The sequence below is a fragment of the Flavobacterium sp. genome (assembly GCF_035456225.1).
Taxonomy (GTDB): Bacteria; Bacteroidota; Bacteroidia; order Flavobacteriales; family Flavobacteriaceae; genus Flavobacterium.
On record NZ_DATIDM010000170.1, the window covers coordinates 1 to 46,977 of the forward strand.

At 36.5% G+C, this 46,977-nt stretch carries 48 protein-coding genes, 1 other RNA gene and 1 pseudogene; 23 read left to right on the forward strand and 27 right to left on the reverse strand.

Annotated features, from left to right (window positions below; translation table 11 throughout):
• Positions 1-496, reverse strand: a pseudogene (locus tag VLB74_RS10110) (hypothetical protein); the annotation flags it as partial.
• A 646-nt stretch (positions 497-1,142) separates the two neighbouring features.
• Positions 1,143-1,880 (reverse strand): hypothetical protein, encoded by a 738-nt coding sequence (locus VLB74_RS10115; RefSeq protein ID WP_325203338.1) that lies wholly within the window; start codon positions 1,878-1,880, stop codon positions 1,143-1,145.
• A 1,207-nt stretch (positions 1,881-3,087) separates the two neighbouring features.
• On the opposite strand from VLB74_RS10115, the gene VLB74_RS10120 reads away from it, so the two are divergent.
• From VLB74_RS10120 to VLB74_RS10145, 6 genes are all read left to right on the forward strand, one after another.
• Positions 3,088-3,462: a hypothetical protein gene (locus tag VLB74_RS10120; RefSeq protein ID WP_325203339.1), complete on the forward strand. Its 375-nt coding sequence runs from the start codon at positions 3,088-3,090 to the stop codon at positions 3,460-3,462.
• 473 nt (positions 3,463-3,935) lie between these two features.
• Positions 3,936-4,085, forward strand: a complete 150-nt coding sequence (locus tag VLB74_RS10125; RefSeq protein WP_325203340.1) for a hypothetical protein — start codon at positions 3,936-3,938, stop codon at positions 4,083-4,085.
• Positions 4,082-4,195: a hypothetical protein gene (locus tag VLB74_RS10130; RefSeq protein ID WP_325203341.1), complete on the forward strand. Its 114-nt coding sequence runs from the start codon at positions 4,082-4,084 to the stop codon at positions 4,193-4,195. Before VLB74_RS10125 ends, VLB74_RS10130 begins: the two co-directional genes overlap by 4 nt.
• A gap of 118 nt (positions 4,196-4,313) precedes the next feature.
• Positions 4,314-5,306 (forward strand): hypothetical protein, encoded by a 993-nt coding sequence (locus tag VLB74_RS10135; RefSeq protein ID WP_325203342.1) that lies wholly within the window; start codon positions 4,314-4,316, stop codon positions 5,304-5,306.
• Between the two features lie 64 nt (positions 5,307-5,370).
• Positions 5,371-6,264 (forward strand): alpha/beta fold hydrolase, encoded by an 894-nt coding sequence (locus VLB74_RS10140; RefSeq protein ID WP_325203343.1) that lies wholly within the window; start codon positions 5,371-5,373, stop codon positions 6,262-6,264.
• 201 nt (positions 6,265-6,465) lie between these two features.
• Positions 6,466-7,137: an FAD-binding oxidoreductase gene (locus VLB74_RS10145; RefSeq protein WP_325203344.1), complete on the forward strand. Its 672-nt coding sequence runs from the start codon at positions 6,466-6,468 to the stop codon at positions 7,135-7,137.
• Positions 7,138-7,205: 68 nt separating this feature from the next.
• Here the strand turns inward: VLB74_RS10145 and VLB74_RS10150 are convergent, their stop codons facing one another.
• From VLB74_RS10150 to VLB74_RS10180, 7 genes are all read right to left on the reverse strand, one after another.
• A complete protein-coding gene (locus tag VLB74_RS10150; protein ID WP_325203345.1) occupies positions 7,206-9,746 on the reverse strand; it encodes a T9SS type A sorting domain-containing protein in 2,541 nt (846 codons plus the stop codon).
• Positions 9,747-10,067: 321 nt separating this feature from the next.
• The gene (locus tag VLB74_RS10155) at positions 10,068-11,114 is read right to left on the reverse strand and encodes an o-succinylbenzoate synthase (protein WP_325203384.1); all 1,047 of its coding nucleotides are present in this window, start codon (positions 11,112-11,114) and stop codon (positions 10,068-10,070) included.
• Positions 11,115-11,281: 167 nt separating this feature from the next.
• A complete protein-coding gene (locus tag VLB74_RS10160; RefSeq protein WP_325203346.1) occupies positions 11,282-11,959 on the reverse strand; it encodes a metal-dependent hydrolase in 678 nt (225 codons plus the stop codon).
• 17 nt (positions 11,960-11,976) lie between these two features.
• Entirely contained in the window at positions 11,977-12,870 is an 894-nt protein-coding gene (locus tag VLB74_RS10165; protein ID WP_325203347.1) for a 1,4-dihydroxy-2-naphthoate polyprenyltransferase, read from the reverse strand.
• 77 nt (positions 12,871-12,947) lie between these two features.
• The gene (locus VLB74_RS10170) at positions 12,948-14,462 is read right to left on the reverse strand and encodes a PH domain-containing protein (RefSeq protein WP_325203348.1); all 1,515 of its coding nucleotides are present in this window, start codon (positions 14,460-14,462) and stop codon (positions 12,948-12,950) included.
• Positions 14,455-14,991: a PH domain-containing protein gene (locus VLB74_RS10175; RefSeq protein WP_325203349.1), complete on the reverse strand. Its 537-nt coding sequence runs from the start codon at positions 14,989-14,991 to the stop codon at positions 14,455-14,457. The genes VLB74_RS10170 and VLB74_RS10175 overlap by 8 nt, the downstream gene beginning before the upstream one ends.
• A 133-nt stretch (positions 14,992-15,124) precedes the next feature.
• A complete protein-coding gene (locus tag VLB74_RS10180; RefSeq protein WP_325203350.1) occupies positions 15,125-15,964 on the reverse strand; it encodes a 1,4-dihydroxy-2-naphthoyl-CoA synthase in 840 nt (279 codons plus the stop codon).
• Between the two features lie 70 nt (positions 15,965-16,034).
• Here VLB74_RS10180 and VLB74_RS10185 point away from each other — a divergent pair, with 70 nt between their 5' ends.
• From VLB74_RS10185 to VLB74_RS10195, 3 genes are all read left to right on the forward strand, one after another.
• The gene (locus VLB74_RS10185) at positions 16,035-17,153 is read left to right on the forward strand and encodes a C1 family peptidase (protein ID WP_325203351.1); all 1,119 of its coding nucleotides are present in this window, start codon (positions 16,035-16,037) and stop codon (positions 17,151-17,153) included.
• 112 nt (positions 17,154-17,265) lie between these two features.
• Complete coding sequence (locus tag VLB74_RS10190; RefSeq protein ID WP_325203352.1) at positions 17,266-17,463, forward strand: hypothetical protein; 198 nt, start codon at positions 17,266-17,268, stop codon at positions 17,461-17,463.
• A gap of 325 nt (positions 17,464-17,788) precedes the next feature.
• A complete protein-coding gene (locus VLB74_RS10195; protein WP_325203353.1) occupies positions 17,789-18,973 on the forward strand; it encodes a serine hydrolase domain-containing protein in 1,185 nt (394 codons plus the stop codon).
• A gap of 82 nt (positions 18,974-19,055) precedes the next feature.
• Here the strand turns inward: VLB74_RS10195 and ygiD are convergent, their stop codons facing one another.
• The 4 genes from ygiD to VLB74_RS10215 form a co-directional block, all read right to left on the reverse strand.
• Positions 19,056-19,889: a 4,5-DOPA-extradiol-dioxygenase gene (ygiD, locus tag VLB74_RS10200; RefSeq protein WP_325203354.1), complete on the reverse strand. Its 834-nt coding sequence runs from the start codon at positions 19,887-19,889 to the stop codon at positions 19,056-19,058.
• Positions 19,890-20,020: 131 nt separating this feature from the next.
• A complete protein-coding gene (locus tag VLB74_RS10205; RefSeq protein WP_325203355.1) occupies positions 20,021-20,848 on the reverse strand; it encodes a CvfB family protein in 828 nt (275 codons plus the stop codon).
• A gap of 94 nt (positions 20,849-20,942) precedes the next feature.
• Positions 20,943-22,595, reverse strand: coding sequence for a 2-succinyl-5-enolpyruvyl-6-hydroxy-3-cyclohexene-1-carboxylic-acid synthase (gene menD / locus VLB74_RS10210; protein ID WP_325203356.1), 1,653 nt, complete (start codon positions 22,593-22,595; stop codon positions 20,943-20,945).
• A gap of 60 nt (positions 22,596-22,655) precedes the next feature.
• Positions 22,656-23,333 carry a hypothetical protein gene (locus tag VLB74_RS10215; protein ID WP_325203357.1) on the reverse strand — a complete coding sequence of 226 codons (678 nt, stop codon included), beginning with the start codon at positions 23,331-23,333 and terminating at the stop codon, positions 22,656-22,658.
• A gap of 268 nt (positions 23,334-23,601) precedes the next feature.
• Here VLB74_RS10215 and VLB74_RS10220 point away from each other — a divergent pair, with 268 nt between their 5' ends.
• Complete coding sequence (locus VLB74_RS10220) at positions 23,602-24,096, forward strand: GNAT family N-acetyltransferase (protein ID WP_325203358.1); 495 nt, start codon at positions 23,602-23,604, stop codon at positions 24,094-24,096.
• A 118-nt stretch (positions 24,097-24,214) separates the two neighbouring features.
• Here VLB74_RS10220 and VLB74_RS10225 read toward each other — a convergent pair whose 3' ends face one another.
• Positions 24,215-24,808 carry a glutathione peroxidase gene (locus VLB74_RS10225; protein WP_325203359.1) on the reverse strand — a complete coding sequence of 198 codons (594 nt, stop codon included), beginning with the start codon at positions 24,806-24,808 and terminating at the stop codon, positions 24,215-24,217.
• A 171-nt stretch (positions 24,809-24,979) separates the two neighbouring features.
• The gene (locus VLB74_RS10230) at positions 24,980-28,126 is read right to left on the reverse strand and encodes a cytochrome c biogenesis protein CcsA (RefSeq protein WP_325203360.1); all 3,147 of its coding nucleotides are present in this window, start codon (positions 28,124-28,126) and stop codon (positions 24,980-24,982) included.
• Positions 28,127-28,587: 461 nt separating this feature from the next.
• On the opposite strand from VLB74_RS10230, the gene prmA reads away from it, so the two are divergent.
• A complete protein-coding gene (prmA, locus tag VLB74_RS10235) occupies positions 28,588-29,424 on the forward strand; it encodes a 50S ribosomal protein L11 methyltransferase (RefSeq protein WP_325203361.1) in 837 nt (278 codons plus the stop codon).
• Positions 29,425-29,452: 28 nt separating this feature from the next.
• Entirely contained in the window at positions 29,453-29,728 is a 276-nt protein-coding gene (locus VLB74_RS10240; RefSeq protein ID WP_325203362.1) for an ATP-dependent Clp protease adaptor ClpS, read from the forward strand.
• Positions 29,729-29,779: 51 nt separating this feature from the next.
• On the opposite strand, the gene VLB74_RS10245 is transcribed toward VLB74_RS10240, so the two are convergent.
• From VLB74_RS10245 to VLB74_RS10255, 3 genes are all read right to left on the reverse strand, one after another.
• Positions 29,780-30,205: a lipocalin family protein gene (locus VLB74_RS10245; protein ID WP_325203363.1), complete on the reverse strand. Its 426-nt coding sequence runs from the start codon at positions 30,203-30,205 to the stop codon at positions 29,780-29,782.
• 122 nt (positions 30,206-30,327) lie between these two features.
• Positions 30,328-30,750, reverse strand: a complete 423-nt coding sequence (locus VLB74_RS10250) for a DUF6691 family protein (RefSeq protein WP_325203364.1) — start codon at positions 30,748-30,750, stop codon at positions 30,328-30,330.
• Positions 30,751-30,758: 8 nt separating this feature from the next.
• On the reverse strand, positions 30,759-31,316 hold the full coding sequence (locus VLB74_RS10255; RefSeq protein ID WP_325203365.1) for a YeeE/YedE family protein: 558 nt from the start codon (positions 31,314-31,316) through the stop codon (positions 30,759-30,761).
• A 115-nt stretch (positions 31,317-31,431) separates the two neighbouring features.
• Here VLB74_RS10255 and VLB74_RS10260 point away from each other — a divergent pair, with 115 nt between their 5' ends.
• From VLB74_RS10260 to creD, 6 genes are all read left to right on the forward strand, one after another.
• The gene (locus VLB74_RS10260; RefSeq protein WP_325203366.1) at positions 31,432-31,908 is read left to right on the forward strand and encodes a DUF4199 domain-containing protein; all 477 of its coding nucleotides are present in this window, start codon (positions 31,432-31,434) and stop codon (positions 31,906-31,908) included.
• Positions 31,909-31,910: 2 nt separating this feature from the next.
• Positions 31,911-32,375 carry a 2-dehydro-3-deoxyphosphooctonate aldolase gene (locus VLB74_RS10265; protein ID WP_325203367.1) on the forward strand — a complete coding sequence of 155 codons (465 nt, stop codon included), beginning with the start codon at positions 31,911-31,913 and terminating at the stop codon, positions 32,373-32,375.
• Between the two features lie 93 nt (positions 32,376-32,468).
• Complete coding sequence (gene kdsA, locus VLB74_RS10270) at positions 32,469-33,287, forward strand: 3-deoxy-8-phosphooctulonate synthase (RefSeq protein WP_325203368.1); 819 nt, start codon at positions 32,469-32,471, stop codon at positions 33,285-33,287.
• A 132-nt stretch (positions 33,288-33,419) separates the two neighbouring features.
• Positions 33,420-34,028 carry a hypothetical protein gene (locus tag VLB74_RS10275; protein ID WP_325203369.1) on the forward strand — a complete coding sequence of 203 codons (609 nt, stop codon included), beginning with the start codon at positions 33,420-33,422 and terminating at the stop codon, positions 34,026-34,028.
• A gap of 2 nt (positions 34,029-34,030) precedes the next feature.
• Positions 34,031-34,327 carry a winged helix-turn-helix domain-containing protein gene (locus tag VLB74_RS10280; protein WP_325203370.1) on the forward strand — a complete coding sequence of 99 codons (297 nt, stop codon included), beginning with the start codon at positions 34,031-34,033 and terminating at the stop codon, positions 34,325-34,327.
• 103 nt (positions 34,328-34,430) lie between these two features.
• Positions 34,431-35,789, forward strand: a complete 1,359-nt coding sequence (gene creD, locus VLB74_RS10285) for a cell envelope integrity protein CreD (RefSeq protein ID WP_414655598.1) — start codon at positions 34,431-34,433, stop codon at positions 35,787-35,789.
• A gap of 70 nt (positions 35,790-35,859) precedes the next feature.
• Here the strand turns inward: creD and VLB74_RS10290 are convergent, their stop codons facing one another.
• On the reverse strand, positions 35,860-37,059 hold the full coding sequence (locus VLB74_RS10290; protein WP_325203385.1) for an NAD(P)-dependent oxidoreductase: 1,200 nt from the start codon (positions 37,057-37,059) through the stop codon (positions 35,860-35,862).
• 205 nt (positions 37,060-37,264) lie between these two features.
• Here VLB74_RS10290 and ssrA point away from each other — a divergent pair.
• Positions 37,265-37,661: a transfer-messenger RNA gene (ssrA, locus tag VLB74_RS10295) on the forward strand.
• A gap of 82 nt (positions 37,662-37,743) precedes the next feature.
• Here the strand turns inward: ssrA and VLB74_RS10300 are convergent.
• The 4 genes from VLB74_RS10300 to VLB74_RS10315 all read right to left on the reverse strand — a co-directional run bounded on the left by VLB74_RS10300 (position 37,744) and on the right by VLB74_RS10315 (position 39,854).
• Positions 37,744-38,142, reverse strand: coding sequence for a DoxX family protein (locus VLB74_RS10300; protein ID WP_325203372.1), 399 nt, complete (start codon positions 38,140-38,142; stop codon positions 37,744-37,746).
• Between the two features lie 347 nt (positions 38,143-38,489).
• The gene (locus VLB74_RS10305) at positions 38,490-38,777 is read right to left on the reverse strand and encodes a hypothetical protein (RefSeq protein ID WP_325203373.1); all 288 of its coding nucleotides are present in this window, start codon (positions 38,775-38,777) and stop codon (positions 38,490-38,492) included.
• A 157-nt stretch (positions 38,778-38,934) separates the two neighbouring features.
• Entirely contained in the window at positions 38,935-39,489 is a 555-nt protein-coding gene (locus tag VLB74_RS10310; RefSeq protein WP_325203374.1) for a DUF4494 domain-containing protein, read from the reverse strand.
• Positions 39,490-39,683: 194 nt separating this feature from the next.
• On the reverse strand, positions 39,684-39,854 hold the full coding sequence (locus VLB74_RS10315) for a hypothetical protein (protein ID WP_325203375.1): 171 nt from the start codon (positions 39,852-39,854) through the stop codon (positions 39,684-39,686).
• Positions 39,855-40,040: 186 nt separating this feature from the next.
• Here VLB74_RS10315 and VLB74_RS10320 point away from each other — a divergent pair, with 186 nt between their 5' ends.
• The 4 genes from VLB74_RS10320 to VLB74_RS10335 all read left to right on the forward strand — a co-directional run bounded on the left by VLB74_RS10320 (position 40,041) and on the right by VLB74_RS10335 (position 43,913).
• Positions 40,041-41,138, forward strand: coding sequence for a class I SAM-dependent methyltransferase (locus tag VLB74_RS10320; RefSeq protein WP_325203376.1), 1,098 nt, complete (start codon positions 40,041-40,043; stop codon positions 41,136-41,138).
• A gap of 156 nt (positions 41,139-41,294) precedes the next feature.
• Positions 41,295-41,840: a DUF4468 domain-containing protein gene (locus VLB74_RS10325; protein ID WP_325203377.1), complete on the forward strand. Its 546-nt coding sequence runs from the start codon at positions 41,295-41,297 to the stop codon at positions 41,838-41,840.
• Positions 41,841-41,968: 128 nt separating this feature from the next.
• Entirely contained in the window at positions 41,969-43,216 is a 1,248-nt protein-coding gene (pepT, locus tag VLB74_RS10330; RefSeq protein ID WP_325203378.1) for a peptidase T, read from the forward strand.
• A gap of 109 nt (positions 43,217-43,325) precedes the next feature.
• Positions 43,326-43,913 (forward strand): YdeI/OmpD-associated family protein, encoded by a 588-nt coding sequence (locus VLB74_RS10335; RefSeq protein WP_325203379.1) that lies wholly within the window; start codon positions 43,326-43,328, stop codon positions 43,911-43,913.
• A 51-nt stretch (positions 43,914-43,964) separates the two neighbouring features.
• Here VLB74_RS10335 and yajC read toward each other — a convergent pair whose 3' ends face one another.
• The 4 genes from yajC to VLB74_RS10355 form a co-directional block, all read right to left on the reverse strand.
• Positions 43,965-44,240 carry a preprotein translocase subunit YajC gene (gene yajC, locus VLB74_RS10340; protein ID WP_325203380.1) on the reverse strand — a complete coding sequence of 92 codons (276 nt, stop codon included), beginning with the start codon at positions 44,238-44,240 and terminating at the stop codon, positions 43,965-43,967.
• 16 nt (positions 44,241-44,256) lie between these two features.
• Positions 44,257-44,739 (reverse strand): DUF1573 domain-containing protein, encoded by a 483-nt coding sequence (locus tag VLB74_RS10345; RefSeq protein WP_325203381.1) that lies wholly within the window; start codon positions 44,737-44,739, stop codon positions 44,257-44,259.
• Between the two features lie 15 nt (positions 44,740-44,754).
• On the reverse strand, positions 44,755-45,699 hold the full coding sequence (gene nusB, locus VLB74_RS10350) for a transcription antitermination factor NusB (protein ID WP_325203382.1): 945 nt from the start codon (positions 45,697-45,699) through the stop codon (positions 44,755-44,757).
• An 83-nt stretch (positions 45,700-45,782) separates the two neighbouring features.
• On the reverse strand, positions 45,783-46,889 hold the full coding sequence (locus VLB74_RS10355) for a Glu/Leu/Phe/Val dehydrogenase dimerization domain-containing protein (RefSeq protein WP_325203383.1): 1,107 nt from the start codon (positions 46,887-46,889) through the stop codon (positions 45,783-45,785).
• Between the last annotated feature and the right edge of the window lie 88 nt (positions 46,890-46,977).

Consider the following 46,977-nt stretch of genomic DNA (forward strand, 5'->3'; position numbering starts at 1 on the left):
TGTTTTCAAAATATTTGGTTACAAATTCGATAGAATCACCATCAAAATGTACAGATCCCATCGTTTTATTTCTTTGGGTAATCATACTTTGAATATTGTACGGCTGATCCTCAAGAAAAAGTTCCATGATGGATTTCCCCAAATATTCCGGATTTGAAATTGGTTTTGGCGACTCAGCTTCTATTCCGGTGCTTCCAACTAATGATTTAACATCCGGTAACGTTTTGTGCTGATAGTTTATGTCGAGCTTTTCCAGCGAATGACTATTAACCATTCTGCTCACTTTGTAGTTTTCGTTACAACCAAAAGCTTTTTTTAATAAGGGGGCCAAACTTTCCGGTTTATAGCATTTTCTATAATCAATGCTGTATCGCTCAAAACCAATTTTTTCTTGTATAAACTCACCAGAAACTATTAGGGATTCTTCAAATTGCATGTAGGTTTCGTTTTCTAATCCAATTCCCCAATAATATTTTTTTGTCTGATTGTCTTTCATTTATACTAGTTTTCTTTTTATGGTTATTTTGAACTTTTTAAAGTCATTATTTTTATTCGGAAGCACGTGTTTAATCTACTGGGAATCTAAACAAAAACAATCCTTCAAACGGATGGATTAAACAAATTCTTAAATCCATTCTCTTACTTTTAAATTATAGGAATTTATATTTCAGCCTCAGAAATTTTGCATTTGAATCGACTAACCGATTGATAAAAAGCAAAATTTTGTAATGGAGTTAAAAATCACTACAGCCATTAATCATTTTAATATCAATAACTTAAGTAGATAAATTGCCTTGTTACAGCTTTTGCTGCTCTTGTTTTTTTCCAGGTTGCGAAGGTACTCATTATTATCTTATTTCAAATGGTTAATTCATTGAAAATCAAATAATAATACAAAACACTCCAATTGTCTGATTAATTACTTGGATTACTTGGTTTCAGATATAGTTTAAAACTATTTGCTTAGTGCATTTTGCTTTAGCCTTTAAAAGCATTTTAGCCATAACTCGAGGATAGCGAAGTGCGCAGCAATTACACAAATACAGACAGATTAAATCGTGTAATTTGTGGCTACTAAATTAAGGCTGCAACCCTGCAGACGTTCAGACTGCCTATCAAATCATGAACTCTAAGTCCATAGTTTAGTCATGGTAATAAAACACGTAAGAGGAATATAGTTCGTCATTCCACCAATCTTTTTTAACTTCTGAAAAATAATTGTAATTCACCTTTCCCGCTTGTGATTGCAGTGGGTATATTACCACGCCATTCTCTCTGTAAGCTTGATGCTCGTTCGTTTCCGGAACAACAGGAACGATATGTCCAGAGAGTCCTTTTTCTTTCCTTTTGGCACAAATTATTCCAACACCTCCATCGGTGTTCACTTTATTTTGAATTTCTTCAGCAGTAAACATCCTTTTCCATCCAAAATCTTCTCCCCATTTTAAAAACCAGTCGTGTATGGCACTGGAATAAATGTGATCTACGGTTTCTCCCATAAGCGGTTCTACTTCCTGTCCTTCCAATATTTTTTCCAGGGCTTGGTCTGTCCACCAAACAGTAGGAAGATACACTTTACAGAAACGACAATAATCATAAGAGTAAACATTACAATAAGTGTCTTCTATTGTTCTTTGGTACCTAATGTTATTAACAACATCCAGTTTGTCGATTAATTGGCCAATGCTTTCTCGTTTAGTCTCTGCATTAGTTAAGTCTCTGTACGGAATATCAGAGTCTGCCATTGGTTTGTACTTCATTTTTGCAGAATCTAAGCGAGATTCCGGATCGGGTAAGAAATCGGCAGCTGTTATTTGGCTATTGGGTTTTGAATGATTCACTTCTAGTGTTGAATAAGTCGATTCTGTATGTTTTTTCATTTTAGTTGCTTAAAATTAATTAGCATAATGCTAACGGAATTTTACTATTCGCCTAATGTATTTCTGAAAAGAAGTTATACCCTATTATTTTAAAAAAAGACAGGTTGTGTTTTTTTTGCGCTCCCGAAATTATTCGGAGAAAATCCTCAAACATGCTTACTCAAAATAAGTTCTTCTAAAATTTAAATGTAATAAAAAAAACAGAAGCTGAAATATAATTTCATTGTAAATCAGTAAATATCGATCTGAAATTTGTGTTCCGATTTATTATTTGTATTCACACGGTAGTTTTTGCCATTTTTAAAAAAACGTCACGATCGCGCAAATTGGTCAGTGGTTGGACAGTACGGATTTGCAATCCGAGGACTTTTCAGTAGAGAATTTATCATCTTTTTAAAACATGACAGCGTTGTGATTTTTTTAAAAATATTATAATTGGGTATAACTGTACATAAAAATCTTAAAGAAAAAAACAATTCAAAATATTTAAAATTACCACTAACAGCGGTTTTGTGCAAATAGGGTTTAGTAACCATTAGGAAGAGCCAGTATTTGCAATTCTCTCCTATTTTTCTCTAATCCGTCATAATCTGTAAATCCAAAACCGCTTATTTGCTTAAATCTAAAAGGAACTATTTCTAAATAACGGCGACCTCTGTTACAAAAGCCGTATTTTACTTTTCCACACCACCCTTTTTTAATAAAAAAAAATGCTAATTAACTGATTTTCATGAATTTAATCTTTTAAATTAAGCTGACGCATAAACAAACTCGTACATTTATAGTTAATTTTAAAAAATAGGTATGCAAAAAAAGTGATGCAGTCAGATTCATCTGTTATCCATTTCGAGACGGACTGATTACAAAATGGTGATTTAGATGTCTTTGGCCGCAAACGTTCAGTGGATGCAATGTTTATAGTATTAACTAAAATGATTTTTTATGAAAAACGCTACCAAAATTATCGTCGTCCCATGCATTATTTTCTTCACTTGCTTTACGATTCAAGTACAGGATCAAAAACCTTTTAATGATGGCAGCAAACATTAGAAACTCCATGTCCCTGATAATGCACCGGTAAAGCAATACTGGTCAATGATTGTCTATAATCGAGAAACACAGGCATTTATCCGTAATGTAACGATGGACTATACTTCGAAAACACTATTCATATTTGAATTTATTAATAAACTAAACAAAAAAAATTATGAAAAAAACCGTATTCGCACTGCTGGCTTTTGTGTTATTGACAGCGGTAAATGGTCAGGCACAATCTAAATCCACGCCAATGGAACGTGCCGAAAAGATTACGACTTGGATGAAAGACAACCTTAACCTTACACCGGAACAGATTCCGTTGGTGCAGGAACTTAATTTAAAGTATGCAAAAATGAATGAGGAACTGAAAAACATGGCCGGACCGCGTAAGAACAAAATGGAAAAGCTGAAAAGTAATGATATTGCAAAAGAGAATGAACTGAAAAACATTTTGACACCGGATCAGTATAAATTATACGAATCAAAAAAGAGAGAGCTTAAAACGGAAGCAAAAAAACGTCACAAAGAAAAACAGAAAATGTAGTTCATCAACCAATATAATAGTATAGTCTCATAGAAAAAGAGTTTGACAGTCCAGTGCTTTGGTCGCTTAATCTCTTGAGACTTCAGTCTCGTATAGTATTGCTGAAATTTACTGTAATTAAATAACATGCCTTACTAAACGAAAAAAATCTATGTCTCTATGTGATTAAAAAAACAGATTGAATCAGACTTAAAGTGATATAGTTAAATATCTGATGAATGTGGTCCGGAACTTAATTAATGAGGTTCAGAAGCTCATTATCTTGGTTCAGAAGCGCATTATCTTGGTTCAGAACCTGGTTTTTTACGTCAGACAACCTGATTAATATGGTTCAGAACCTGAAAAACATGGTCCGGAACCTGAAAAACATGGTCCGGAACCTGAACATTGAGGTTTAGAACCTGGATAATGCGCTTTTGAACCTGAAAAACGCGGTTCAGAACCTGGATAATGAGGTTTAGAACCTGAAAAACGTGGTTCAGAACCTGGATAACATGGTCCTGAACCTGGATAACATGGTCCTGAACCTGGATAATGAGGTTCAGAACCTGGATATTGAGGTTCAGAACCTGAAAAACGTTATGCCTGGGGCGATGATTTCAAATGCGATGGACACACTATGACAAACACATTCCAGGGAAAATTTCCCGAAGGCGGAATAGCCGAAGACGGGTATAAAACGACTTCTCCAGTGAAGAGTTTTCCTTCAAACGGTTATGGATTGGTTAACTGACAAATGATAAGGAAGAATAAACAAGCTGTTCCCATTAACAGTTGAAACAAATTGGATTGACTTTCAGCAATTTGTAACATTACTCCAATTAATCTGACAAATAAAGAAATTGCAAGCCATGAAATTATATTTAGTTTTATTTGTAACCTTTCTTTCAATTTCTCAAAATTTTGCGCAAAAAAAGGCAGAAAGAATTGAAAAAGACAGTCTTATTATTATTCGTCAAAATCCTAAAAAAGGTTTCCACAACGATTACCTATTATTTATTCCAAAAGGCACACCAAAAAACAAACAAATTTATTTACTGGTTGAACCCAACAATACAGGAACAATCTCCGACTCAATGGAAGTCCACAGAAAAAGTGCTATTCATACAGCTTCTGTAAGTTCCGTCGGCAATAATATTTCAACAGAATTAAAAATCCCCTTGTTAGTACCAATATTTCCAAGGCCGGAATCAAAAGCATTGGTTTATACACATGCTTTAGACAGGGATGTGATTTTCGAAAAGTCAGAATCATTAAAAAGACTGGATCTGCAACTTATCAATATGATCAATCACGGTAAAGAAGAACTTAAACATTTAGGGATTATGGTTAATGATCAGATTTTTATGAATGGTTTTTCCGCCTCTGCTTCTTTTACAAACCGATTTTCATTTCTGCATCCCGAAATCATAAAAGCACTTGCCATCGGAGGTTTTAATGGTGAACTTATGTTACCATTAAGCGAATATAAAGGTGAGAAACTCAATTATCCGCTTGGCATCAATGACATAAAAAAGATAACAAAGGAGGCTTTCAACGAAACTGCGTTCAAAAATATTCCACAGTATATTTACATGGGAGCATTGGATGATAATGATGCCGTTCAATATGACGATGCTTATAATGATGATGAGCGAAGAATTATCAATACAACATTAGGGAATCAGACACAAAACAGATGGCAACACTGCCAACAGATTTACAAGAATCAAAGTGTTAACGCTAAATATACAACCTACGAAAATGTCGGACATGAAACTACTTCGAAAGTAAATTTAGATGTCATTCTGTTTTTTAACGAATTCCTAAAAAAGGCGCTAACTAATGATGATTCGGCTAAATAAAAATGATGTTATTCCGAAAGGTTAAGAATCCTCATTATCGCATTAACAATAAACAAATATCAAAATGAGACCTGTAATAGCAATTTTGACTTTCCTATTTTTAACCTTAACTTCCTGCAAGGAAAAAGGAGCTGAAACAACATCCGATACTATGACAAACGCGGCAACCGATAATTTACATTTCGAAAGTGGTTATTCCAACGTTAACGGACTAAAAATGTACTACGAAATTTATGGAGAAGGCAAACCTCTTGTCCTTATTCATGGCGGTGGTTCAACGATTCAGACTACTTTTGAAAAAGTTATCCCACTATTGGCTAAAAACAGAAAAGTTATAGCTGTCGAATTACAAGCTCACGGACGTACAAGCGACCGAAATAAACCACTCACATTTGAACAGGATGCAGACGATGTTGCCACACTTCTCAAAAACCTGAACATCGATAAAGCGGACTTTTTCGGTTTCAGCAATGGAGGTACGACCGTTTTACAAATTAGCATCCGACACCCCGAAATCGTTGACAAAATTATTTTAGGATCTGCCCTTTCCAAACGCAACGGAGTTCCCGAGCAGTTTTGGGGATTTATGAAACAAGCTCGCCTGGAAAATATGCCGAAGCAATTAAAAGAAGGTTATAAAAAAGTAGCTTCAGATTCAACCGGTTTACAAACAATGCACGACAAAGACGTAAACAGAATGAGTAATTTCACTGATATTCCGGATGAAAAAATCAAAACCGTAAAGGCTCCCACTCTAATTGTAATTGGAGACAATGATGTGATTACTCCGGAACATGCTCTTGAAATGCACAGACTGATATCTAATTCAGAATTAGCTATTATTCCTGGCGGACATGGAGAATACATCGGGGAAATAACGACATTAAAACCTGACTTTAAAGAAAGTGAACTTATTGTCCCGATGATTGAAAAATTCCTCAATAAAAAGGAAAAATAAATTGCATCAAGCAACAAAGGTTTTACTTCAAACAAGATAATCAGGTAATTTTAAATGAATGATGTGTTGAATCAAATCAATTCATTTTAAAAATCTCATTCAAATACAATCCGATTTACTTTTCACGATTAATTTTTTCAGTAACTTTAAGGAAGCTAAAAAATTATTCACCTTCGCAGGTGTTGTTCAAAATAGAAATTTATGAAAAACAACCATGTTGTAAAAGTCTTAAAGGCTCAATTTATTACCCATGATGTAAAATCGTTCGTAGTGGAAAAACCCATCGGATATGATTTCGTACCCGGACAGGCCACTGAAATCTCTATTAATCAACCTAAGTGGAAAAATGAAAAGCGTCCGTTCACTTTTACGAATCTGAAAGAATCCAATTATCTGGAATTCATGATAAAAATATACAAAGATCGCAATGGTGTAACCGATGAACTGGGACGAATAAACGCAGGTGATGAATTAATCCTTCATGATGTTTTCGGAACAATAAATTATAAAGGTCCGGGAGTTTTCATTGCTGCAGGTGCGGGTATCACTCCTTTTATTTCAATATTCCGGGATCTTTACAAAAACAACCAGATTTATGGTAACCGGTTAATCTATGTCAACAAAACTTCCGAAGACGTAATAATGGGCAATGAATTGCGCAAAATGCTGAAAAACAATTTTATAAATTTTTACACCAGGGAAAATGTGGTTGGTTTTCAGGGCAAAAGAATTGACCGTAATTTCCTTATTGAAAACATTGTAGATTTCAGTCAGAACTTCTATGTCTGCGGTCCTGAAGATTTTGTAAAAACCATCACAAAAATTTTACTTGATTTAGGTGCCACCGCGGATGCAATCGTAATTGAAAACTAAATCCTCATTTCTATAAAATAAAAAACTCCGACATTTTGCCGGAGTTTTTTATTTAACAATTAAACGCGTTACTCTTTAACTATTCGGATTGTTTTTTGATTACTGCCTTGTTGGACAATCGCGATATAAACGCCTCTTGGAAGATTTTCCCCGAAAGTCACATTAGGTTCTTTGATATTTACCATTTCTTTTATTAGTCTTCCGGAAATATCTAACACATTAATATTGATTTCATCTGTACTTTCACTCTCAATTTCAAAAGTAAACTGATTGTTACTAGGATTTGGATGAGCTATTACGTTAAAAGAAATATCAGATTTATTACCTGTAATAGTCGGACAACCTGATGGAGGACATTTACCTAAAACATCACCATGAGCTAAATGCTCTGCCACCGCACTCGGATCAACACAAATGCTGGTACACGGATTTTTATTACTACCTGTTCTATGGCAAATAGCAATTTTTTGATTGCCACTGTTTCCGGCAAAACAACGAACATCTTCAGCTAAAACAGTTATTGTACAGGTTTTTGTACAGCCATTGGCATCCATTACCGTTGCGGTAAAGGTAGCATCAGCCATTAGTGAAACGGTGACCGAATAACCTGTACTAGCGTTGATCGTACAATTGGAAGTAGAAACGGGATTTACTGATAAAGATCCTGATGAAGGACAAGAAACAGCTGTATTAAGACTAGTATTAGTATTCGCACCCGGTATCCATGATTCATCACCGGCATTAGTAAAAACATTGCAGTTAAGTGGACGATTCATCGATATTGAAACCTTATATGGTCCAACTCCTCCCGAAGGATTAACCGTAATTGTAGCTGTTTGATCGCCTGAATAACCATAATACAGTAGATTATTAGTGGTTGAGCATGATGCAGCCACTTCTGATGGCGCAGTGATGGTTACCGATTCAACAGCAAATGTACACTCATTGGCATCTTTAACCGATAGGGTATGCAATCCGGCTCCAAGACCCGAAAACACATTATTTGATCCGTAAGAACCTCCATCGATGCTGTAGCTCAATGCTCCGGTTCCGCCGCTGGCTGTAACGGTAATCTCTCCATCTGTCGAATCAGCACAACTTAACTCCGCTCCATTAAAATCCGAAGTTACAGCTCCACTACCCGAAATGGCTGATGGCGCAGTGATGGTGATAATTTCTGATGTCACAGAGCATCCTCCTGAAGCAGTGGTCACGGTTACTGTATAATTACCTGGTGCAAGACCCGATACATCTTTAGTCGTAGCCCCATTACTCCACAAATATGAAAATGGATTTGGATTTCCTCCATTAGTTGTTAAAATTATACCTCCATCGTTGGCTCCGTTACAACTCACATTTGATTGTGCAATACTCAAAACAGGTGCGACACAAGGATTATTAACTGTTAAAGATGCTGCTCCAGAAGTAACTGCTGAAGGACACGCACCACTCACCATACACTTATATTGGTACCCATTCATGGCTAATGTTGCATCTGTAATAGATAATACAGATGAAGTAGCGGTATTAACCACACTGTATGGGGGAGCTATATTTAAATTTGAGAAACCGCCCCCTGTATTAACTTGCCATTGGAAATTTAATCCTGCTCCTGTTGCAGAAACATTAAAACTTGCATTATTACCAACATTAACTATCTGATTTGAAGGATTAGAAGTAATATCTGGTCTAGTGTTTACAGTTACTAATATGTTATTTGAAAAATCGGAAGTACAAACTCCACTTTTTACTTCTGCACGATAATAAGTCGTAGCAGAAATATTATTTACTGTATAAGGACTTCCCCCAGAGCCACCAATATCGGTAAAGGTTGTACCATTGGCTGAACGCTGCCATTTTACAACAGTACCTGTTGCACCATTTACCGAAAGCTGTACATTGCCTCCTTCACAGATTGGTAATGTTGTTGAAGTAATTGCTGTCCCTCCTACAGAAGGAGCATAAACCGTTAAAGGATCTAATTCACTAGTTTGAGTATTACCAGTTTTTGACTGTATAATATAATAAACGCCTGTATTAATTACAATTGATGAATTAATTGTAAATGTATTTGATGATCCATCTTGAAGAAGAGAGTCACCAGCATCCGGAGTACCATCTCCATCATCTTTGTAAAATTTAAAATTTGTGAATCCGCTTCCGCCACCGCTAGCAGTCATTGTTACCAACGCACCCGCACAAACAGTGGATGGAGTAATCGTTATATTTCCATCCGTAAAAAATACTTCATAAGTAAAGCCGGACTCTGAACCATCGGCAACAAGCAAAAGGTCAGAACCCAATTCATATTCCGTGACAAACCATGAGGCATCGAAATTACCCGAGTTATCTGCTACGATAGTCCAAGGATCGTGGGGATCTGGCGTTCCGTGATCGGGTATGGGGTCTGTAAGGTGATCTATTCTTAAGTTAATTACCTCATTGGGTTGCCATCCAGTTCCAGTGATATAAACTGTTTCCCCTGGGGCATAATCCAAATCGGCCTGATCAAGTGTTACGGTTTGCCCAAACGAGAGCGTCGTAAACAATAAAATCGAGAGTAATATTAAATTACTCCAAATCCTTTTCTTTAGTAATAATGTTCTCATATTTAAAGATTTTACATTTACAAAAAATTTATTTCAAACCGAGCCCGAAGGGCACAGCAAAAAACACTCGCAAAACTGGAGCAGTTGCAAACGAACAATCAAACGGCATAACCCATTTGACCCTTAAAATCTCTTTAGGATCATTATTTTGGAAGTTTAAGATGCTCGGTGTGGTATTAAGCAAGCTTAAACAATTGCAATAAAATTCGATAATTTGAACTCTAATTTAGAATTATGATTTGTAAGAATCTTAACAAGACGTTAAGTTTTCGATAAAAGGAATAAAAAAAACTGCCTAAAGCAGTTTTTTGAGTAATTATATTATTCAAAATTCAATTTTGACGTATCCCATATTTTATCTTTTTCATACCAAAGCTGACCGTTTTTTACTTCCAGGGGGCAATCAAAATTATTGGTATACAACCCGCCGGTTCCTAATCCTTGCGGCATCGGATTTTGAAGTGTGTAGGTCCATTGTGCGATGGCATTTAATCCGATGTTGCTTTCCAGAGCCGAGGTAATCCACCAGCCGATTCCGAATTTTTCAGCCAAGTCAATCCACTCTTTTGTTCCGCGGAAACCACCCACTAAACTGGGTTTCAGGATAACGTATTGCGGTTTGATTTTTTTGAGTAACGCTTCTTTTTCTTCCAGAGAAAACACGCCAATTAACTCTTCATCCAAAGCAATTGGAAAAGGGGTCGTTTTGCATAGCTCTGCCATCCTGCCAGCATTGTTTTTAGCGATAGGCTGCTCTATGCTATGCAATTCAAACCCAGACAATTGATTTAATTTACCTAAAGCTTCATTTAAACCAAAAGCGCCATTAGCATCCACCCTTATTTCGATGGTTTTGGCATCAAAATTGGCTCGGATGAAACGCAATAAATCCAATTCTTTTTGGAAATCGATAGCGCCAATTTTGAGTTTGATGCACTTAAATCCGGTTGCTAATTTTTCGTCGATTTGTTCTTTCATGAACACCTCATCACCCATCCATACCAGACCGTTTATGAAAATACTTTTTTCGGTTTTTGTGAAATACGATGGGAATAATAAAAATGGATTTTCGGCTTCCAGTGATAAAAAAGCCTGTTCGATTCCGAATTGGATGGATGGGAATTCCAACATGGCTTCCCAGAGTTTGTCTTTCCCTAAATGGATGTTCTCACACACCCATTTTAGTTTTTCCTCATAATCCGGTCGGTCATCAATGCTTAAAGTCCTTAAAATTCCACACTCGCCTATTCCTTTCTTTCCTTCTTTTTCGAGGATGATAAACCAAGTTTCCTTTTCTGTCAGAATACCTCTTGAGGTTCCCGAAGGACGCTTGAAATTGAGCAAGTACTTTTTATATGTTGCGGTGATCATCTAAACTTTTACAGATATGAAAATGGTTAATCTAATAGCCCCGATGGGAGTGGCATCCTTTTCAAATGGTCATTGAGGCTCTCGAAATGACCATTTGAAAAGATAGAATGGACAGCGGGAACATGGATTCCAAGAAAAGCCCAAGCCATCCGCTCCTAAAAAAATTATAAATCGATTGAATCTCCGATATTCAAAAGCATCAGGTCTTTCCCTTTGTCGAAGAATTTCTTAATGGCTTCTTCGTGGTTGATTACGATAAATCCGAAAGTATCGTAGTGGTAGCCTAAAACTTTATCGCATTCCAGAAAATCGGACGCGATGATAGCATCGTCTACGTTCATCGTGAAATTGTCACCGACAGGCAAAATCGCTAAATCCAATTTGGTGCGCATCGGGATGAGTTTCATGTCCATCGTTAGCGCTGTATCACCTGCGATGTAAATGTTTTTGTGCTCGCCTTCGATTACGAATCCGCCCGGTTGTCCGCCATAACTTCCATCAGCAAAGGAACTGGTATGGATGGCGTTCACGTATTTTACGGTTCCGAAATCAAATTTCCAGTTTCCGCCGTAGTTCATCGGGTGGTAATTCAGCCCTTTATGACCGAAATGCGTTGCTATTTCATAATTGGAAACAATGGTAGCCTGTGTTCTTTTTGCAATAGCTTCCACATCGAGAACATGATCCTGATGTGCGTGCGTCACCAAAATATAATCTGCTTTTAAGGTGTTGATATCGATATGAGAAGCGTTTGGATTTCCTGTGATAAACGGATCGACCAAGATATGTTTGCCGCTCACTTCAATTCCGATGCAGGCATGACCGTAAAATGTGATTTTCATGAGGTTATATTTTTTAATTAGTTGAAGAATACCATAGTTAGAGAAAGAATGATTGCCAAAGCAAATGTTCCTAAAGCTACTTTTTTCAATTCCGGATCGAAATCGGTGTATGTTTTGGCTTTTTGAACCGTTTTTAAATGTCGAAACATCAGAACCGTTATAAACAAAGCAGCAAAATAGCTTATTTCCTCCAAAACAGAAAAAACAAAGATGGATAAAACGGCCAGAATAACTATAGTGTAATGATAATATTTCGCGGCCTGCAATCCCATTTTTACTACTATGGTGTTCTTTCCGGAGTTTCTGTCATTTTCGATGTCACGCATATTATTCAGATTTAAAACGGCTACGCTTAAAAAACCTATTGCGATTGCCGGTAAAACCAGAACCATATCAAATTCCTTTGTAAAAAGGAAATTCGACCCTAAAACACTTACCAATCCGAAGAAGATAAAAACGAAAACATCTCCGAATCCGCTGTAACCGTAAGCGCCTTTTCCTACTGTATATTTAATAGCCGCGACTATAGAGGCGATTCCTAAAACGAAAAACAACAGTGAATAGCCGAAATTCTCTTTTCCGAAAGAAATGTAAATCAGCGTCACAGCTGAAATCAGTGACAATACTGATGTAATAATGATTGCCTTTTTCATTTGAGATGCCGTAATGGCTCCGCTTTGGATGGCGCGTTGTGGTCCTACCCTGTTTTCATTGTCGGTTCCTTTCACGCCGTCGCCGTAATCGTTGGCAAAATTGGAAAGTATTTGAAAGAAAAGTGTTGTCAGCAAAGCCAATACAACTATTTCCCAGTTTTCATATTCTCTGTAATAGGCATAGGCACTTCCTATAATTATTCCCGATACCGACAGCGGCAACGTTCTGAGCCTTGCGGCCTGTATCCATTTTTTCATTTTATTTTTTTAATACTCCGAGTATTATTAACAAGTTTTCTCAATTAATTTCCTACTTCTAACTTCCAACTTCTATCCTACATCCAGTTTTCCTTTGTGGTTTCCACCTGATACAGCCACAAATTTACCAATTCCTTAATCTTGGTAAAATTCCCTAAATGAAATGACAAATCCCCGCCTGCCGTTGTGATGGTAACACTTCCGATATTTGCGCGTTTGTGCCAGAAAAACTGACTGACTCTGATTGCCTGAATTTTATGAGGCTCAATGATTTCGTTGTCTATATCCCAGGCGCCACTTTGCTTGATGATGTATTGTTGATTTACAAATAAACGGTAATTTCTGAATCCGAAGTAAAGCAGCAATACTACAAAAACCAGATAGACCGGAAGGAAAAAAATATAATCGAATATTTTATCATCAGTACTAAATCCGTATCCAAAAATTACGAAAACCGGCAGGACAATCAGAAATAATGTCGGAAATAACAATTTTCTGAAATTGGGTTTAAGCATTACTCCTTTTTCCGGAATCTGTCCGAATAAAAGTTTCAGGATCGCTTCTTTTTCAACCTCATCACAGCCCGGAATTTCAATAGCCGCTTTTTTATTTTCTTTTTCTGTTTCACTACCCGAGGCCTGCTTGATTTTGAAGTTCAACACATTCATTTTCTTCTGCAGCCAGTTCTGACTCAGTGCCACAATCTGTACCTTTCCAGGTTTTATGATTGTGTTTTTTGTATTCAGCAATCCGTACGAGAGCAACAAAGAGCTATTCTGTTTTGTTATTTTGAAATCGAAGTATCTGATAATTGTTCGGAAAAGATTGATGACCAAAATCAGAAAAAAAACTACAAGCAATAAAATCATCAACGAATACATTGCCATATTCTGATTAATGTAGTTTTCGATTTCGGCATCTACCTTATCTATTGCGTTTGAATTTTGAGCCAGATTTTGGATGTTTTCAAAAAGGGTAAAAAAGAATGCCAGCAACAGACCAAAACTGCGAACGTAATTGGATGTGATTCCGATTTTTACCAGACTTAAAAAGCCAATAGCTATAAAAGGCCTTTCTGTTTCAGTCGATGTAACATCTGAAGGCTCTTCGTTTACTGAAACTCTTCTCGATTCTGCCAGCAACTTTTCCCTCAAAGCAATGGCCAAATCATGGGAAATAGCACGAATGGAAACCTCTTTTTTTGAACTTCCGGCCGTGTCAATATCCAATGCGTGAACACCGATAATTTTCTGAATTAGCGACTGATTGATGTTTACCTGTTGAATCTTATGCAGCTGGATGGCAATTTTAGATTTATTGAGTACACCTTTATTGATAACAAACTCATCATTTTGGTCATCGATAAAAAAGGTAAAATTGAGGTACTGCAAATACGCAATAATACCAACTATTGAAACCACTCCAATTAAGGTCAGAACCAAAAAGAGTTTGTTCATTTCGTTGAACTTAAAAACCCAAACCAGCAAAAGAGGCCATAAAGCGCGTACAATCTTTCGGAGTGTGTCAGCAAACATTACCAAAACCCCGATTAGAGATTGCCTTTGCGGCTGATTAAATTCGGATTTATTCATTCTCAACAACGTTGTTAGCAATTTCAGCGGTTAATTTCGTCATCAGTAATTGCTTTATATTTTGTGCCTGATCTTTTTCGATTCCGGGAATTTCTATATCACTGTTCCCTCCACCTGCGGTAAAAATCTGTATCGAAGCCAATCCGAATTGTCGTGCTATGAAACCTTCATGTAAAGCCACATGCTGTATTCTGCTGTAAGGAATAATCGTAGTCGTCTCCGAAATGATTCCGCTCTTATACAACACATCATGTTGACGGAAAGCATAACCTCGTTTTTTAAAACTGATTTTCCCTAAAATCGTAGAAATCAAAAACAAAACAAGAACCCCGGTTACTAACAAATACCAATAGTTTCGCGCTTCTTCAGCAAAAAACAAAAACAATCCCACCATCAGACACATAACCAGCAGGAAAATAAAATTACTTATCAGGATAATCTTCTGGTATTCCTTATGCAATGGTAAAAACGAAACTTCCTCAAATTTGGGAAGTTTCGTAATATTTATGGTTTCGTTGGTAAAATTCAATTTTGATTAATTTTAGTTACAAGGGATAAGCTTCAGGGATAGGGGATAAGTTGTAAGGGATAAGAGATAGTATGTAAAGTTTCCCTTTTCCCTTTTCCCTTTTCCCTTTTCCCTTTTCCCTCTTGTCTATCTATTAAGGAATATACTTCTTCTCAAAGTTAGGTTTACGTTTTTCAAGGAAAGCATTACGTCCTTCGATAGCTTCGTCTGACATGTAAGCCAAACGTGTTGCTTCTCCGGCAAAAACCTGCTGCCCAACCATACCATCATCAGTAAGATTCATGGCGAATTTCAGCATTTTGATGGAAATCGGCGATTTTTCAAGGATTTCCTGTGCCCATTGATAAGCAGTATCTTCTAATTCCGCATGAGGGATAACCGCATTTACCATTCCCATTTCGTAAGCGTCTTGAGCAGAATAATTTCTGCCCAGGAAGAAAATTTCACGGGCTTTTTTCTGTCCGACCATTTTAGCTAAGTACGCCGAACCGTATCCTCCGTCAAAACTGGTCACATCAGCATCTGTCTGTTTGAAAATAGCGTGTTCCTTGCTTGCCAGCGTTAAGTCACAAACCACATGTAAGCTATGTCCGCCTCCTACCGCCCAGCCCGGAACAACGGCAATAACCACTTTCGGCATAAAACGGATTAAGCGCTGTACTTCCAGAATATTTAATCTGTGGTAACCATCATCACCCACGTAACCCTGGTAACCGCGTGCTTTTTGATCCCCGCCACTGCAAAATGACCAGATACCGTCTTTGGAAGAAGGTCCTTCCGCCGAAAGCAAAACCACTCCGATTGAAGTATCTTCGTGAGCATCGTGAAACGCTTCCAAAAGCTCTTTCGTTGTTTTTGGTCGGAACGCATTACGTATATCCGGACGGTTAAAAGCGATTCTCGCCACCCCGTCGCATTTCTTATAGGTTATATCTTCAAACTCCTTTACTGTCTTCCAGTTTATTGTACTCATGTTTTCAAATTTAAAACGTAAAAATAAACCATTTTTTGCATTATCTTGCGCTTTCAAAAAATTAAAAACAATGAAAAAAATATTTGTTTCTGCCGCTTTATTAGGTTTGATTTTCGCAGCAAATGCTCAAAAATATGAATTCCAAACGGTTACTGATTTAGAATCATTACCGGTTATCAGCCAAGGACAAACAGGGACCTGTTGGAGTTTTTCGACATCTTCATTTTTAGAATCGGAAATCATCCGTCTTACGGGTAAAAAAATCGATCTTTCGGAAATGTATCAGGTGCGAAACACCTATCCGAAAAAGGCGGAAAATTATGTAATGCGCCAAGGGAAATCGCAATTTGGCGAAGGAGGATTGGCGCACGATGTTATTAATTCGGCAGCGGATTATGGTTTGGTTCCGAATTCGGTATACACTGGTTTGAATGGCACTTCCGAAACTCACAATCACACGGAAATGGTTGCTGTTATTGAAAGCATGCTGAAAACCTACGTAGACAATCCGGCAAAAAAACTATCACCAAACTGGAAAAAAGCAATCGATGCGATGTTGGATGTGTATATCGGAAAAAACCCATCAGAATTTACTTTTGAAGGAAAAAAATATACGCCACAAAGCTTCATGGCTATGACTAAAATCAATCCGAAGGACTATGTAACGATTACATCATTTACCCATGTTCCGAATTACAAATCATTCTTACTAAACATCCCGGACAATTTTTCCAATGGAAGTTTTTACAACCTTCCGTTAAATGAATTTATGGCCAATATCGATAATGCGCTTGCAAATGGTTATACGGTTGAATTGGATTGTGATGTCAGCGAGCCTACCTTCTCCGGAAAAAGTGGTGTGGCTGTTATCCCTGCCAGTGATGAGGATGCTAAAATCATTTTAACTGAGATAAAAGCGGAGAAAAACATTACGCCTGAATTCCGTCAGCAGGAGTTTGAAAATCTGACTACTACTGACGATCATTTGATGCATATCGTAGGAAAAATGAAAGACCAAAAAGGAAACATTTACTATAAAGTAAAAAATTCCTGGGGTACTGATGAGAAACGTGTAGCCAACGGCGGTTATGTTTATATGAGCGTCGCTTATATGAAGTTGAAAGCAATTTCTGTTTTAGTTCACAAAGATGCTTTACAAAAAAATACAGCAAAAAATTTAGGTATTTAGACAATAAAAAAGAAGATAATTTTTTTAGAACATAATTAGAATTTTCGTAATTTTAAGTACTTCTTTCACAAGAAGTTAGTTCACTAGATTTATTAATTAAAAAAGTTATTCTTTGAAAAAATCTGTAATTTTTGTCGCTCTTTTATCTGTAGTATTATTTACAAGTTGTAAAAAAGATTCTGAAGTTAAACCTGAAGAAACAACTGAAGCAGTAATGGAAGAGCAGGTAGATTCGGTTGCAACTGACAGCATTAAAACTGATGAAGTAGCACCTGTGGAAGTTAAGGGAGATACATTGACTAAAAAATAAGTCATATTCTTTAGAAGACATTTTCATAAACCCATAGGTAATGACGTGAATGTCGGATTAATGAAATGGAGTTTCAACGCTCTGCTTAAAGACAAAGAAATTTTAAAACAATTGATGTTCAGCGCTATTTTTCAGCTGATGCAATTGTTAGAATTTATTTTTAATAAAACAATGAGGCTAACCCAAAAGGTTAGCCTTTTTGTTATTTCCAATCACAGTTTTTGTTTCGACTTTTAACAATTTGTGACTTTTAACAAATTTAATTCGCTTTGGGATTTTGTAAATAGCTCGGGTTATTTATATTTGCCTTTTACCAATTATTACAATGAGAATATCAAAATACATCACTATACTTTCCCTTTTTTTATTTTTTAGCTGCAACGGAAAAGACGGCAAAAACGGTAACGATCAAAATGATACTGTTCTTTTAGCCGAAAAATATGCAGTCAGTTTTCCAAAGCTGGATGGAAAATATTTTGAAAAAGAAAGAACTTACGTAGAAAACTTCTACAACAAACATTACAATCCGAAAGATTTCAGTGGCGGTTTTTTAGTTGCCAAAAACGGTCAGATCATCTATGAGAACTACAGTGGCTATGCTTATAAAGAAAAAGGAGACAAAATTACCGCCGAAAAACCCATTCACATCGCATCGGTAAGTAAAATGCTTACAGCCGTTTGTGTTTTAAAATTGGTTGACGAAGGTAAAATCCAGCTTGACAAAAGCGTTCAAACTTACCTGCCGACTTTCCCACACAAGGAAACTTCGGTTCGTATGCTGTTAAATCACCGAAGCGGTTTGAGAAACTATGCTTATTTTACTGATGACAAAGGGGTTTGGAACAAAAAGCAAACGTTAACCAATCAGGATGTATTAAACCTTTTGGCTACCAAACCAATCGGATTGGAATCAAGACCAGGAACTCGTTTCGGTTACTGCAACACTAATTATGCATTATTGGCTTTAATTATTGAGAAGGCAACCAATAAAAAATACGCTGCAGCGATGAACGAAATGATTTTCAAACCCCTGGGAATGAAAAACACTTTTGTTTTTGACGATCTGAAAAAGAAAGACGAGGTTAGTCAATCGTATAAGAACAACTATTTACGACTTGCCTTCGAATTTTTAGATCAGGTATATGGTGATAAAAACATTTACTCTACACCAAGAGACTTGCTGAAATTTGAATTGGCTACTTATTCCGATGCTTTCTTAAGCAAGAAAATGAAGGCTGAAATGTTCAAAGGATACAGTTACGAAACCAAAGGGCAACGTAATTACGGACTGGGAATCCGAATGCTGGAATTTGAAACCGGACAGAAATATTTGTTCCACAACGGCTGGTGGCACGGTAACACTTCTTCTTTGGTAACGCTGCGTAAAGAAAACGTGACCATCATTGCGCTTTCCAACAAATACACTCACAAAACCTATCAGACCAAAAAACTGGCGCCACATTTTGGCGATTATCCTTTTAAATTTAAAGAGGAAATCGGTGCGGAATAATCGAGTTAGAGAATTAGAAGGTTAGAAGAAAACAAGTACTGAAAATCAGGAGGCAAAAATGTCTCCTGATTTTTTTTTATAATTACCCTATTTTTACCGATGTCATCGTAAGTGAACCTCCAACGGCTTTATCATTAAAGAAACTGATTTCGTCTTTGGTGCCCTGTAATGCCAATGTGTAAAGCATCGGATAATAATGATCCGGGGTTGGAATTGCTAATTTTGCGGCTTTATTCAGGTTTTCATAATCGATTAATGCCTTATGATTTCCATCCGCTATTTTGTCTTTGAAAATCGTATTCATTTCGGTGGCCCAATCGTAACCATATTCCTGCTCGCCCAGTTTATCCCAAGCCACCATTCTCAAATTATGAACCATGTTCCCGCTACCGATAATCAAGACACCTTTCTTTCGTAATGATGCTAATTGTTTTGCTAAATCGTAATGATACTGTGGCGGCTTACTGTAATCGATACTTAACTGCAATACCGGAATATCGGCATCGGGATACATATGACGAACTACTGTCCATGTTCCATGGTCTAAACCCCAATCATGATCCAGGCCAACATCTGTTGCAGTAATCAATTGTTTGGTTGCCAACGCCAATTCCGGATTTCCGGGCGCAGGATATTGTACTTCAAAAAGTTCTTGTGGAAAACCTCCGAAATCATGTATGGTTTTCGGCTGATTCATAGCAGTAATATGCGTTCCTCTTGTTAACCAATGTGCTGAAATTACCAAAACGGCTTTGGGTTTCTCAATGGTTTTCCCCATGGTTTTCCAGGTTTGTGAAAACTGATTATCCTCGATGCCATTCATGGGGGACCCGTGCCCTATAAATAAAACAGGATGCTTACTATCTTCTTCTTTTAAATCTTTTGTCCAATTATAAAATGGTTGTAAAGTTGCCATGACCGTCCCTCCTAGTATTGTTTTAATAAATTGACTTCTTTCCATTACTATACAATAATTGTACATACAAATGTAATGATAAAAAAGTTAAGAAACAGCAATTCAGAACTTTTTAACAGTATGTAATTAATTTACAACAAGTGAATCCCGTCGTCTTTAATATCAATAAGTTTTTGTTTGTAAAGCGTTCCGATGGCTTTCTTGAACGTTTTCTTACTCATTTGAAGTACCGTTTTGATATCTTCCGGATGAGAATCATCATTTAGACGAAGAAATCCTCGGCTGGCTTTTAATTCGTCTAAAATAGCCTGGGCCGAAGCATCGATGCGTTCCATACCGAAAGGCTGACGCGAAACATCAATTTTACCATCTGGACGAATGGTTTTGATGAACCCAACGATTCGGTCGCCAGTGCGTAAATCTTCGAAAACCTCGTTCCTGTATAAAAGTCCTTTGTGCTTTTCGTTGATGATGACATTGATTCCTACTTCGGTAATATGAGAGACAATTAAATCAACTTCCTCTCCTACCTCAACGGTGATATTCTTATTATCCAAAAACTGATTTGTCTTACTGGAACCAACCAACCGTTTGGATTTTTCATCCAAATACATATAAACCAGATAACGTTTCCCCTGCTCCATTGGTCGCGCCTGCTCTTTGAAAGGTACAAACAGATCTTTCTCCATTCCCCAATTCATAAAGGCGCCAAACTGGTTCGTATAATTTACCCTAAGCAAGGAAAATTCATTTAGGAAGATATAAGGCTCCAATGTGGTGGCAACAGGTCGTTCTTCATGATCAAGATATACAAAAACCGAAATCTCATCTCCAATTTTAAAATCATCGGACATATACTTTTTTGGCAATAAGATATCATCTGTACCATCTGTTAAGTACATACCCACTTTGGTATCACGGGCAATTTTCAGTGTGTTGTATTTTCCTATTTCGATCATATTCTTGGTTTCAAAGCGGCAAAGGTACGAAGTAAAAGGCTAAAATTTTTCATAAAAAGAAATCCCTCCCTTATCACACCTATATATACCTGACTTATTTTAAATTTTTGAAATAATTCAATAAAACCTGATTATTAACTTCAGTCGGAGTAAAAATTTCGATTATCGATGGTTTTTCGGCAGCCAAAAACGAATGCATTTCCGATTTCAATCCTGCTTCATCACTACATTTGAAATAGTCAAATCCGTACATTTTTGCCAGATGTTCAGCGTTTAAAGAATGGGTTGTTTCGAAGAAAGTATTGAAAACATCCGTCTCCTGATGTCCGGGTAAAATTCTGAAAATACCTCCTCCGCGATTGTTAATCAGTATGATTTTGAAGTCTTTCGGTATATAATTGTTCCAAAGTGCATTACTGTCGTAAAAGAAACTCACATCGCCGGTAATCATCACAGTTGGTTTAGCTGAAGCTACAGCAGCTCCAATGGCAGTGGTCGTACTTCCATCGATGCCGCTTGTCCCGCGATTACAAAATACTTCTATACTCGAATGAATGTCGAATAACTGAGCGTATCTGATAGGCGAACTGTTACTGATTTGCAACTGAATATTTTCCGGCAACATCGGAAAAATCGTTTCAAAAACTTTCATATCCGAAAACGGAATCGTCTTAAGATAATCCATGTGTTTTTCTTTTCGGAATGTTTTTAAATCCAGCGCCCTCTGATTGTAATCGCTTTCAGCCGCATCAGTTTTCGGAAGAAATTCCTTAAAAAACTTATTCGGATTCACTTCAAAATGCTGTGTTAAGCAGCCAAAGGTATCATAAGCTCTATGGGTATCAATATGCCAATGTTGTTCCGGTTTATTGCTACGGATAAAGGCTTTAATTCGCTTAGAAACTATCATCCCTCCAACCGAAACAAGAATATCAGGTTGAAAGGCTTTGAATTCCACATCCGTAAATGGTGTAATTATCGTATCAATATTGGTTATAAAATCAGGATGATGTACATTCGAAGAAACTTCGGTCATAACTACTACTGACGGATCATTTGCCAGGTGATTCAACACAACTTCATCTATTTCATTCGGGTAATTCCCGCCAATTAACACCAGCTTCTTTTTAGCGGCATTCCACTGATTTACGAAAACATCGAGATTGGGTAGCTTTTTATCTTCCCGCTGAAAGTTAACCGTTACCGGATTTACAGAACGTTTTTCAATTGTTTCATAAAGAGGTTCTTCAAAAGGGGCATTGATATGAACCGGCCCTTTCTGAACTACAGCTACATTAAGTGCCTGATTTATCATCAAATCATTTTCTTCTGAAGCTTCTTCGCTTAAATTGGCATTGAAAAGAATATGATTGGCAAATACGTTTTCCTGACGGATGGTTTGACCGTCACCAATGTCAATTTTATTTTTCGGACGGTCTGCTGAAATCACCACAAGGGGAATCTGACTGTAAAAAGCCTCTGCAACGGCAGGATAATAATTAAGTAGCGCCGAACCGGATGTACAAACAAGGATGACCGGTTTTTGTTTTTGTTGGGCGATTCCCATGGCAAAAAAAGCAGCACAACGCTCATCAGCGATACTATAACAGGTAAATTCCGAATTACTGGCAAATCCAATGGTTAACGGGGCATTTCTGGATCCAGGAGAAATTACTACATCATGAAGGTCTTTAGCTTTGCAGATTTCAAGTATGCTTTGTGCTAAAGGTATTTTTGGGTAAATCATTTTAAAATAGCTATGTCACAAAGATACAAATATTAAGATGCTGAAAAAATACAAAGTCTGTTATCTAGAAAGCGATTTTTCTTCTTCATGCATTAGTACGAATTTGTAGAAGGTAAAATGCGAAATACCATAAGACAAAATTACCAATGCATAAATCCCTTCGTTTCTAATGTAAAATTTATTGATGAAAAACGCCGCAACCTGAATAATGAAAAGTATAGAACTTATAAGTAACCAATAATTTTTCTTCGCCGGGTTGTTAACATAATTAATAATGGCCACTCCACCGATAAAGGAGGTAAAAAAAGCATTTAAAATCCATATATAATAAGTATCTCCCAAAAATTCAACCACAAATTCTATTATATACAGATAGATTACAAAAAAAGGTATAAAAGCAATACTCACTGCTTTGTAATTTTGTTTTGTGACCAAACCGAGAATCAGTATGAAAAGGCACAATTTAAAAAGCATTGATGAAAAAGTCGCGTAAATAAAGGTCATCGGCGTACCCAGGAAAAAAAAGACCGTAGCGCACTGATACAACAGCAACGCCATAATAAAAAGAATGTTTTTTCTTTGGGAAGTGATTAAGTACAGTAACAGTAAAATGGGGATCCTGATAAACCAAAACACTTCGGTCAGCTGCTCAATATCCAGTATAGAAAAAAGACTATACAGAAAAAGATTGACGAAGTACAGGATTACTGTTAATCCCGAATATTTTCTTAAATCCATCAGCTGTCAGCAATTTGTACGAAAATAAATATAATCATTTTAAATCATAATTACAGAAAAATCGCCTAAACATTATAGATTGGTTGATAAATTAAATATTCATACAATTAAAAACACACAATACCATAAACCAATATCACATTAATTATCAATAATTTACATGACACACAATACAAAATCCAATACCTTAAATTTCAATCCAATAGTGTTTCCTTTCCTTTGACTTGTGCATTATATTCGTTAATTTTGATAGTTAAATAACAACAAAATGAGTATTAGTATCCGTCAGGCGACAGAGGCAGATATGTCTTCTGTTCTGGAAATTGTCAACTATGAGATTTTGAATTCGACTTCAATTTATGATTATGAACCGAGATCTCTTGGACAACAATTAGCTATTTTTCAGGATAAAACAGATAAGGGATTCCCATTTATAGTGGCCGAAAAAAATGATAAGGTTGTTGGTTTCGGAACCTATGGCCCTTTCCGGTTTAAAGAAGCCTATAAATTTACCGTCGAACATTCTGTCTATGTTCATAAAGATTACACCGGTAACGGCATTGGTTCTACCCTTCTGAAAGAATTAATCGAAATGGCCAGACTACAGAAAATGCACACCATGATTGGCGTTATCGACTCGGAAAATATCGGAAGTATTTCCTTCCATGAACGTCAGGGATTCAAAAGAGCCGGTCAGCTTAAAGAAACCGGTTATAAATTTAAGCGTTGGCTTGATTCGGTATTTGTAGAACTGATTTTATAGTGGTCAGTAACCAGCTAAACAATTGAAATAAAAAATCCCAAAACTAAAATTCAATTTTGGGATTGTTACTATTTTCAAACAGTTTCTGTTTTCTGCTATACTGAACACAGAATACTCCTTAAGATGCTTTTTTAATCCATTCGATAATTTCGTTATCATTTGGCAGTACTCTCGGACTTATTACATTTTCCAGTTCACCTTTTTCATTAATCAGGAATTTCTGAAAATTCCACTCCACCTGGCTGTCTTCAAATCCGTTTTTAGCTTTTTCGGTTAAAAAATGATATAACGGATGCATATCATCTCCTTTAACTGAAATTTTTTCCATCATCGGGAAAGTAACGCCATAATTCTTCGTACAAAAAGTCTTGATTTCTTTATTTGTACCCGGTTCCTGGGCTCCAAAATTGTTGGCTGGGAAACCAATAATCACAAATCCTTTTTCTTTATACTCGGAATATACTTTTTGTAATTGCTCATATTGAGGGGTTAATCCACATTCAGAAGCAGTATTAACCACCATGATTTTCTTTCCTTTCAAAGTTGCAAAATCGAATTCTTTCCCTTCGATATCTTTTACTTTAAACTGATATATGTTTTGTTTCATTAATGTTTTTTTTTCTTCAGTTTGAGTTGTTTTTTTATTGTTATGGTTTTGTGCTTGAGCTCCCATAGCAAATAATAAGCTTAAGACTAAAATTAGTTTTTTCATAATCATTTAAAATATTAGATTTTCAAAGTTAATCAATTTGACATCCAAAAATTATTAAACATATCATAATAAAGCATTTTTTCTGGATCTAAAATTAAAAAAACCTCTGTTAAAGCCAGATATCATTCTGAAAATCAGAAAAAAACCCTCTGATTTTTCAGAGGGCCTTATTTATTTTTTATAATGTTTTTTATATTGGAAATAAGACGCTATTCCCAACAGTGCTACCAAAGCAACCGAAATATAAACGAAATTCGGTGTTACCACTTTATCTCCCTTCGCATAAGAATGCAATCCGGTTAAATAAAAATTCACTCCGAAATACGTCATCATAATCGAATAAAAAGCAAAAACACTCATTAAGTTGAAAATCCATTTTCCTCTCATTGCCGGTACAAATCGCATGTGAATCACAAAAGCATACACCATGATACTGATTAAGGCCCAGGTTTCTTTCGGATCCCAACCCCAGTAACGCCCCCAACTTTCGTTAGCCCATTGACCTCCCAAGAAGTTACCGATTGTGAGCATCACCAAGCCTACCGTTAAGGTCATTTCGTTGATAATGGTAATTTCGCGGATATTCAGCTCCATTTTTTCTTTGTTCTTTTTATTAGTCAGCAAGATCAGTAGCAATGAAACGATTCCTAAAATCATTCCAAGGGTAAACGGACCGTAACTGCCCACAATAACGGCTACGTGAATCATTAACCAATAAGAATTCAAAACAGGCTGTAAATTGGCAATGGCCGGATCCATCCAGTTCCAATGCGCAATCATTAAAATCATTGAAGCTACAAAAGCGGTTGAAGCTACGGTCAGTTCCGATTTTCTTCCGAAGACCAAACCAAAAAGCATCGTTGCCCATCCCACATAAATCATCGATTCGTATGCGTCACTCCACGGTGCATGTCCGGAAATGTACCAACGAGCAATCAGTCCGACAGTATGTAATATGAAGAACAAAGCGATAAGTCCGTGACTGACTTTAACCAATGTGTTTATGATCTTCCCTGTATTGAAAATTTTGATGATTACGAAAATGAACATCAAAACCCCCGCAATCATGTACCACGAAAACAGTTTTTTGAAGATATCGTATTTGTTATACAAAATTTCAGAAGTAATCTTTTCCTCACTCGGATAGACTTCATTTCCGTATTTTTTCTGGAATTTGATTAGACCATCAAGGAATGTTTCGGCCGCTTTGTAATCGTTCTTTGTAGGCACTTCATCCAGTGAACTCAAATACAACGGAATAACATTTTTGGTGAACAATGAATCGATTCCTGTTAAACCGGTTTCATTCAGTTCCAAATGTGAAACCCACTTGTTGTTCTTGTCGAACGGAATCGGGAATACTTTTAAAATTTGTCCGCTCAACGCCGAATACAGCAAATTCACCTTTTTATCGGTTTCAATAAAATCTTTCTGAAATTGATTTGGCACCGCCGCTTTATATGCTTCCTCCAAATAAGGTGATAATTTATAATTCCCTCTGTCGTCGAAAAATTTCATCAGCGAAACATACTTGGCACCTTTATCAGCACCTATCAGATTGTGAATACTGTCGTTGTATTTTTGAACAAAAATAATCGGCACATTGTACCAAACCTGCGGGAATTGCGTCATCGAAAGGAAAACCTGATCGGAATTCATTCCTTTGTATGTATCGCTTTTGCTGACTTTTCGCAACAATTCTGATGAAAACGTATTTAAAGGCTTCATACGACCGCCCTGATCCTGAACAATCAATCGACCAAATTTTGATGCGTGTTCTTCCGAAACTTTGTATCTTAAAATCAGTGAGTCGATTTGTTTTTCGCTCGGCATCTTCTGCTCGTTCAGATGTTGTGCCATCATTCCCGTGCTGAAAACCAACGCAATAATCGTTGTTAAAGCTGCTTTTTTATCTTTAACTTTTTTAAGTTTTCCCTTTAAATCACCGAAGCGGGAATCTTTGGTAAACAGGATTCCGAGTAATCCGGCAAACAACAGGAAATAACCTAAATAAGTTATCCATGTTCCCCAGAAATCGTGGTTTACGGAAAGAACCGTTCCTTTTTCATCCGGATCGAAAGAAGCCTGGAAGAAACGATATCCTCGGTAATCCAGAATATTATTCATGAAAATTCTTGCGTCAAATTTATTTTTCATTTCAGTGTCCACAACCGTTACCTTACTTTCGAAAGCAGAATAACTCTTCTCGGTTCCCGGGTATTTTGATGCAATGAAATCGTTTAATTTAATTTTGAAAGGGGTTTCATAAACCTTGCTTCCGTACATAAAAGTATATTCCAATTCACCCAGTTTAAACGACTGCGGTTCTCCCATTTTCCCTTTAGCGCCCAAAAGGGTAACTTCTTTTTCTTTTCCTTCGCTTTTAACGGTAAGCACTAAAGCATCATCTGTATTTTTATCTTGGTAATCGCCGTTGGATTCCAGAACTATTTTCCCTTTTATGGCCGTCTGTGGAATTACGAATTGTGTTCCGCCCATATTATAAAGCGAACGCAGCATCAGCGGCTGGATTTTATCTTTTTGAACCGTTCCCTGCATTTTATCAGCCATTCGCATGAAGTTTCCGTCAAACGGGGCCTGAATGGTGTAGGCTTCTGATATCTTTGTAATGTTTACAGCACCTTGCGTAAATTTATTAAATGCAAAAAGTACGTTGTGGATATTTTGCACTTCGCCTTCTTTAAGGAAATGCTCATGACGTGTTCCGTCTCCGGATTCTACTAATTTCAAAAAGAAAACACCGTTTTCATCTTCTTTGACCACTTCTTTCGCCCCCATGATGAAATCTTTAAATTCGATTTCAAACGGAACCTTGTCAAAATTTTCGTTTATTGAAAAATAATTATCGGTAGCCGGCGACATCAGCAATTGCTTTTCGAAAGTCCTGCGTTTCATTTCACCCTGATAATTTCCGTCTACAAATACGTTCAGGTACACCCTATCGGAAAAAATCTGATTGGATTCCTGACCCTCGCGTATTGGCATCATCCCTTCAAAACTAATGTAACGGGTAATAAATGCTCCGACAATAATCAGAATAAATGACAAATGCAGTAACAATGAAGCCCATTTGCTCCATTGAAGCAGTTTGTATCGCTTGATGTTTCCGATAAAATTAATCACGAAGAACACCATGATTACTTCAAACCATTTGGTATTGTAAACTAAAATTCGGGCAGTATCAGTATTGTACTCGTTTTCAATAAAGGTTCCGGCTGCCATCGCTGCAGCAAAAACGATGAATAAGACAGCCATTAAACGGGTTGAAAACAGGAAGGAAAATATTTTTTTATCCATAACGGAAACGGTTTTTACTAATTGTCGCGAAGATACTTAAAAACAAAGTTTTGAAGCCCCATTTTAACGAAATTTAAGAAATATACTATTGAGTTAAAAACTTACATTATCAAATAAGAATCGCAACGCGAGATATATAAACACAAACTTAATCAGATTTCCATGAACATCAACTGACAATTATCAGCTGCTTTCCTTACCCCTTTTCCCTTTTCCCTCTTCCCTTTTCCTCCTTCCCTTTTCCCCCACCCAAACACAAAAGACCTTAAACCATTAGCCCCGACAGTAGCGGCATCCTTTTTAAACGGACATTGAGGCTCTCGAAATGATCGTTTGAAAAGATATAGCGGATGGCGGGAAAACAGGTTACCGGAAAGCCCAAGCCATTCGCTCCAAAAATAAACTAATATGGCTAACTATTGTAACCTCCACGGAATTGCTAACTTTGCAAAAAAATAATCATGGAAAACGCATATATCGGGTATCATTTTAAAGTGGAACCTAAAGAATTGGGTTCTGAAATTTTAGTGGCCGAGTTAGGAGAAAAAGCCTTTGAAAGTTTTATTGAAACAGAAGAAGGTATTTCAGCTTATGTGCAAAAAGCACTTTGGGACGAACATATTTTGGATGATATTCAGATTTTACATTCGGATGAATTTAAAATCGAATATACCTATGAAGAAATCGAACAGGTGAATTGGAATGAAGAATGGGAAAAGAATTTCGATCCGATTGATGTGGACGGAGTTTGTCATGTTCGCGCCCCTTTCCATGAAAAGACAGATGCTAAATACGATATTGTTATTGAACCGAAAATGAGTTTCGGTACCGGACATCATGAAACGACACACATGATGATTCAGCATCTTTTGGAAATGGATGTGACTGATATGAAAACATTGGACATGGGATGCGGAACTGCTATTTTAGCCATTTTAGCCGAAATGAAAGGCGCCAAACCGATTGATGCGATTGACATTGACAACTGGTGTTACCTAAACTCCATTGAGAATGCGGAAAGAAACAACTGTCAACACATTTCGGTTTATGAAGGGGATGCATCGCTATTGAATCAGGGGCAGAAATACGATTTGATTATCGCCAACATCAACAGGAACATTTTGCTGAATGATATGCAGACCTACGTAAATTGCCTGAACAAAGGCGGAATTTTACTGTTGAGTGGGTTTTACAACGAAGATATTTCGGCTATAGATGCTTCTTGTACAGAGAAAGGTTTAACCTATGTTAAAAAGTTCCAAAAGAATAATTGGGTTGCTTTAAAATACGTAAATTAGCAGATTATTCCACTTCAATTCATTGATTATGAATGTAAAAGAAAAAATTAAAGAACAAGTATCGGTTGAGGAATTACTTTCTTCCAACTACGAAATCATTTTATTTAATGACGACGTAAACACATTTGACCATGTTATCGATACGTTAATTTATGTTTGCGATCATGAACCATTACAAGCAGAACAATGTGCGCTTTTGGTTCATTACACCGGAAAATGTGCCGTAAAAACAGGATCCTACAAGGAATTGGAACCGTTGTGCAGTAAATTGCTTGAAGCTGATTTGAGTGCAGAAATACAATAAAAAAGTCCCGAAAATTTCGGGACTTTTCATTTATTATGATGTTCTATCTACTTAACCTCTGGTAAAAACCTGAACTATTTCTTCCATAGTTTCAGGATCTGTATATTTAACTTTCAGGGTAGTCTCATTTAAAATCATGATTTCTACCGTTCTATTTACTCCGTCCATAGACACCGCTATGTTATTCCCATTTTTCAACCATGATCCAGGAGTAATATCTTCCGCACACTCGTTATCATACCATACGTCATCTAAAGTCCCGCCAGTTTTTAACTGAATGTAATCCGCTTTGGTAGAACAATCGTTGACATAGTCATGAAGAACCTCCGTGTCATCTACAATAACACCTTCTTTAGCATAAACCCATTTAGCTTCAATTGAAGTAGTTGCTGAAGAGTTATCATCATCTTTGTTGCACGATGTGAATACTGCGCCTAATGTCAAGGCAGAAACAAATAGAATACTAATTTTTTTCATAGTTATATTTTTTTCATGGTTATCCACCAAATATAACAAATATTATTAAATATATTAATTTTTTCTTAAAATTTTAAATAATTAAACATTACAGTAAAAAATCATTAAAAAATAATCAATACTTAATGTGGCAATTTACTTTTAAAAACCCCATACAAGTAAGTTCCCAATAAGGCTCCCGCCAATACGATTACGATTCCATAAAAACCGGCACCTAAAAGAATAAAAATTGGACCAGGACATGAACCTACCAAAGCCCAACCCAATCCGAACATAATTCCACCTACAACATAACGGACGAATCCTCTTTCTTTATCGGCTATCTCAATCGGAAGTCCGTGAATATCCTTTAGATTATTTCTTTTTATAAGTTGAACACCAATAACACCGGTAACTACGGCAACACCAATAATCCCGAACATGTGAAACGACTGGAAGTGAAACATTTCATAGATTCTGTACCATGAAACAGCTTCCGCTTTTGTCAATACGATTCCGAAAACGAAACCAACCAAAACAAACTTGATTAAACTGAAAAATTTCATACGCTTTCTTAAAAAATTAATGGTAAAAGGAAATGAGCCATAATCAATCCTCCGATAAAGAATCCGATTACCGCAACTAATGACGGTTTCTGTAGGTTACTTAATCCGGTAATAGCGTGACCTGAAGTACAGCCGCCGGCATAACGGGTTCCGAAACCAATCAACAATCCGCCAATGAAAAGGATGGCAAGTGTTTTAGGTGTTTTAATTGCTTCCCAACTGAATAATGTTTCAGGCCCTAATTTCCCGTCGGGTGCTTCTATATTAATAGCCGCTAATTGTTCAATTGTCTTGGGGTTAAGCTGAACGCCGCTTCCGTCGCTCAAAAAATGTACCGCTACAAATCCGCCTAAAATAGCGCCAAAAACCACGGCTAAATTCCATTTTTGCTCACGCCAGTCGAATTTGAAAAAATCGACATTTTTACCTGCACCGGCAATAGTACAAAGTGTTCTTAAATTGGAAGACATTCCAAAAGACTTTCCGAAGAAAATCAGTGTAAGCATTACTGCTCCTATCAAAAACCCTGAAATATACCAGGGCCACGTTCCGTAAAATGAATACATAATTAGTTTCTTTTTGGCAAAAATAATTATTGCCCAAAGATTTTATGTAACAAACATTACAATTTTTTCGTTACAATAAAATAAACCTTTAATTTTGATTCATAAAATAGCATTTATGAAAAACTTTACGATTGAGATCAAGTGGGCTTTTATTTTTTTCATTGCATCATTAGCATGGATGTATCTTGAAAAATCAGTTGGCCTTCACGATCAATATATTGAAAAACATCCTATCTATACCAATCTTTTTGCAATTGTAGCCATTGCCCTTTATTATTTTGCTTTAAGAGATAAAAAGAAAAATTTTTTCAATAATCAGATGAACTGGAAACAAGGTTTCGTGACCGGAGTGTATATTTCCTTTTTCATTGCAATATTGAGCCCTCTTGCACAATATATAACCAGCACATTCATTACTCCGGATTACTTTAAAAATGTAATCGCATATGCTGTTGAGCACAAAAAAATGACTCAAGAAAATGCGGAAATGTACTTCAACTTAAAAAGCTATATCATGCAGGGAATTTTCGGGGCTCTTTCAATGGGTGTCGTAACTTCCGGAATTGTAGCATTTTTTATTAAATCCAAATAATCATGTTTAAAAAAGCACTTTTATTGAATATTCTTTTTCTTGGTTTGGTTTCATGCATCAGCACAAAATCAACAATCCAAAACATTGACAATACTGCAATTAAACCAGCTATCAAAGACGACGCTTATATCCTGAAAGAATATGCCGATTCTAAAAAATACGGATACAATCAGGATTATCCGATCAATATTGGCGTAATTCAGGAAACAAGTGAAGATAAGTACCTGGTCTATTTTTTTAATGGAATCACAGGCCCAAATGGAGAAAAGGTGAGCTTTGAAAAAGTAGACACCTGTTGTCCGTTTCCAACCGCACACAATAAAATCGGTGGTGGTTTATTATCAATTTACGAAGTACGTTGGGTCGGACAGTCAAAACCTGTGCGTTTGTATTTCAACATTTACGAAAGAGGTAAAATCATGTGCCCAATCGGTTTCAAGATTAAAGATTTTCAGAAGAAACAATAAAAACTTTAAGATTTTTATAAGATTTCACGCCCTCTGACTTTTACATTAGAAGGTTTTTTTATTATATCTTTGTACCTCTTTTTAGATACAATCATGAATTTACAGAACATACCACAGATTAAACATACAGACAGCGGGAATTTTTTCTTATTGGCAGGTCCTTGTGCCATTGAAGGTGAAGAAATGGCAATGCGAATTGCAGAAAAAGCAGTTTCTGTAACCGACAAACTTAAAATCCCTTATGTTTTTAAAGGTTCGTTTAAGAAAGCTAACCGTTCCAGAATTGACAGCTTCACAGGTATTGGGGACGAAAAAGCTTTGAAAATACTTCAAAAAGTGTCCAAAGAATTCGGGGTGCCGACTGTTACCGATATCCATACCAATGAAGATGCTGTAATGGCTGCCGAATATGTTGATGTACTTCAGATTCCGGCTTTTTTGGTGCGTCAGACCGATTTGGTTGTAGCTGCAGCAAATACCGGAAAAACGGTCAACCTTAAAAAAGGACAATTCATGAGTCCGGAAAGCATGAAACATGCGGTTCAAAAAGTAATCGACTGTAACAACCAAAATGTAATGGTGACCGACAGAGGTACCATGTTCGGATACCAGGACATGATTGTGGATTACCGTGGAATTCCTACTATGCAGCAATTTGCCACAACCGTTTTGGATGTAACCCATTCATTACAGCAGCCTAATCAAATGGTTGGTGTAACCGGTGGCCGCCCTGAAATGATAGAAACAGTAGCCAAAGCAGGTATAGCTGTAGGTGTGGACGGAATTTTCATTGAGACCCATTTTGACCCTGCAAATGCAAAAAGTGACGGTGCCAACATGCTTCACCTGGATTTATTTGAAGGACTGATGGACAAACTGGTTGCAATCAGACAAACGATAAACAAATTTTAATAAAATTTAAACCGGCTAGTTAGCCGGTTTTTTTTTGTTTATACCATCTAAAAATTTCACACATCAAAAAAAATTAAAAAAACTTGTCCATTTCAATTATTATAACTTACTTTGTTTTTCAAAGTACTTTATATGAACACTCAAGATTATTTGCAGGACATTAAGGAAATAAAAGATTTGATGAACAAATCGACCCAATTTATTTCTTTAAGTGGTTTGTCTGGAATATTAGCCGGAATCTACGCTTTGGTCGGAGCAGGTTATGTTTATTATCTGATTGAAAACCATTCAGAACAATATATCACACTTGAAAGCAGTACATTCAAACTGATTCTGCTTACGGCTTTCATAGTTCTTATAGCCTCATTACTGACTTCCTACGTCCTCACAGTAAAAAAAGCAAAAAAAATGGGCGAAGATGTATGGAATACCTCTTCAAAAAGATTATTGATCAATTTTTTCATTCCACTGGTTACAGGAGGAATTTTTGCCGTACTGCTTTTGAGAAATGGCTACTATGGCCTGGTGGCTCCTATCACTCTTATATTTTATGGTTTAGCATGCATCAATGCCAGCAAATATACCTTAAGGGATGTGCGTTATTTAGGAATAACCGAAGTGATTTTAGGTCTTTTGGCTGTTGAATTTTCAGGATATGGGTTATATTTCTGGGTTATCGGATTTGGGATTTGTCATATTGTTTACGGATCGGTCATGTACTTTAAATACGACAGAAAATAACCGTGAAAAATATTATTCAAAATATAAACAAGGCTTTTGACCATCGTATCCGACTGGGAATCATGTCGGTATTGATGGTCAACGAATCTGCCGATTTCACTACCCTTAAAGAACTATTAGGCGTAACTGACGGGAATTTGGCAAGCCATGCCAAAGCACTTGAAGCTGAAAACTATATCATAGTAGAAAAGCAATTTATCGGAAAGAAACCCAATACAAGTTATAAAGCAACTGCAGAAGGCCGAAAGGCGTTTCGCGAGCACATTGAAGCACTTGAAAAATTGATACAGAAAAGCTAATATATTTTTTTACACATACACTTTGAAATACAAAGTACTTTAAAACAAACATAAACACAATTAACGTAAAACCAAAAATCTAAACACAATGGAAAATCAAAGCATCAATCAGAACAAAGGGTCATTTCCCGGATCTTTCCTTCAGTCTACCACCATCAAAATGATAATGGTTGGCATGCTGACATTGGTATTACTGATTCCTCTCGCTTTTGTAAATGACTTGATTCATGAACGGTCAGAGCGAAAAAAAGAAGTGGTTAATGAAGTTACGCAACTATGGGGAAAAGACGTCTTTTTTTATGGCCCGATAATAAAGGTTCCTTATAAAAGATATACAGAAACTTCTGTTTTGGATCCAAATACCAAAAAGACGAGCATTCAACTAAATTCAAGTGTTGACTATGCTTATTTCTTCCCTGAAAAGTTTAATAACACTTCAAACATTAAGAAGAATACTTCTTTAAAAAGAGGGATTTACAACAACGTGGTATATTCAGCTGATATGAAATTTGACGGAAACTTCGATAAACTGAATTTTGAGAAATTGGACATCGCCGAAAAAGATATAGAATGGGACAAAGCTTCATTGGTTGTAAAAACAACAAATTTAAAAAGCATCAAAAGCGATTTAGTCATCAAACTCAATGATCATGTTTTCAATTTTGAATCGAAAGACGAACAGGATAATTTTTATGGTACGCTGGAAACCGAAACTTTCGATTATAAAACACTGGCAGCTACCAGTAAATTAGATTTCAGTTTCTCGATGAAATATAACGGAAGTAACAGTATCAAATTCATCCCGATTGGTAAAACTACGCAGATCAGCCTGAATTCAGATTGGGATTCCCCAAGTTTTGAAGGTATGTTTGCAGCAAATGATGCCACTAAAACCATCAGCAAAAAAGGATTCCATGCCGATTGGAAGATACTAGACATCAACCGCTCTTTCTCACAACAGCATGTTTCTAAAATACCAAACCTGAATGAATATTCCTTTGGTGTAAAATTAATTGATACAGTGGACGAATACCAACAAAACGACCGTGCTTCAAAATACGGATTTCTGGTAATCGGACTTACATTCTTAATCTTCTTTTTGATTCAGCAGATCAACAAAATAAACATTCACATCTTTCAGTATACCATGCTGGGACTGGCTCTCATCATGTTCTACACTTTATTGATCGCAATCACGGAACATTCCAGTTTCTCATTAGCCTACCTGATTGCTTCGGTATCCGTAATCGGAATGATCGTTTTGTACTCTGTTTCCATATTAAAAACCAAAAAGTTCCCTTTATTCATCGGATTAGCTTTAACTGCTGTCTATACTTTTATCTATGTGATTATACAATTAGAAAACTATGCGTTACTGGTGGGAAGCATTGGATTGTTTATCATTTTAGGCCTTGTAATGTACTTCTCCCGAAAAATTGACTGGAATAATTCAAACGAATAACAATAAAAAAGTCCCGATTTGATTTAATCGGGACTTTTTCTATTCACTATTTTCTATTTTCTATTCTCAATCACTCACCTACATAGTCCTCCAGATATTGAAATCTTTTAGTAAGTTTACCGTTTTCGGTAATTATTGCACGTTCCAAAATACCGTCTTTATCATTGTTGTAAAACGCCGGAATAACGTGTTCAAGGAACATTTCCCCAAAACCTTCACTGGCATCTCTTGGCAATTCACATGGTAGATTATCGACTGCCATTACAACTATAGCACCCGGATGATTAACATCTACTTCTTTACCCTCACTTGGATAATAGCCGTAAAAAGGATCAGCAATTGTAGAAGAACGTAAAGTACTTTCAATAGGACCACCTACGTCACAGGAAATATCGGCAACCACTTTAATCTTATTATCCGGTGCGTTTAACATTTCTCTGGTTAAGATAGCCGGAGCACCGTTCCCATAAAAATGTCCAGCAATGAAAATATCGGACACTTTGGTAAAACGCTCAAAATCAGAAACAAATTCCTGTGAGTTCTGATAAAAGTCTTCTTTCGAAGTTATTGTTCCGTCTTTTCGTTTATTATAGTCCAGTACATCGATTTGAGTATATACCGGTTTGTCGTAGGATTTCGTTAAATAATCTTCAACAGAAACCTGCTTGATTTTCATGGCATCCAATATTTCCTTGGCTCCCATTCCTACCTTTCCTACTCCTGTCAAAACGATTTTGATCGGTGGCAACATCGGGCGACGTAAACGCTCTACTAATGCAGCTTTATCCGCTAAAGTTTCTGCTTTAGGAAGGTTGAATAATTCATATTTCATTCCAAATGCCCTGAATCCGTTGTAAGTACCAACAATACCGGCATAACGTCCAAATCCAATCAAACGGTGATTTGCTTCGTTCACGATCGTTTCATGGTCAATTAAACCGATGTTTTTTTCAAGACAGGCAATAAGTAGTTTTTTATTATATGGCTGTTTTTTTATAGTGTGTGAAAAAAAGAAATATTTTTTATTGGGAAGTAAGGATTCAATCGGCACCTCTTTTACACCAATTAAAACGTCGCAATCCGACAGATCGTCACTTAATTCAAATCCTAATTTTCGATACTCATCGTCATGAAATACACGTATGTCAGAAGGTTCTACTTTAATTTCAGCTTGGGGAAACTGTACTCTTAATTTAGTAAGTTCTGAAGGTGTAAAAACCACTCGACGATCTGGAGGGTTTTTTCTTTCTTTAATAATTCCAAATTTCATCATTCTGCAATCTTTGAACTGTTTTTATAAAAATATAACAAAAAGTGACAAAAAAAGTAGGTTAATTTTGTTAATTTTGTCTGATTTTATTTATTTCAGTCCAAATGTAGTGTTTAAAGAAATGAGGTGCAATAATTTTTAATTGAAAATTAAATACTTTAACTTTGCATTGTGATTTATCACTAAAGTCACGACAATTACCACTGGGGTCGACTGGTTTTGACAGCGGGTGGAATTGGAAAGTAAGCACGTCGAGAACTGGGACAATTCTCGTTAATAAAAGGTTTCAAAATTTTACACGGCGAAAATAATTACGCTTTAGCTGCTTAATCTGAATCATAGTAAGATTTGCCTAGTCCCGATTAGATCGGGAAGCTGGATTCTCCTCGAAAGCCTTGGTTTATGGCGTTCGGCCCAGGGGAACCGTAAAAGTAAACCTAGGAAAGGTAATGCTTTAAATCCTTTCTGACACTTATAAAGCTAAGCTTCAGGTGGCAGTTTTTGGCCTTGCCTGCGGTCGAAAATTTAAGCAAAAACTAAACGTGTAGAAAGCTCTTCGATTGCTCGTTTGGACGAGAGTTCGATTCTCTCCGACTCCACTAGAACAAACCTATTTTAAGGTAAAAGCCTGTAAATCGTATGATTTACAGGCTTTTTCTATTTAATTTTATTAGTTTACTCTCTTTACTCTTTACCCTTAACCTTGTTATCCAAACTTAACGGACCGCTTCCCCAATAGGCAATCATAAGCGCACCACCAAGCATCGACAGGTTTTTCATAAACATAACCATTTGCATTTGGTGAGCCATCGGATCAGTAATGCTCCAAAAATTGTGCATCACCAACGTAACCGGAACCAAGAATAAAACAATCAGCCAGGCACCTATTTTAGCCTTATAACCCAACACTATAGATAGTGCCCCTAAAAAACTCAATACTCCACTAAACGGCACTAAAAAAGAAGCATAAGGCACCCCTGCTGAAGAGGCGTACGCAATGGTTCCCGGTGCAAAGTGTCCTATGATAGTATTCAGGAAAATCCAGGAGAAAAGTATTCTCCCTATTAATAATACGAATTTCATGGCATTTGATTTTCAAACTGTTTAATCAAATAATGATTATTCACAGTTTATTCCACAATTTAGTAACCCTCCCGTCCTCAATCTTTAAAGCATAACTTCTTTTCACTTGGGATCCGTTTGGGCTGTGTAAATAGCCGCCAATACCATGCCATCCAGGGATGTTGTCAGTTAAAAAATGTTAAAAGAGTAATTAGACGAAAACAAAAATCCGCTGTGCAAAGCGTCCGGACTTTTCGAAAAGCCCTCTAACCAAAGCTATTCATTCAATGATTAAACCATAATTCTTATACAATGCGGGGCGGTGGCTCTCGAAGCCATACTGCTGAAAATCAACACCCCAAGTAAAATCAATCAACCATACGCATCATTATCCCATTAATCCTCCATTCTTCATCAACGACATCATTAATGACACTTTGTATTGTACATCCCGAACCATTAAAAAAATACTTGAAGACAGTTATTCCATTGATCTTCAAAACCCCTTGTTGTGGTTCGGATTTTAATTTCAGGCGCCATGTTCTCCGATGACCTCTCGAATAAAAAATTAAAAACTCAGGATAAACTCCTGTTTTTTCAAAGACAAGCATCCTCCCTCTTTGAACGGTTAAAGTGATGTCGTTTTTATATTTCATATTTCACTGTAGTCGTTATGATTATCAAAGCCTTTTTCTTAAAATCTGTTCTGTTAAAATATAAAAAAATGCGCAAAATCGGATACTTTGCGCATGGTTTTGAAATGAAATTTCATGTATTATCAGACACGAATCTGATTAAGAAAACAATCAATTGTTACTCTTGAAATGAGGCAACAGTTTCCGGTTCGAATTCCATGTCGTCTACCATTTCAGTTTCTTTTACTGGTTTCGCCTTAAGCGCATTAAACCTTTCCAATTGCTCCAATCCTTCTTCATCACCTCCAAAATAAGGGAAAACATCCATAATCGGAGATTCCGAAATAGCTGTTATCGTATAGTCTCCCATGGTATTATTCAAAGCGGTATTTGTATTATCAAAAGCTTCTTTTATATCATTGCCCTGAATCAACAAATACATCGTAGCTTTTCGCTCTTTACCGCTCTCCTCATCATAAGACACTAAAGAAACTTTCGATTTAAACCAACGGTCACAATTCTCAAAAGGATGTATCTCCGCTAAATTAGCCACACTGATAGTCGTGATTTTAAATTCTTCACTGATGTAGGCTGACATCTCCTCATTAATTCTGCTTTCTGCTTCCGTATAAGATAACGCATCTACCAAATAAGGTTCTGTAACCACCTTTTGAATTGCGTTATCATCTAATTTTCTGTACTTTACTTTACATTCATACCAAGTCGTGCTCATCTCTATAATTTTTTTAAGGACGCCAAAGATATATTTTAAAGGAAAATAAAAGCATCATTTACCAAAGATGATATTCACAATTTTGAATTGAAACCAAATCCTAAATTAACCCAAACAAACGCAATGCGATTCCTGAACCTGTAGTAGGAATAGAAGTACTGTAGCCAACTCGTTGACATGATGTTCAAAAGAAATCAGGACTTCTTCCACTCATCATTAACCTCATCGTCATCATCAATTTTATAATCATTGTTCAAGAAATCTTCCAGCTCTTTCTTATCCCTTTCATTTTGGATAATCAAATAGGCCACTAAAAACAATGAAACAATGACAACCGCTACAATTATGATTACAGAGACTTTCATAATTACACTTTTTATTAAAGTTAATCATTTCCCACTTCTCCAATGTTTACAAAACGTTATATTTCAACAAGTTAAAAATTTAGCTCACGTATTAACATTCAGTCTATTTTATGTCACTTATCAATGTAGATAAAAATAGTATGCCTAACTTTGATATACCATTGCAGTAATCAAAACACAAAATTGATGCAGCTATCGGATATCATACAAGCCAGAATCCAAAAGAAAGGTCCAATCTCGTTTCACGATTTCATGGAAATGTCGCTTTATTACCCGAAATTGGGTTATTACACTTCTGCAGGAGAAAAAATCGGAATCGAGGGCGATTATTACACCAGTCCCAACCTTACTCCGCTGTTTGGAACCATGATTGCCCGTCAGCTAATTGAAATGTGGGAAGCTACCGGTAAGGAGCAATTTACGGTTGTCGAATATGGAGCCGGAACTGGCAAACTATGCCATGATATTCTCGATTATCTCAAAAAAAACCCTGATTTTTACAATAAGCTGAACTACTTCATCATTGAAAAAAGCCCTGCAATGCGTGAAAAAGAAAGAGACTTTCTACATGAAAATGTAATGTGGTGTAAAAACATTGAGGATATCCCTGAAATAACAGGTTGTGTGCTCTCTAATGAATTGGTAGACAATTTCGCCGTGCACAAGGTGGTTATGGATGACGAACTAATGGAAGTTTATGTGGGTTATGAAAATGGCTTTTACGAAGTGTTACGACCCGCCTCAAAAGAACTGAAAAAATATCTGAACGAATTGGATGTTGCGCTGCCAAAAGGATTTCAGACGGAAATAAACCTACAGGCAACCCAATGGATAACAAAAATCGCAAGAAGCATTAAAAAAGGCTATGTCATTACAATTGATTACGGCTACACATCAGCCGAATTATACAAACCCGAAAGACAGGCCGGAACGCTGCTCTGTTATACCAAACATTCTCTTAACGAGCATCCGTATGAAAACATTGGATACCAAGACATCACTTCTCACGTTAATTTTTCAGCATTATGTTATTGGGGTTTAAAAAGCAGATTAGAGTGCTGCGGACTAACCTCTCAAGCAAATTTCTTATTGGCATTGGATTTCAAAAAGTATTTACGGGAATCGCTGGAACCTAAAGAAGATCTAATCAAAACAATCGAAAAAGAGGCGCTTCTCACCCAATCACTCATATTGGATTTGGGGATGAAATTAAAAGTACTTATTCAAAAAAAAGGGGCGGTAAAAAGTAATCTTCAGGGATTGAGGAACGGCGCTAATGCGTAATCCCACAAAAAATAAACGTGAAATAGTACATACTCAAAAAACTTTTTTGGCAATGACTTCCTTTTTTGCACAATTAATTAAAAAAAATGTAATATTGTAATGCTGAAAAAACCTAAACTATTATTTAAAATTTTTTAACCTAAGCGGAAAAAGATCATGAAAAAAATATTCTTATTATTAGTACTATTCGCCCTAAACATCAATGCGCAGGAAAAATTCGAATTTCCTTTAAATGAAAACGGACAAATCATTTTTACCGAAGTCGTGCCGGCTGAAGGAAAAACCAAAGACGACTTGTTCACCAACTCAAAAATGTTCTTTGTGAACACTTACAAAGTGACTCAGGAAAAACTAAAACAGGACAAGGCAAATTATTCGGTTTCTAATAATCAGTATTCTATCATGACCGTAAAGATGAACGGAAGTGATGTAAAAGTTAAGTTATTTTACACTGTTTCAATTATGTCAAAAGACGGTAAATACAAATACGAAATAAAAAACATCTTTACTAAAACTGAAGTTTCCGAAACTCCTTTAGAGAAAATGTTTGATAAGGAAGCTTCAGAAAAAGCAGCTCAAAAACCTAAATTAGCAGAAAACCTTAAGGCTTATTACGGCGCTATTAACGCAGAAATCGAAAACATCAAAACAAATATCAAAAAAGAAATGGCTAAATCTAGCGCTGCCAAAAGTGAATGGTAGTCCGGAAAACCATCTAACCCTAAAAATGAAAGGCTCCTTTATTGGAGCTTTTTTATTTTCTAACCGTTATTTCCTCTTAATTTTTTGACACATAACCCGTATATTTGTGTTTTCAAAATATAAATACTATGCAACATATAATCGATCGTTTCATCAGTTACGTAACCATTGATACGGAAGCCGATCCAAACTCAACTACAACTCCAAGCAGTGCTAAACAATGGGATTTAGCCAATAAATTAGTCGAAGAATTAAAAGCCATCGGTTTACAGGATGTAACTATAGATGACAAGTCTTACATTCAGGCAACGTTGCCAAGTAACTTAGACTATGAAGTACCAACCATTGGTTTTGTTGCGCATTTTGATACAACTCCCGATTTTACCGGAGCCAATGTAAATCCGCAAATCGTTAGAAATTATGATGGTAAAGATATCATCCTGAACAAAGAAAAAAACATCGTATTATCTCCGAGCTATTTCGAAGATTTACTACTATACAAAGGTCAGACATTGATCACAACCGACGGAACCACTCTTTTAGGTGCCGATGATAAAGCGGGTGTAACCGAAATCGTTACGGCAATGGAATACATAATCCAGAATCCGCATATCAAACACGGAACTTTAAAAGTTGGTTTCACTCCTGATGAGGAAATCGGACGCGGTGCCGACTTCTTCGACGTAGAGAAATTCGGATGCGACTGGGCCTATACCATGGATGGAAGCCAGATTGGCGAATTGGAGTACGAAAACTTCAATGCGGCTGGTGTAAAACTGAAATTCAAAGGAAAAAGCGTGCACCCTGGTTATGCTAAAGGAAAAATGATCAACTCGATGCTTTTGGCTACCAAATACATTTCCAAATTACCTAAAGACGAAGTGCCGGAAAGAACAAAAGGCTACGAAGGGTTCTTCCATGTGGTACATTTGGATGGAAGTATTGAAGAAACAAACGTGCAGCTAATCATCCGTGATCACGACCGTAAGAAATTCGAAAAACGTAAAAAAGAAGTCGTTAAAATTGCCAAGAAATTCAACAAGAAATATGCGAAGCAATTCGGCGCCGATATCGTGGAAATCGAAGTAAAAGATCAATATTACAACATGCGCGAAAAAGTTGAACCGGTTAAGCACATTGTTGATTTGGCGGAACAGGCAATGAAATCGTTAGATATCAAACCGCTTATCAAACCTATTCGTGGCGGTACAGACGGTTCCCGTTTATCCTTCATGGGATTACCTTGCCCGAACATCTTTGCCGGCGGACATAATTTCCATGGTAAGTACGAATACGTTCCGGTAGAAAGCATGCAGAAAGCTATCGATGTAATCATCAAAATCGCTGAACTTACTGCAGAGAAATACAAGAAATAAAAACCTACAGTTACAGGTATAATTTTGCCGCAGATTTACAGATTTAAAACCTGTGAATCTGCGGTTTTATTTTTATATTGGTTTCCGATTATTTCCTATTACCAATCACATGAAAGAAGAAAAGAAAAATCCGTGGAACAAAAACAATGAATGGTCGGAAGAACTCGATTTTATAAAGTCGATAATTGCCAAAACCGAACTGGAAGAGATGACAAAATGGGGCGGAATCGTTTATACTGTCAATAAAAAAAATGTTATCGGAGTTGGTGGTTTTAAATCCTATGTTGCCGTTTGGTTTTTCAATGGTGTCTTCCTGAAAGATGAGAAAAAAGTATTGGTCAATGCCAATGAAGGTGTTACCAAAGCACTACGCCAATGGCGTTTTTCGTCCAAGGATGAACTTATCAAGAATGAAAAAGACATTCTCCAATACATCAATGAAGCGATTGCCAATGAAAAAGCAGGTCTTTCCCAAAAACCGGAAAAGAAAGAAGCCATCATTTCAGAATTACTGGATGCCGAGTTTAAAAATGACAAAGCTTTGGCTAAAGCCTTTGATGCCTTTTCACCTTATAAACAACGTGAGTTTCTGGAATATGTAGAAACTGCAAAACAGGAGAAAACCAAACTCACCCGAATCGAAAAAATCAAACCAATGATTTTGGAGGGTGTTGGCCTGAATGACAAATACAGATAATAAAAAAAGTCCCAACAAAATCGGGACTTTTTTTATTTATTTTTTGAAAAATTATTTCGCAGCGTTAGCTTTCATACTCAATTCCATTGAAATGGCAGAACGCTCCATTTTAATTTTTCCGGCCATCGTTTCGATTACCACTGTATCCTCATGCAATTCGGCTATTTTACCGTGGATTCCTGATTTAGTGATGATCTTGTCACCTACCTTTACAGCAGCTTCAAATTCTTTCTCTTTTTTAGCTCTTTGTTGTTGCGGTCTGATCATTAAAAAATAAACCACCGCTAACATTAATATTATTGGTAAAAACTGACTTAATTGTCCCATAGTAGTATTAGTATTTTTAATTAATAGGTGTTGTTACTAACTGACCCGGTTTTGGCATTACCTGTGCTTTGATAGTTACTTTCTCCGAACCTTCTTTTGTGTTTGTTGTTAAAGTAACAGATTTTTGCTGCTGTCCGGGTTTCCCTTTCGAATTAAAGGTAACTTTCATATCTGCAGAAGCTCCTGGTTTGATTGGTTCTTTTGGCCATTCAGGAACGGTACACCCACAGCTTCCCTGTGCATTGATGATAATTAAATCTGCCTCTCCTTCGTTGGTAATTTTAAAAACAGTTTCCGCTACATCTCCTTCTTTGATGCTTCCAAAATTGTGTTCTGTTTTATCAAATTTTACTACAGGCAATTTCCCTTTTGCTGCATTTTCAGCTGTTACTTTTTCAGCATTTGCCTCATCGATTTTGTCTGATGCATTGTCTTTTTTACAAGAAGTCGACAGCACCAAAGCAGCAACAGCCAACATTCCAAAAGTTCTTTTGATCATAATTTAAAAAGTTAGTTACATTAAACCTCTTCCGGTTTTGATAAGTTTGTTTTCTTTTTGGTATTCTTTTACTAAATTATCTAAAATTCCGTTGATAAAAATACTACTTTTTGGTGTAGAATATTCTTTTGCTAATTCTAAATATTCGTTAATCGTTACTTTGACAGGAATAGACGGGAACTTCAAAAATTCGCAAATTGCCATTTTCAGAATAATAGTATCAATCTCGGCGATACGTTCAGCATCCCAGTTAGGTGTTTTATCAATGAATTCTTTACCTAATTCGATGTTATTCAGAACCGTTTTGCGGAAAAGATTTTTCACGAAATCCTTATCATCAGCATCTTTATACAATTTCGGCACAAAAAACGAACTGTCGTTGGCTGATTTGATTTGTTTCAGCTGTTTTACGATCATGGTATTCACTAACGGAATATCATCAACCCAAGTTAGCTTATTATCCTCCAAATAATCATAAAGCTTTTCATTTGGCGCTATGATTTCCGAAAAGATATCTATGATAAACTGTTTGTCTTCCTCAAAATCATTAACAGCTGTTTCCATGTATTTTTTATACAACTCACTGTTTTTCACTTCATCTAAAAGCAACAGGATATAGTCGTCATTGTTTTTCCAATTGGTGATTTTCCTGTCTTCCAAAGCAATGCTCAATGAATTATTCTCTTCTAATAATTCAAGTACCTGGTTCTTTATAAATTTTGTATTGGGATTGCGTTCTTCTTTTGTAGCAAGATGTTTTTTACTGGATTTATCGATAAAATCTTCCTCCGATTTTCTGATTTCCACCAAAGCGGAAAGCATGATAAGATATAAATCCTGAATGTTTTCGATACTCTGAAACAGGAATTTTTCTTCCTTATCCAGATTATCGGAATTGTTTTGATGCATAGCGTAAATGGTTTGCATCACTTTTACACGGATATGTCTTCTGTTTAACATCTTTCTAAGAACTTTAAAAAATTAACGGAGCGGAAGAATACCTTCCGCTCCGCAAAATTATGAAATATTATTGACAGTGAAAATTACTTTCCTGCGTTTTCTTTTTTTCTTGCATCAATACGCTCTTGAGCCATTCTCATAGCCGCCTGGTGCGTAGTAATGTTGTTTTCTTTAGCATAGCTGAAGATATCTAAAGTAGTGTTGTAGATATTTTCAGTTCTGCGCATTGCTTCATCTTTACCGTAACCTGCAATTTCACCGTAAACGTTGATGATTCCACCTGCGTTGATCAAGAAATCAGGAGCATATAAAATGCCTCTTTCCTGTAATCTTGCACCGTGAACCTGTTCAACAGCCAACTGGTTATTTGCAGCACCAGCGATAACTTTTGCTTTGATTTTTTCGATAGTATCGTCATTGATAGTTGCACCTAAAGCACATGGCGCATAGATATCAACATCAGCACTGTACAAATCGTTTCCGCTGTAAACTTTAGCACCGTATTTAGCACCAACTTCCTGCAAACGCGCTTCGTTAATATCAGCAATCTGAACGATAGCACCTTCTTTGGTAATTAAATCCACTAAAGTTTCACCCACGTGACCGATACCCTGAACCAATACTTTTTTACCTTCAAGATTATCAGAACCGAATTGGTATTTTGCAGAAGCTTTCATTCCCATGTAAACACCGTAAGCAGTTACAGGAGATGGGTTACCTGAACCGCCTCTTGATTCAGAAATTCCTGTTACATAAGGAGTATAATCTCTGATTAAGTCCATATCTGCCGTAGTAGAACCTACGTCTTCAGCAGTGATGTATTTTCCGCTTAATGAATTAACGAACTGACCGAACTTGATGATTAGCTCTGGTGTTTTATCCACTTTAGAATCACCTATAATAACTGCTTTTCCTCCACCAAGGTTTAAACCTGAAATTGCTGATTTAAAAGTCATTCCGCGAGACAAACGCAATACATCATTTAATGCTTCCCATTCGTTTGTATATTTCCAGATTCTAGTCCCTCCCAAAGCAGGGCCTAAAACTGTATTATGAACACCAATTATTGCTTTTAAACCAGTATCTTTGTCGTGACAAAATACGATTTGCTCATGATTATCAAATGAAACCTGACCAAAAACAGGGTCGATTTTATGAAGCTCACCAGCGTTTGTAACTTCTGTTATCATGTTGTAAATGTTTTTATAAGTTGAATTATATTCAAAAACAGGATGCAAAATTACACCTTTATTCAGAATATTTCAATACGAAACATCT

What these genes read in the sequence shown, in the direction of transcription:
- VLB74_RS10115 (WP_325203338.1), bottom strand. Translation starts at nt 1,880, where the DNA reads ATGAAAAAACATACAGAATCGACTTATTCAACACTAGAAGTGAATCAT.
- VLB74_RS10120 (WP_325203339.1), top strand. Translation starts at nt 3,088, where the DNA reads ATGAAAAAAACCGTATTCGCACTGCTGGCTTTTGTGTTATTGACAGCG.
- VLB74_RS10130 (WP_325203341.1), top strand. Translation starts at nt 4,082, where the DNA reads ATGACAAACACATTCCAGGGAAAATTTCCCGAAGGCGGAATAGCCGAA.
- VLB74_RS10135 (WP_325203342.1), top strand. Translation starts at nt 4,314, where the DNA reads ATGAAATTATATTTAGTTTTATTTGTAACCTTTCTTTCAATTTCTCAA.
- VLB74_RS10140 (WP_325203343.1), top strand. Translation starts at nt 5,371, where the DNA reads ATGAGACCTGTAATAGCAATTTTGACTTTCCTATTTTTAACCTTAACT.
- VLB74_RS10145 (WP_325203344.1), top strand. Translation starts at nt 6,466, where the DNA reads ATGAAAAACAACCATGTTGTAAAAGTCTTAAAGGCTCAATTTATTACC.
- VLB74_RS10150 (WP_325203345.1), bottom strand. Translation starts at nt 9,746, where the DNA reads ATGAGAACATTATTACTAAAGAAAAGGATTTGGAGTAATTTAATATTA.
- VLB74_RS10160 (WP_325203346.1), bottom strand. Translation starts at nt 11,959, where the DNA reads ATGAAAATCACATTTTACGGTCATGCCTGCATCGGAATTGAAGTGAGC.
- VLB74_RS10165 (WP_325203347.1), bottom strand. Translation starts at nt 12,870, where the DNA reads ATGAAAAAATGGATACAGGCCGCAAGGCTCAGAACGTTGCCGCTGTCG.
- VLB74_RS10170 (WP_325203348.1), bottom strand. Translation starts at nt 14,462, where the DNA reads ATGAATAAATCCGAATTTAATCAGCCGCAAAGGCAATCTCTAATCGGG.
- VLB74_RS10180 (WP_325203350.1), bottom strand. Translation starts at nt 15,964, where the DNA reads ATGAGTACAATAAACTGGAAGACAGTAAAGGAGTTTGAAGATATAACC.
- VLB74_RS10185 (WP_325203351.1), top strand. Translation starts at nt 16,035, where the DNA reads ATGAAAAAAATATTTGTTTCTGCCGCTTTATTAGGTTTGATTTTCGCA.
- VLB74_RS10195 (WP_325203353.1), top strand. Translation starts at nt 17,789, where the DNA reads ATGAGAATATCAAAATACATCACTATACTTTCCCTTTTTTTATTTTTT.
- ygiD (WP_325203354.1), bottom strand. Translation starts at nt 19,889, where the DNA reads ATGGCAACTTTACAACCATTTTATAATTGGACAAAAGATTTAAAAGAA.
- VLB74_RS10205 (WP_325203355.1), bottom strand. Translation starts at nt 20,848, where the DNA reads ATGATCGAAATAGGAAAATACAACACACTGAAAATTGCCCGTGATACC.
- menD (WP_325203356.1), bottom strand. Translation starts at nt 22,595, where the DNA reads ATGATTTACCCAAAAATACCTTTAGCACAAAGCATACTTGAAATCTGC.
- VLB74_RS10215 (WP_325203357.1), bottom strand. Translation starts at nt 23,333, where the DNA reads ATGGATTTAAGAAAATATTCGGGATTAACAGTAATCCTGTACTTCGTC.
- VLB74_RS10220 (WP_325203358.1), top strand. Translation starts at nt 23,602, where the DNA reads ATGAGTATTAGTATCCGTCAGGCGACAGAGGCAGATATGTCTTCTGTT.
- VLB74_RS10225 (WP_325203359.1), bottom strand. Translation starts at nt 24,808, where the DNA reads ATGAAAAAACTAATTTTAGTCTTAAGCTTATTATTTGCTATGGGAGCT.
- VLB74_RS10230 (WP_325203360.1), bottom strand. Translation starts at nt 28,126, where the DNA reads ATGGATAAAAAAATATTTTCCTTCCTGTTTTCAACCCGTTTAATGGCT.
- prmA (WP_325203361.1), top strand. Translation starts at nt 28,588, where the DNA reads ATGGAAAACGCATATATCGGGTATCATTTTAAAGTGGAACCTAAAGAA.
- VLB74_RS10240 (WP_325203362.1), top strand. Translation starts at nt 29,453, where the DNA reads ATGAATGTAAAAGAAAAAATTAAAGAACAAGTATCGGTTGAGGAATTA.
- VLB74_RS10245 (WP_325203363.1), bottom strand. Translation starts at nt 30,205, where the DNA reads ATGAAAAAAATTAGTATTCTATTTGTTTCTGCCTTGACATTAGGCGCA.
- VLB74_RS10250 (WP_325203364.1), bottom strand. Translation starts at nt 30,750, where the DNA reads ATGAAATTTTTCAGTTTAATCAAGTTTGTTTTGGTTGGTTTCGTTTTC.
- VLB74_RS10255 (WP_325203365.1), bottom strand. Translation starts at nt 31,316, where the DNA reads ATGTATTCATTTTACGGAACGTGGCCCTGGTATATTTCAGGGTTTTTG.
- VLB74_RS10260 (WP_325203366.1), top strand. Translation starts at nt 31,432, where the DNA reads ATGAAAAACTTTACGATTGAGATCAAGTGGGCTTTTATTTTTTTCATT.
- VLB74_RS10265 (WP_325203367.1), top strand. Translation starts at nt 31,911, where the DNA reads ATGTTTAAAAAAGCACTTTTATTGAATATTCTTTTTCTTGGTTTGGTT.
- kdsA (WP_325203368.1), top strand. Translation starts at nt 32,469, where the DNA reads ATGAATTTACAGAACATACCACAGATTAAACATACAGACAGCGGGAAT.
- VLB74_RS10275 (WP_325203369.1), top strand. Translation starts at nt 33,420, where the DNA reads ATGAACACTCAAGATTATTTGCAGGACATTAAGGAAATAAAAGATTTG.
- VLB74_RS10290 (WP_325203385.1), bottom strand. Translation starts at nt 37,059, where the DNA reads ATGAAATTTGGAATTATTAAAGAAAGAAAAAACCCTCCAGATCGTCGA.
- VLB74_RS10300 (WP_325203372.1), bottom strand. Translation starts at nt 38,142, where the DNA reads ATGAAATTCGTATTATTAATAGGGAGAATACTTTTCTCCTGGATTTTC.
- VLB74_RS10305 (WP_325203373.1), bottom strand. Translation starts at nt 38,777, where the DNA reads ATGAAATATAAAAACGACATCACTTTAACCGTTCAAAGAGGGAGGATG.
- VLB74_RS10310 (WP_325203374.1), bottom strand. Translation starts at nt 39,489, where the DNA reads ATGAGCACGACTTGGTATGAATGTAAAGTAAAGTACAGAAAATTAGAT.
- VLB74_RS10315 (WP_325203375.1), bottom strand. Translation starts at nt 39,854, where the DNA reads ATGAAAGTCTCTGTAATCATAATTGTAGCGGTTGTCATTGTTTCATTG.
- VLB74_RS10320 (WP_325203376.1), top strand. Translation starts at nt 40,041, where the DNA reads ATGCAGCTATCGGATATCATACAAGCCAGAATCCAAAAGAAAGGTCCA.
- VLB74_RS10325 (WP_325203377.1), top strand. Translation starts at nt 41,295, where the DNA reads ATGAAAAAAATATTCTTATTATTAGTACTATTCGCCCTAAACATCAAT.
- pepT (WP_325203378.1), top strand. Translation starts at nt 41,969, where the DNA reads ATGCAACATATAATCGATCGTTTCATCAGTTACGTAACCATTGATACG.
- VLB74_RS10335 (WP_325203379.1), top strand. Translation starts at nt 43,326, where the DNA reads ATGAAAGAAGAAAAGAAAAATCCGTGGAACAAAAACAATGAATGGTCG.
- yajC (WP_325203380.1), bottom strand. Translation starts at nt 44,240, where the DNA reads ATGGGACAATTAAGTCAGTTTTTACCAATAATATTAATGTTAGCGGTG.
- VLB74_RS10345 (WP_325203381.1), bottom strand. Translation starts at nt 44,739, where the DNA reads ATGATCAAAAGAACTTTTGGAATGTTGGCTGTTGCTGCTTTGGTGCTG.
- nusB (WP_325203382.1), bottom strand. Translation starts at nt 45,699, where the DNA reads ATGTTAAACAGAAGACATATCCGTGTAAAAGTGATGCAAACCATTTAC.
- VLB74_RS10355 (WP_325203383.1), bottom strand. Translation starts at nt 46,889, where the DNA reads ATGATAACAGAAGTTACAAACGCTGGTGAGCTTCATAAAATCGACCCT.